Here is a 55,092-nt window from a genome sequence, read left to right as displayed (position 1 = left end):
GCAAGGTCCAGTACTATTACGAGGAGTACCAGGTGAAGCAGACAGTGCAGCAGTACTACACGGCCTCTTCCTGGGTACCCAGCGGCAAGCCCACCAAGGTGACGGCGGGGGCGGAGTTGAACGTGCTGGCCAGCATCGCCGGGGACGGCAAACACATCATTCTGGCGCTGAACCCGCGGGTGAACACGGACGTGCAACTGGTCCCCTTTGCCACGCTCACCGACTATGACGCGCAGAACAAGCAGGTGCTGAATTCCTTCACGCTCAAGCTGCCCGAGTATCGCACCCAGGAGCTGGCCACGCGCGTCGTGGTGCGGTCGGGCGAAACCGTGGTGATGGGCGGCGTGTTGGAGCGGGAACGAACCACCATGGTGGAGGCGGTGCCGATCCTGGGCAACATCCCCATCATCGGCGCGGCCTTTCGCCGGCGGACCGAGGTGGACAAACCAAGGTACCTGCTGATTTTCGTCACGGCCACCATCGTGAACGAGAAGGGCGAGTTCGTGGTGTACGAGGACTGAACCGGCGGACGCGACGACCAGGAGACGAACGTGATGTGGCCCGGGGGACGACAACGGTTGATTGCGTTGGATCGCGGCCGCAGTCGTGTGAAGCTCGTCCTGGGGGAATGCCGGGCCGGCCGGTTGGAATGGGTGGACGCCCGGGTGGTGGATCTGGAGGAGGAAGGTCTGGTCTCCACGGAGGAGGTCCGGCGCCATCTGCAGGTCCTTCTGCAGGAGTGGAGTGAATGTCCGCTGGTGCCGGTCCTGCCGCCCCGCCTGAGCTTTTCGCAGATTCTGGACGTGCCGCACCCCGGCACGGCCGCCGATCTGCCCCGAATGATCGAGGAACAGACGGCGCGGCTGCGCGGCCTGGGGCAGGGCCCTTGGCTGTACGAGGCGACACCGTTGCCGCCGCAGGGGCGCTGGCAGCAGCCGTGGTTTTTGACACTGGCCCGGTTGGAAGACGTGCAGCAGTTCCTCGAGGAGACGGCACCCCGGATCACGGATGTGCGGCACGTGTGCAGTGCGCCGCGCGCATTGGCGGAGGCTTGGTGTTGGGCGGTGCCCGACGGGAAGGACGCGTGGCTGCTGGAGGTGGGTGCGGCCGAGACGTTGCTGGTGCGGGTTCGCGACCGGCGCCCGGCTTGGGCGTTGACCGAGGCGGTGGGCGCGGAGGCGTGGGTGGAACGGCTGGCGGAGGTGCGCAAGTGCCGGCCGGCAGAGGCGGAGGGGCTGTTGTTGGGCGCCGATCTGTTCACCGGGGGGCAGAAACAGGCCGTGCTGGCGGAGGCGCTGCGGGCGTGGTGGACGCGGGTGGAACGGGCCGGTGCGCTGGCGGGCCGATCGGGGCCGGAAGGCGAGGCGTGGTTGGATGGGGATCTGTACGTTTCCGGCGGCCCGGTTCGATGGCCGGGCTTCGTGGAGGCCCTGAGGGAGGTCAGTGGTCGTGCCTGGCGCGTCTGGCCGGAGATCCGGCGCGGAGAGCGCACACTGGCGCTGGGTGAGTATGCGCTGGCGGTGGGGGCTGCCGTGCACGCGTGCACGCGGCGGCCGGAGGAACCGTCGTTGTTGCCGCCGGCCTTGCGGGTGTACGGCCGGCAGATGCATCAGGCGGCTTTGTTGCTGCGGCTGGCCATGCTCTTCCTGGGGCTGGTGGCGCTACTGGTCGGTGCGGGGATGTGGCGGAAGGCCCAACGGGTGGCCGAGAAGGAGGCGCTGGTGCGGGAAACCGAATCGGCGATGGCCGCCCTGGAGGATCTGACCGAGGCCACCCGCCGGAGGGACGCCGCCTTTGCGCGGTACTGGCCGTTGTGGGATCAGCAGGAGCGCACGCTGGGTTTGCTGGAGACGTTGCGTGCGTGCGAGGAGGCCCGCTCCCGACACGATTTTTGGACCGTCCTGCTGGCGGACGTGGAAAGCTACTCCCGAGGGGCGACCTGGCAGCCGCCGGACACCAACGGCCCGCTTGCACGGCTGCTGGCCTGGCTGGCCGAGCCGCCGCCCACCCCCACGTATGTGGCGGAGTTGTGCATTCCGGCGACCGGTGAAGCGACGCTGCGGATCCTGAGCGAGCTGGTGACGGATCTGCGGCGCGATCCGCTGTTCAGCCGGGTGGATTCCGTGCCGGCCGGTCAACGACGGAACTGGGTGGATCCCAAGGTGCTCATACCCGACCGACATTTTGTGCTGGCGCTCGACATGGCCGACGGCGGGTGGCGCAGTTTGTTCCAGAACGTGCGCGTGTCCGAGGTGCGGTGGGGGACCAATGTTATTCGACGGCCGACGCTCTGGGCGGCGCCGGCCGGCCGGACCGGGTCGGAGGGACCGGCCACGAAACCGACGGGACAGGCTCCATGATTTCCGAGAGGACCATCCGGCGCGCGCAGGCGGGCACGCTGATTCTGGCGGGCGTGGTGGCGGGGCTTTATTGGTTCGGTTACCGCTCGCTGAGCCTGCGGGCGCGCGAGTTGGACGGGCCGGTGGCCGAGGCGCAGAAGCGCCTGGTGGCCATGGCCCGGACCCAGGCGCAGGTTCGGAGTCTGGCCACACCCGTTTTGCTGGAGGCGGCCGGACAGATGCGGCGTGCGGCCGAACAACTGTTGCAGGCGGGGCAGGATGTCGCCCGGCGGGTCGTCTGGGACGACACCACGCAACAGCGGCTTTCCCAAGAGTTCCAGTTGCTCGAGTTCGATCGGCAGCGGTTTTTGACGATGGCCGATCTGCGGGCGCGGGCCGCCTCGGCCGGGGTGACGGTGGCTGACGCGGTTTGGGTGCACTACCCGGATTACGATCCGAACCTGGCGCCGCCGTCCCTGCACTGGGCGCTGCTGGCCACGGCGCAGCAGGCATTGCTCGCGGCCCTGCACTGCCGGGTGGGGGTGATCAGCAACCTGACCGTGTTGCCCACGCTGACCTATGCAGGCGGCGAATCCGGCGAGCTGCTGTGGCATCACTTTCGGATCCAATTGGAGCTGGCCGGCCCCGCCCCTGCCTTGGAACGCTTCCTGCGGCTGCTGCCATGGCGACCAGAGGACGGACCGGCGGGGGACGGCGCACCGGTCGAGGGCAAGACCCAGTCCTTTTTCGTGGACCGCATCCTGATGAAAAACGTGAGTGCGAACCCGGATGTGACGGCGTTGGACGTGGTGATCAGTGCGTTCTGTCCGCATCCGCAGGCCCGGCCCGAACCATGATCCCGGCTGTACAACGGACGTTGGGTGTGGTGAGCCTGGCCCTGACGGCGGGGTTGTTGGCCGGCTTGGGCGTTCTGCGGGACCTGGAAGATGCCCCGCGCGGGGTGCCGGTGGCGGGCACGGGTGCCGCAGCGGTGGCGGAGGTGCCCTTGCCGGGGGCGGTGTTCGGGGACCGCTTCGGGTCGAACGCGTGGCGACGCGTGATGGGGGGGACGAATCTGACCTCGGCGTTCGTCACCACGTATTTCCGGCCGCCGCCGCCTCCTCCGCCGCCGGTGCGCAAGACCCAAAAGTTCCGGCTCACCTACCAGGGGTACTTTGAGACCGCCGACGGTGTGCAACGGGCCTATGTGCAGGTGGACGATCGGTTGCAGATCCTCCCGCCGGGGGCCCGGGTGGTGGGCGATGTGGTGATTGACACGATGGGCCCTCTGGAGCTGCGCCTGCGGCAGGCGGGAACCCAGACGGTGGTGGTGCCTTTCCGGGGCACGCGCGAAGTGGAGGTGCCGGTGGAATGAACGCGAACGGGGCCGCAGAGCCGGTGGAGGTGGGTGAGCTGCTGGTGCGGCGGGGGGTGCTGTCGCCCAAGTTGCTGGAATTGGTCCGGCGCCGGCAGGCGCGGCTGGGCATTCCGCAGCACCGGGCCATCGTGGAGCTGAACTACGCCTCGGAGGAGGACACCTATCGTGCGCTGGCCGAGCTGCACCGGATGCCTTTCGAGGACGTGAGCATGCTGGAGGTGCCGCAGGAGGTTCTGCAGGAGGTGCCGCTGAAACTGGTCTTTCACTACCGCCTGCTGCCGTTGCGGCGCGAGGGGGATGCGCTGGTGGTGGCGGTTTCAGAGCCGCCGCTGCCGATGGAGGAGGGGAACCTGCGGCTCATTCTGCGCCGGCCCTTGCAGTTCGTGTTGAGCACGCCCAGTGCGATCCAGGCCGCGCTGCGCCGGCATTTCGGACTGGGAGCCGAGACGATTCAACAGTTGCGCGACGATCGAGCCTGGGAGGAGACGGGCGCGGAGATGGTGTTCGACGTGAAGCCGGCCGAGGACGATCCGGCGGTGCAGGCCTCCATCGCGCGGTTGGTGGATCAGATCCTGGTGGAGGCGCTCCGGTTGGATGCCACCGACATCCACATCGAGCCGTACCCGGACGAGATCCGGCTGCGATACCGGATTGACGGGGTGCTGCAGACGATTCCGGTTCCGGCCGGTCTGCGGAAGCTGCACGCCGCCCTCGTCTCGCGGCTCAAGATCATGGCCGGTCTGAACATTGCGGAAAAACGGCTGCCGCAGGACGGTCGCATCGCCATGAAGACCGGCGGGGAATCGTACGATCTCCGGGTCTCGGTCCTGCCCACGGCGCACGGAGAGGCCCTCTGCCTGCGCGTGCTGGGCCGGCAGAGTCTTTTTCTGGACCTCGGCCAGCTCGGGATGGAACCGGAACAGGAGGCCCTGATGCGGGAGCTGGTGCAGCTGCCTCAAGGGATGGTGCTGTTGACCGGCCCGACGGGAAGCGGCAAGACCACCACGCTCTACGCCGCGCTGGCCCAGGCCAACGACGAGGGTCGCAAGATCATCACCCTCGAAAACCCGGTGGAATACCAGATCCACGGCATCTCGCAGATCCAGATCCGGGAAGAGATCGGGCTGAGCTTTGCCAGTGGCCTGCGGGCGGTGTTGCGGCATGACCCGGACGTGATCCTGATCGGGGAGATCCGGGACACGGAAACCGCCGAGATCGCGGTGCGCGCCGCGCAGACGGGGCATCTGGTGTTTTCGACGCTGCACACCAACGACAGCGTGACGGCCGTGACGCGCCTGTTGGAGATGGGGATCGAACCGAGTGTGCTGGGCGCGTCGTTGGTGGCCAGTATTGCCCAACGGTTGGCGCAACGGATTTGCCGACATTGTTTGGAGCCGGACCCGGAGGTGGCACCCGAACTGCGCGAGGAAATGGCCCGGGTCCTCGGATGCGCCGCGGGGGAACTGTCGTTGTGGCGCGGTCGCGGCTGTGTGGAGTGTCGGCAGCGCGGGTACCGCGGGCGGGTGGGATTGTTCGAATTCTTCGTGTTGAACGAGGACCTGGCGGATCGGATCGAGCCGGGGGTGAAGGCCGGGCAGTTGCGGGAAGCTGCGCGCCGGTTTGGCTGGCGTTCGCTGAGGGAACAGGGCTGGTTGAAGGTGCAGCAGCGGCTGATTTCGGTGGCGGAACTGCAGCGGCTGACCCGCCGGGTGCGCGTGGGCAACGGTTGAGGGGCGGTTCGGGCCGGGCCGGGCCTTCAGACCGTGCCGAACCGGCGGTGGCGGCGGGCGTATTCCTCCAGAGCGGCGTAGAAGTGCGATTTGCGAAAGTCCGGCCACAGGACCGGAGTGATCACCAGCTCGGAGTAGGAGATCTGCCAGAGGAGGAAATTGCTCACCCGCATCTCGCCGCTGGTGCGGATCAGGAGGTCCGGATCGGGTATGTTCCGCGTCCAGAGGTGCTGGGCAAAGAGGCGTTCGTCAATTTCTTCCGGATCAATTCTGCCCTCGCGCACCTGCCGGGCGATGCTTCGGACCGCCTCGACGATTTCGGTGCGGCCGCCGTAGCTGAGGGCCATGATGAGGGTCAGGCCGTTGTTTTTGGAGAGGGCATGGAGGGTTTTTTTGAGCTGTGCCTGGACCGGTTCGGGCAGGCGGTGGATCTGCCCGATGACGTGCAGCCGGACGTTGTGGCGTTGCAGTTCGGCGGTTTCGGTCTTGAGGTAGTGGAGGAGGTATTTCATGAGGGCGTCGACCTCCTCCTTCGGGCGGTTCCAGTTCTCAACGGAGAATGCGTACAGGGTGAGATACTGGATGCCCAACTCGGCCGCCGCCCGCACCACGGCGCGCGCGGACTCGGCACCGTGGCGGTGTCCCTCGATCCGGGGCAGGCCGCGTTGGCGGGCCCAGCGGCCGTTGCCGTCCATGATGATGGCGACGTGCCGGGGCAGGGCGGCGCGCGCTTCCGGGCTGAGCGTGGAGCCGTTGGAGTTCCCGGGCGTGCCCAGGAGGGGCGGTGTGCCGGTGGGTGCGCTCAGTTCGGTGCCCGGTTCGGCCATGGTCGTGGGTCAACGGAAGATGGTTTGTTCCCGGGCGGGCCCCACCGAGACGATTCGGATGGGGGCGCCGACGAGGTCTTCCAGCGCCCTGAGATACGCACGGGCACGGGCCGGCAGGTCCTTCCAGCGCCGGACCTCGCTGGTGGGTGTGCGCCAGCCTGCGAACTCGGCGTAGACCGGTTCGCAGGCGGCCAGCTCCGCGGCGTCGGCCGGCAGACTGTCGTAACGCCGGCGGCCGACCCGGTAGGCGAGGCAGACCTTGATCGTCTCGACGGTGTCGAGTCCGTCGAGATTGGTGACGGCGAGGGAGTCCACGCCGTTGATGAGCACGGCCTGGCGCACTGCCACGGCGTCGAACCAGCCGCAACGGCGGGGGCGGCCTGTGGTGGCGCCGAATTCGCGACCCATGCCGTGCAACAGCTCGCCCAAGGCCGGGTCTTCCGTGGGCAGCGGCCCTTCGCCCACGCGTGTGGTGTACGCCTTCATGACGCCCACCACGCGGTCGATCCGGTTCGGCGGCACGCCCGATCCGGTGCAGGCCCCGCCCGCGGTGGTGTTGGACGAGGTGACGAACGGGTAGGTCCCGTGGTCGATGTCTAGGAACGTACCCTGGGCGCCCTCGAACAGGAGGCTTTTGCCCTCCTGCAGGGCCCGGTGCAGGACCTGGACCGTATTGGTGACGAAAGGTTTGAGGAAGGTCCCCGCGGCCTGATAAGCCTCCAGCACCTTGCGGTAGGAGAGGGGGCGGGATCCCCAAGCGCGGAGCACCTGGTTGTTTTCGCGAATCCGACGCTTGAGTTTCTCGGCGAACAGGTCGGGTTGCACCAGGTCCACCATGCGCAGGCCCACTCGTGCGGCCTTGTCCGCATAGGCAGGGCCAATCCCGCGTTTGGTGGTGCCAATGCGCTGGCGTCCCTGCCGTTGTTCGCGTGCCACATCCAGCTCGCGATGGTAGGGCAGCACGACATGGGCGGTCTCGCTGATCCGGAGGTTGTCTCCGACCTTGACCCCCAGCTTGCGCAGACCGCGGATTTCCTCCGCCAGGCCCACCGGATCGATCACCACCCCGTTGCCGATGACGCAAAGCTTGTCGCGCCGCAGGATGCCCGAGGGGACGAGATGAAGGATGTAGCGTTCGGTTCCGACCCAGACGGTGTGCCCGGCGTTGTTACCACCGGCGTACCGCACCACCACGTCGGCTTCTTCCGTCAGCACATCAATAATCTTGCCCTTGCCTTCGTCGCCCCACTGGGCGCCCACCAGAATCGTATTGGCCATAGTTGGCTTGCCGCCGCCGGTTGGGAAATCGCCCTTCCGATCCTGTCGCGGGCCGGCAGGTCGGTCGGGGCTGCCGCGGGCAGCGGGACCGTTGCAACCTAGAAAGCCGGGTGTGTGTCTGTCAATGTTGCCTGCCGGGTTGCGGGGATGCGGGCGGTGGCGCCCAGCGCCGAAGGAGACGGCCGCGGCCGGGCGGGCCGGTCCCCGTCTGCTGGTCCGGGACCGGACGTCCTGGCCGCTCCCGCCGGTTCAACGCCACGGCACCGTCTGCAAGGCCGGAGGTGCGCTGCTGGCGCGTTGGACTTCGAGCGAGGGCGGCGCGAAAAGTCCGCCGGGCATGCCGCCCGGGACGGTCTCCCTGGCCGGGGACAGGGGCAGGTTGGTGGCGGCCAACAGTCCGCCGGGTTGGGCCAGCACGGGCAGGGCCGGCGGGGCTTCGGCCGGCCAGGTGGGGCGCGCAGCCGGCACCTCGACGGGTGCCAGACCGGCTCCTTCCAACCCCCCCGGCAATTGCAGTTGTTCGGCCTGCCAAAGGGCGCCGATCACCAGCGCGGACACGCCTACGCCCACCAGGCCGGCCCAGAGCGGTCTGGGGGCCAGAACCTCGCGGATCGCCAGCCACCATGGGGGCCTGGGTTCCGCGGGTGACGCGGCCTGACGGTTCTTCTCCTGGCGCAGCCGTGCCAGGACGGCCTGGCGCATGTCGTCAAGGCAGCCGGCCGGTGGCCGCTCGTAGCGCTTCAAGGCCAGCAGGCGGCCCAGTTTTTCGAATTCTCCGGACGGCGTTTCCATGGTGTTGTGAGTCGTTCAAAGGTAATCCGAAAGGTATGCCTGCAGTTGCTGCCGCGCATAGAAGAGGCGCGAGCGAACGGTGCCCACGCTGCAGTCCAGGATCCGGGCGATTTCCTCGTGCGGCATACCTTGTACCTCGTGCATGACCACGACCAGTCTATGCTTTTCAGACAATTTCATCATGGCTTCGTTCAACTTTTGGCGCAACTCGGCCAGGGAAACGTCGCGGCGGGGTGTCTGTTCCGTGATGAGGGCGACCAGATCGGGATCGTGTTCGGCACGGGCGTCGAGGTCGTTGAGGCTGGGGCCGCTGCGTTCGGGTCTCTTTTTTTCCAGGAAGTTGAGGGTCTTGTTGACGGCGATGCGGTACAACCAGGTGCCGAAGGCGGCGTCGCCGCGGAACCGCTCGAGCGCATGATAGGCGGTGATGAAAGTTTCCTGGGTCAGGTCCCGGGCATCTTCATGGTGGGAGATCATGTGGTAGATGACCTGGTAGATGCGCTCCTGGTGACGCTGCATGAGCAGGTCAAACGCTTCCAGGTCGCCCTGTCGGGCTCGTTCCACCAGAGATTCGTCCGGTGGACCGGTTTGCTCGGGGTGCGAGGCCGGTGCGGGGGCCGGGACGGAACCGGGGTGGATGGGTTCCTGAGCCATGAGGTGTCCGGGAACCGGTCAACCGGGGGTCGTCAGGTTGTCCGTTTGACGGGCCAGGAATTCGGCGGCGGCCCTGAGCCCCTCTTTCTGCACGGGGGCGGGTAGATGTGCGAGTTCACGGCCTGCCCGGGTCAGGTGGTCGTGCACTTCGGCCAGGGCGCCCGGCAGTGCCTGATAACGGTCCAGCAACTGGCGGAGTCGGGGCAAATACTGGGGATGCCATTCCCGGATCCACCGTTCCAAGCGGCTGCGGTCCCGGGCATCCGCCCGTTCCCAAGCCAGCAGGATGGGCAGGGTCAATTTCCCCTTGGCCAGATCGGTGCCCAGGGATTTGCCAGCCCTCTGTTCCTCCCCCAAGAGGTCCAGGCAGTCGTCGTACAACTGGTAGGCAGTTCCAAAGGCCAGGCCGAATCGTCGCAGTCCCTCCCGGACACCGGCCGGGGCCCTGCTGCACCAGGCGCCCAGCTCGCATGCAAGTGCAAACAGCTCGCCGGTTTTCATCTCGAGGATCCGACGGTAGGAATGCCGGGATCGTTCGAAGTCACGCCGATAGCGCGTTTGCAAGATCTCTCCCGTGCAGACGACCTGGGTGGCTTGGGCGACGGTCCGGCACACCTCCGGCGTGGGAAAGGACGCTGCCTGAACGAGGGCCTGCGCAAACAGACAGTCCCCGAACAACACCGCAGTCTCGTTCCCCCATCGGGCAGCCACGGTGAGCCGTCCCCGGCGCAAAGACGCCTCGTCCATGACGTCGTCATGGACCAGTGTGGCCAGGTGGATCATTTCGATGATGACCGCCACACGTACGTGCTCCTCTGTCGTGCCGCCCAGAGCCTGACCGACCAGACCAACCAGGGTGGGGCGCAGTTGCTTGCCGGTCCCTTGCAGGGTGTACTCCGCCAAGCCCGTGAGTTCGGGGTCGAAAGATCGTACCTGCCCGACCAGATGAGCCGAGACCTGATCCAAGAATCCCTCCAAAGGTCCAGTGATCCGTTTCCAGAGCAGACCGACCTCGGCGTCCCGGGAATCCGCAGCGGGGGTGGCGGTTGCTTTGGTGCCCGTTGCCAGCATGCTTGTCCAGTCTAGGGATGGGTCGGAACCAAGTCAAACGCCCGGACCGGGGCGGGTCGAAGACAATGGACGAGCCGGCGGCTGCCGGCGGTTGCCGCAAGGGCGGTGGTCGCGAGTGCTGAACCGCGGGCGAACGGGCTGGGGAGCCGGTTTGACGCCCGCTGCTGGTGTCGTCGGCGGACTTCACCGGCGGGCCGAGCGGGGTGGGCCGGCGCCCGGCCGGGTCCCTGGACCATGCGACCCGGCGGCTGCGGGTTGCGTTTGCTGGTGTGGGGGGTGCAGCCGCGGGGGGCCGGAAAAGCGGGTGCGAACTTTTCCTTGACGTTCAATATTCGTGATTCATAAATGCTTGTGACAGCACGTTATCTTATGCAGGAGTGTTCGCAGGAGCAGGCCTTTCGGGTGCTGCAACAGGTGCACGAGGCGGAGGGGTTCGAGGCTGCGTTTCACCGGGCCACGGGGCTGCGGGTGACGTTGCGGCCGTTGCCAGCGGATGGGGTGGGTTTGCTGGCTCTGGACAATCCGGTTTGTCGGCGGGTGGTGGAGACGGCGGAGGGTCGTGCGGTGTGCCAGCGGCGGCAGGAGGAATTGCGTCGGGCGCTGGAGGCGGGTCGTTCGGTGGAGCGGTTTTGTTGTGTGGCGGGGATGACGGTTTTGGCGGTGCCGGTGCGGTTGTGCGGGGAGCCGGCGGCGATGTTGCACACCAACCGGCTTTTGCTGCGGCGGCCGGGCCGGGAGGAGGTGGAGGCGGCGTTGGCACAACTTCGCGCCTGGGGCGTGGAGGTGTCTGCGGACCGTTTGGCGGGGATGCTGTCGGAGTTGGTCGTGCTGGAGGCTGCGCAGCTGGATGCGGTGGTGCGGCTGTTGCGCATTTACGCGGATCATTTGGGGGACGTGGCGAGCCGGCGCATTCTGGCGGATCGGTACGGCAAGCCGTGTGCGTTGGCGCAGGCGCTGGCCTACATCAAGGAGCATCATGGCGAGCGGTTGCCGCTGGGGGAGGTGGCGCGGCGTGTGGGGCTGAGTCCGTACTATTTTTGCAAGCTGTTCCATCGCAAGATGGGGATGACCTTCACGCAATACCTGAACCGGGTGCGGCTGGAGCGGGCCAAGGACCTGTTGCTGAACCCGGCGCTGCCCGTGGCGGAGGTGGCATCGGCGGTGGGGTTCGGTTCCATCCCGCATTTCAACCGTAGTTTCAAGCGGTACACGGGGATGACGCCCACGGCCTACCGGGCGATGCGGCTGGGCCGGGGGCGGTTGCCGATCGCGGCGGGGTGAGGTTGGGGCAGTCGCCGTTGTTTCAGGATCTTCCCTGGTGCTTCCGGGTCCGACCGACGGGTTGCGGGGGCAGGTCGCGCCAAAGGTTCACTCCAAGGGCTCGAGGGTGACGCGGCGCACCTCGAATTCGCTGCCTTCGCTTTGGATGCAGATGTGGCCGGAAGTGACGGTGCACTCGGTGGCCTGGTTGACGAGGTGGCCGTTGACGTAGACCCGGATGGTATCGCCCTTGCAGATGATTTCGTAGGTGTTCCATTCCCCGACGGGTTTTTCGTGGGAAGGACCCTGTTTGGGGACTCGGCGTTCCTTGCGGCCGCGGTGTTCCTTGAAATCGGTCCCGCCGATGACCCAGAAGTCGCCCTGGTTGCCGTACATGCCTTGGGCCTCGATGCTGCGGGGCCAGACCTGGTCCGGCCCGCTCATGTGGAGCAGCACACCGGTGTTGCCCGGGTTCAGGAAGCGCCATTCCACGGTGAGTTTGTAGTCGCAATAGGCGTCCACGGTGCGGATGTATCCGGCGGGGCGGCCGGTGCAGTGGATGACGCCGTTGCGGATGGACCAGGTATTGGTGGGATCGCCGCCGGGCGTGAACAGATACCAGCCGGTGAAATCGCGGCCGTTGAACAGCTCGATTTTTTCACGGGGCTGGATCGGCTCGGCGGCCCGGGCCGGTTGAGCGAGGGGAGTGAGGAGTGAGAGCGCCAGGAGGGTGCTCGGACCCAGCCGTGGCGGCATGCGGTGGGACGATGTTTTCACGCCGTCAAGTTTCCGGTTGGGGTTGCGATTGTCAACGGGGCACGGGTCCCGGCCGTGGGGGATCGGTGCGGCGGGATGGGGGGCGGGGGTTTGTTGTTGCCGGCTGCCGGGGTTGGTGGCTGCCCGGGGTGGTCATTCAGCGAACAGGGCTTTTGCGAACTGTTCGGGATCGAAGGGTTGCAGGTCGTCGGGTTGCTCGCCCAGGCCGATGAATTTGACGGGGACGCCCAGTTCACGCTGGATGGCCACGACCATGCCGCCCTTGCTGGTGCCGTCCAGTTTGGTGACGATCAGGCCGGTCAACGGGACGGCCTTGTGGAACTCACGCGCCTGCTGGAGGGCGTTCATTCCGGTGGGTGCGTCCACGACGAGGAGGACCTCGTGGGGTGCGCCCGGGATTTGTTTGCCCACGACACGGTGCACCTTTTGCAGTTCCTGCATCAGATTGTACTTGGTGTGGAGCCGGCCGGCTGTGTCGAGGAAGACGTAGTCGATCCCGCGGGCGCGCGCGGAGGCGACGGCGTCATGGGCCACGGCGGCCGGGTCGGCTCCGTAGGCGCCGCTGATCACTTCCACGCCGAGTCGTTGTCCCCAGAGTTTGAGCTGTTCGATGGCGGCGGCGCGGAAGGTGTCGCATGCGGCCAGGAGTGCGGAGTGACCCTGTTGTCGGACGGCGTGGGCGAGTTTGGCTGCGGTGGTGGTTTTGCCCGTGCCGTTGACACCCACCAGGGAGACGACCGTGGTCATGTGGGCCGCCTTGCGCAAACCGTTGCGCGGGTTGGTGAGGATGCGTGCGACCTCGCGCTCGGCGATGGCGGCCACATCGAGCCCTGCGGGGCCCTGGGTTTCGTAGGCCCGGCGCACGGCCTCCAGGATTTCCCGGGTGGTGGCGACGCCGAAGTCGGCGGCCAGCAGGGCCTGTTCGAGTTCCTCCAGTGTGGTGGCGTCCAGGCGCGGGGAACGGGAGAGGACGCGTTTGATCTCGTGCACCAGCTTGCTGTGGGTCTTTTGCAAGCCGGCTTTGAATTTGGCCAGCAATCCTTTCATGAGAGGGTCGAATGGAGTTTTTGTTGTCGCTCGGCGGTGCGTTGGGCGATGCGGGCCTGCAGTTGGACCACGAATTCGTGTGCCAGGCGTACCGAACCGACCAGGGGTTGTCCTTTGTTGTAACCGTGACAATCCGATCCGCCGGTCACCAGCAGGCCGTGCCGCGCGGCGAGGGAAAGGTAATGCTCGGTGAGGGAGGGGGAATGTTTCGTGTGAAAACATTCCAAGCCGTCCAGGCCGGCGCGGACCAGTTCAGGCAGGTGCGGGTCCGCGTAGTAGAGTCCCGGGTGGGCCAGGACGGCCACTCCGCCCGCGCGGTGAAGGAGGGCGATGGCCTCGTGGGCGGGGATCCGGCTTTTGGGCACCCATGCCGGCCGATGCTTTTTGAGAAAGCGTTCGAACGCCTCGTCCAGGTCGCGACAGATGCCTGCCTCCACCAGTGCGCGTGCGACGTGCGGGCGGCCGGGTGACCGGCAGTTGGCCAGTGCGAAGACACGGTCGGCCTCCAACGGGATGTTCATTTCGTTGAGCCGGGCGACCATGTCGCGGATGCGCTGCTGCCGCACGGTCTGGAATCTGCGCATGGCCTGCAGAAACGGCTCGTCCTGCAGATCGAACCCGTAGCCGAGGATGTGAATTTCCAGTCCTTCGAGCTCGGCGGTGAGCTCCACTCCGGGGATGAATTCCATGCCGCGTTCGGCGCAGGCGCGGGACATGGCGGGGCAGCCCTCCACCGTGTCGTGGTCGGTGATGGCCACGCAGCCGAACCCCAACCGGTGGGCCTCCTCCGCCAGTTCCTCCGGCGCGAAGGTTCCGTCCGAAAATCGGGTGTGCAGATGGAGGTCGGCGAACACGGACGAGGTTGCGACAGGGACCGTTTGGGACCGGGGGTTCATCCGCCGGCCGGGGTTCGGGCCGGGCGGAGCAGGTCGTTCTTGATCCGGTCCAGGATCCCGTTGACGAACTTTCCGCTTTCGGGTGTGGAATACTTTTTGGCGATGTCGACCGCCTCGTTGATGCTGACCACAGGCGGGATGTCCTCCCGGTAGAGCATTTCGTAAATGGCCAGCCGCATCACGTTCCGGTCCACCACGGCCATACGGTGGAGATCCCAGTTCTTGGCGTACTGCCGGATTTTGGCATCGATTTCCTCGCGATGCGCCACCGTGCCTCGGATGAGTGGTTCGGCAAACTCACGGATCTCGATCTCCTCGGCGGTGGGCGGCGGCGGTTCGACCGGTTGTCCCCAGGTCGGGCCGCCGGAATCGCCCCGTGCGGCCATCCGCTGGGTTTCCCAGAATTCGCGCAGCGCCTCCTCCAGGTTTTCCGGAGGATTCAGATCATACTGGAACAAAAACTGGACGGCGCGTTCCCGCGCCTCACGTCGTTTCCCCTTGCCCATGGCCGTCCAAGATGAATCAAGTTCGGTCCGTGGAAAATCCAAAAACGGGACCGGCCGCTCGGGTGCACGGCGGACCGTGTCCGGATGATCTGAGCGCGGTCCGTTGGTTCAGACGCACTGAGGTGCGCAGTGCGGCAGCCGGTGCGGAGCAGGCACCGGCGAGTCCGGCACCTCGGGATATTCGTACCATTCGCCCTGGTAGTTGCGCAACAGCACGCGTTCGGGTGTGTGTTCGACGACGTACTCCGGGCTGACCGGCACCTTGCCGCCGCCGCCCGGTGCGTCGATCACGTAGGTGGGCACGGCGTAGCCGGTGGTCCAACCGCGCAACTGCTGCATGATCTCCAGGCCCCGGCGCACGCTGGTGCGCAAATGAGCCGAACCGGCGATGAGGTCGCACTGATAGAGGTAGTACGGCCGCACGCGGCACATCAGGAGCTTTTGCACCAGGGCGCGCATGACCTCCGGGTCATCGTTGACGTGACGGAGCAGGACCGACTGGTTGCCCAGCGGGATCCCCGCGTCGGCCAGCCGTTCGAGGGCGGCCCTGGACTCCAGGGTGAGTTCGCGCGGGTGGTTGGTGTGCACGCTGATGAAGAGGGGGTGAAACCTCCGCAGCAGGTCGCACAGTTCCGCGGTGATCCTCTGCGGCAGAAAGATGGGGATCCGCGTCCCGATCCGGAGCAGTTCCACGTGGGGGATGGCCCGCAGGGCCGACAGCAGTTCGCCCAGCTTTTCGTCGTTCAGCAGCAGCGGGTCGCCCCCGCTCAGCAACACATCGCGCACCTCGGGATGGCGCCGGATGTATTCGATCTGCTGGTCGAACCGGGGATGAAAATCGTAGCCGCTGGCGTTGCTCACCATTCGGGAGCGCGTGCAGTACCGGCAGTAGGATGCGCACCGGTCGGTGACCAGGAACAGGACCCGGTCCGGATAGCGGTGCACCAGGCCCGGCACGGGCATGTGGGTTTCTTCGCCGCACGGGTCGGCCATTTCCCAGGGGGCCGTTCGGGTTTCTTCGATCCGGGGGATCACCTGGCGCCGGATCGGGCAGAACTCGTCCGCCGGGTCAATCAGGTTGAAGAAATACGGCGTGATGCCCAGGGCCAGTTTGCGGTTGGCCAGTACGGTGCCCGCGCGTTCTTCGGGAGTGAGCGTCGGCAACAGCCGCTCCAACTGCTCGAGGGTGCTGATCCGGTGCCGCAACTGCCAGCGCCAATCGTTCCACTCCTGATCGGGGACGTTTCGCCACGGACCGCGCCCTGCACTGACGAAGCTTTTCAACGACGGCTTGCCGCCGCCGCCTTCTTCCTTGTCCGACGATGAAGCCGAAGACTCCATGTTGCGCGAACTATAGAAGCCGGTCCCGCCCTGTCAAGGAACGCGGCCGAACCGTTCCAGACGCTCCCGGAACCGCCTGCAAGTCTCCGAGACACGAGCCGATTTCAGGATGGCGGACACCACGCAGATCCGCCGGGCCCCGGCTTCCAACACCTCGTCCACGTTTTCCAGCGTGATCCCGCCGATGGCAAACCAGGGCAGTCTCAGGTTCTCTGCCGCCCAGCGGACATAGGCCAGGGTCACCGGCGGGGCGCCCGGTTTGGTGCCGGTGGGATGGACCGGGCCCACCGCCACGTAATCGGCCCCGGCGGCCACCGCTCGGAGTGCCTGTTCGGGCGCGTGCGTGCTGAGTCCCAGCCGGAACGTCGCGCCCGCCGGGCGCAGTTCCGAGACGTGCCGGTGACCGGCATCGAAAAAATCCTCCTGGCCCAGGTGACAGAACTCGGCGCCCACGGCCCGCGCCACATCGGGATGATCGTTGATCACCAGACCCACACCGGCGGCACGCGTGACCGGAAGAATTCGTTCGGCCAGGCGGAGGATCTCGTCCGGGTCGAGGTCCTTGGCCCGGATCTGCACGAGATCGGCCCCGCCTTCGCAAAGTTGTCGCGCCACCTCCACCGGGTCGCGTCCCTCCAGGTAGGCCGTGTCCACGAAGGTGTAGAGCCGACATTCCTCGAGCGGTTTCATCTTGTGATCTCCCGGGTGGGCGCGGTTTTGACGAACTGGACGGGGCGCAGGTAGATCGGTTCCCACGCTTCCGGCGACCGGGGTTCGGTGCGGAGGGCCAGCCGGGCCACCCAGGCGGCCGACGGGCCCAGTACACGCCCTTCCGGGAACCAGCGGGTGACCTCGGGACCCGTCCAGCGCCAGTCGGAGCGGTCGGCCCTTTGCTGCAGCGCTTCGACGGGCTCCAACCGAAGAGGTTCCACCTCGCGCCAGCCCGCGTCTTCCAGGGCGAAGCCGGCCACGTAAAGTTCCCGGCGTTGCGCATCCACCACCACACGGGTGTGCCCGCGCCAACCTGCCGCCCAGGCACGCGCGGCGATGGCCTCCACGCTGCCGGCTGCGTGGACCGGCACACCCCGTGCCAGGTGCCAGCCCTGTGCCAGTGCCAGGGCCGCGCGAATGCCGGTGTAAGAGCCCGGCCCCAATCCCACTGCCAGGGCCGTCACGTCGGCGGGGCACCAGCCGGCTTTACTCAAAATCCGCTCCACCACCTGCAGCAGCGCCGCCGACCGTTCGCCGGGTGCCTCGGTTTCCGCCAGAAGGGTCGGTTCCTCCCCGGCACGCTGCTCCAACAGGGCGACCGAACGCGGATCAGCCGAGCCGTCCCAGGCCAAGATCTTCATACCGGATCTCCCTTTGGTTGGGTCCCGTGATTTCGAGGAGCACGCGGCGCAGGCGTTGCGGGGGGGGTGCCCAGGCCGGCCAGGTTTCCCCGGCGCCCAGTCGTTCGGGCCATTCGATCACTGTGACGCCCTCGTTTACGAGCTGCTCGTCCAAGCCGGCCCGGGCAATCGCCTCGGGCCCGTCCAATCGGTACAGATCGAAATGGTACAGCGGGAGCCGGCCACCGCGGTATACGTGCAAGAGACTGAAAGTCGGAGAATGGACCCGCGCCGGGCACCCAAGTCCCTGAGCCACCCCACGGGCGAGAACCGTCTTGCCCGAACCCAGATCGCCGTACAACAAAACAACCCACCCGGGCCCGGCCTCCAATCCCCAGGCCCGTCCCACGGCCTCCGTCTCGGCCGGACTTTCGGTTTTCATCCTCTCCACGCCGTTCAACTTAGCCGGCCGACCGGTGACTGAAAACGTTCGAACCGACTGCGAACGGACGCGGCATTTCGGGCGTCCGGGCCGATCGAAGGGTGCGTACGGTTCACCTCACCGGATGGCACGCAGCTTGTCCAGGGCATCGCAGAAGGAACACAAGTCGGCGTGGAGGATCGCCCGGATTTCCTGCAGCACGGGCTGGTAGGCGGGGGCGGCACGGCCCCCCACCAGAATCGGCGTCTTTTCCGGCAACAGCTCGCGCAGCCGGCGCAGTTCCTCCGGCAACAGAGGGTCATCCGCCGGGTACACGATGCTCAAGGCCACGGCGCGTGCGCCGGTGCGCAGGGCCGCCCCGGCGATTTCCGCGGCTGGCAGGTTGCTGCCGAGTTGGATGGGGCGCCATCCCACCTGTGCCGCGGCCGCTGCGGCCAGAAGCGCGCCCAATTCATGGAGCTGTCCGGAGGGCGTTGCCACCACCAAACGCGGGGCACGGGCAGATGTGTGCGGCTCGAAGTGGCCGAGGAAAACCCGCAAAACGCCGCTGAGAAAATGCTCATGCGCCGCCGTCAACGTCCCTTCCCGCCATTGCCGGCCGACCTCCTCGATCAGGGCTGCCACCACCCGGCAGAGAAACCCGCGGTGGCCCACCGTGACCAGAGCCCGGTTGAGCACGCGCCGGAGTCCGGGCTCGTCGAACGTCTCCACGCGGCACAGGGCTTCCCCCACAAAGGCGCAGGCTGTGCCCGGCTGGAAATCAGCCCGCGTGGCGGTTGCCCCGTTTCCCTCCGGCGAGGCCAATGCCCGCAGGCGGTCATCGGATAACCGGGCAATGCACCCGATGGGGTGCCCGGCCGCCACCGCCCGGGCCAGCAGGAGCAGCCGTTGCAGTTCGCGCTCCGAGTACCGGCGCCGGTTCGAGCCGGTGCGTTCCGGTTGCACCGCGCCGTAGCGCTTTTCCCACACGCGGATGACGTGCGGACTCAAACCGGTCCGCTCCGCCACCACCCGTATCGAGTAACAGGGCGTGTCCATTTCGGATCTCAATGTTCCCTGCGTGCCGGTACGGCCGGGAGCCAGTTCCTAAGGGCATGCGCCCGGCCGGTCTTGGCAGCGTGGACCGGTTCTTTTGCGGCAGGATTTAGACAGGCAGCCAGGTGCATCCCGCCCGCCGGCCTTCCGGCGGAGGCAGGTGACACAGCATAACATGTTGGTGTCGAAATGCTTACACAGTTGCGACACTTTTTGCTCATCGCGTTGCCAAAATATTTGAACAAAAAATTGACTGCAACCATCGAATCTTGTAGTCGTGGAATTGGCAGGCGGGTCAGTGGATCCCCTGCCGCGCCAGTCAACACTGCAATGCGAATCATACGGAACAAGCAGAGACGCACCGGGCGCACGCCGAAGAAGACCTCCGGCGTACCTGCGGTGCTGCGTGCGCGGACCGCCGCTGCCGGGCTCAAGCGGTCCCGCCGGACGAAGACGGTGGTCCGGGCCGTTGCGGGGCCATCCCTTGGTGAGAACCCGGTCCTGCCGGCAAAGGAAGAGGCCGAGCCGGTGAAGGAGTCACCGGAGGCGGGGGAAGTGTCGGGAACGCCTCAGGCACTTGTGCCCCGGTCCGCCGATTTGGCGGAGGAACTGCAGGGTTTGCCGCATGAAACGGCCAATGCCATCACCCTGTACATGCGCGAGGCGGGTCAGGTGCCTCTGCTGACGCCGGAAGAGGAGATCGAGCTGGCTGCCCGGATCAAGCAGGGGGACGAGGCCGCGCGCGAGCACATGATCCGCGCCAACCTGCGGCTGGTGGTCAAGATCGCCCGCGAGTATGAGGGTTTGGGATTGCCGCTGTTGGACCTCATCAACGAGGGGAACATCGGCCTCATGAAGGCCGTCGAACGCTTCGATCCGGCCAAAGGGGGCAAGCTTTCCACCTACAGTTCGTGGTGGATCAAGCAATCCATCCGCCGCGCCCTGGCCAACCAGGGCAAGACGATTCGTCTGCCCGTTCACGTGGCCGACAAGATTTATCATCTGCGGCTGGCGGAGCTGCGGCTGCAGGAGGCGCTGGGCCGGGAGCCGACCGAGGAAGAACTGGCTCAGGAACTCAAGACCACGCCGCGCAAGGTGGCGGCGCTGCGTTCTGCCGCGGTACGGCCGGCTTCCCTGGACGCGCCGTTGGGCGACGAGGACAGCAGCCGGCTCGGCGAGGTCGTGCCCGACGAGTCGTCGCCCAACCCGGCGGAGGTTTTGGAACGCCGGACCACTGCGGCCAAGGTGCTTGAGCTGGTCAACCGGCTGCCGGAACGCGAGGCCACCATCCTGCGTTTCCGATTCGGGCTGCACGGGGGCCCGGAAAAGACCCTGGAAGAAGTGGGGCGGAAATTCGGCGTGACCCGCGAACGCGTGCGGCAGCTTCAGAATCTGGCGCTTCAGAAGTTGCGCCGGATGTTGGAGGAAGACCTCCACGCCCTGGGTATTTCCACCTGACCCCCGCCCTGTGCGCCGGCGGGGGAGATACGGCCAGGGGCAGCCTGCCTTGTTGGTTGCGTTTCATTTCCTTCGCTGCGGAATCGGTCTGCCTTCGTCCGGCGGGAAGGCATGTCGCGTGTGCGGCGGCCCACGGGCAATGGGGTTGCTGACCCGGTTGGGCTGCCGGTAGGCTGCCGGTGGGATGAAACGGTTCTGGCTGGCGATCTGGTTTTGTCTGGTCGGGCTCGGTTTTGGCGCGGATGCTCAAGGCCCCGATCAACAGTACATCCACATCTACTCGGTCATCCGTGAGGGGGACCGGCTGTTGGAACTCGGTCAACCCCGGGCCGCCCTGGCGAGGTATCTGGAGGCGCGCCAGGCGCTGGAGCAGTTCGAAAAAAGCTGGCCCGATTGGAATCCCAGGATCGTGCGGTTCCGGCTGAACTACCTGGCCACGCAAATTGCGCGTGCCACCGCAGCGGCGCCGGAGGCCGGGACCGTCCCGCCGGCTTCGACCACACCTCAACCTGCTGCCGTTGCTGAATCCGCACCGGCGGCGCCACCCGTGCCGGACCCTGCGTTGGTTCGGGAGATCGAAACGCTCCGCCAGCAGGTGGCCCAACTTCAGGCGGACAAGGCCCTGCTCGAGGCGCGGCTGCGTGAGGCCCTTTCCGTGCAACCCGCGGGCATGGATCCCAGGGAACTGGCGAAGGCGCAGGCACGGCTCCGCGATTTGGAGAAGGAACGGGATCTCCTGCGCGCGGCACTCGAGGAGGCACAGCGCCGGTCGGCCACGCCGGAGCAATCGGAGGAGATCCGGAAATTGCGGGAGGAACTCGAGCAAACCCGGCGTCAACTGGCCGAGCAAACCGAGCTGGCCCGGCGACTCGCCCGCGAAAAGGCCATGGCGGATGAACAACTCACCGCCCACGGACTTGCCGCAGCCCGGGAACTCAGGCAGGCGCAGGACCGGATCGCCGCGCTCGAGCAGGAACTGGCCCTTTTGCAGGAGCGCGTGCCCGCGGCCGCAGGGGCCGCAACCGACGCCTCCGTCGGCCTTCAGCAGCAACTGCAGCATCTCCAACAACAACTGGCCGAGCAAACCGAACGCGCCGACGCGCTGGCCCGCGAGAACCACAGGCTGCAGGAACAACTGGCCGCCCAGCAGGCCGCCGCTTCGCCGGAGGTCCTCGAAAAACTGGAACAGGCGCTGCGCGAAACCCGGCGTCAATTGGAAGAACAGCAGCTGCTCAACCGGCAATTGGCCGCCGAGAAGGCCGCTTTGAACGAACAATTGAACCGGCTCCGGGCCGATGCCGAAACGCTGGAAACCCTCCGCGCTGAAAACGCTGTGCTGAAACAGCAACTGGCGCGGCTCACTGCGGAGGCCGCCCGGGGCACCAACACCCTTGAAGCCCTCCGCCAATCGCAGCTCCGGCTTGCAACCCTTGAATCCGATCTGGACATCCTCCGCCTCGAGAAGGCCGCGTTGGAACAACGTCTCCTCAATGCCCGCAGCAACGAGGTTGCCCGGGCACAGGCGCACGCCGAGGCGGTCGCCACCCTGCGTGCGCGCCTGGCGGCCCTGGAGGCTGAACCGGTGCCTTTCACCGCCGAGGAACTGGCCCTGCTCCGCGCTCCCGACCCGGCTCCTTTGACCGAACCGGACCGGCCTTCCCCGGGAGCGGCCCGGGCTGCTCCAGCAACGGCCTCCACCGCGCCGCCGGCGCCGGCCCCGCCGGAGGTGGAGAAACGGCTGGAACAGGCCCGGCGGGCCTTCGAGCAGGGCAATCTCGAGGCCGCCGGGAGGCTTTACTCCGAGATCCTTCAACAGTCACCCCGGCATCCCACGGCCCTGGCCAATCTTGCCCTGGTCGAGTTGCGAAGGGATCGGCCCGGACAGGCCCTGCCACACGCCGAGGCGGCTGCGCGCCTCGCTCCCGGGGATGCGCGGGTGCGATCGGTCCTGGGGCAGGTTTACCTCCGCCTGGGGCGGTACGACGACGCGGTGGACGCCTTCAGCCGGGCCGCCGAGCTGGATTCGCGCAGTGCCGAGGTCCAGAACTACCTGGGACTGGCGCTCAGTCACAAGGGGCTTCGCGCCGCCGCGGAAACCGCGCTGCGCCGGGCCATTTTGCTGGAGCCCGGGTATGCCGCCGCTCATCACAACCTGGCCGTCTTCTACCTTCACCGGGATCCGCCCCTGCTCGAGCTGGCTCGCTGGCACTATCAAAAGGCCCGCGCCGGCGGGTTTCCTTCCAACCCCGAACTCGAAGCGGCGTTGAACGCAACAGCCTCCCGCCCCTCGACCTGAGGTCGGGCACGAGCACATTCGCCCGCGGCCGGCGTCGGACGTTTGCGGCGGATCCCACGCGGAGCGCCGGGGAATCGCGCGGATGGCCGTGCGGAACAACCCTTCATTGCCGCGACAGGTCTGCCGACGCACACTGCCCGGCGCGCACGATGGTCGCCCGTGTCATCCTGGAAGTGGCCCTGCGAAAGGAGTTGGACTACCTGATCCCGCCGGAATGGGAGGGACGGGTGGAGCCCGGCACGCGTGTCGAGGTCCCCCTGGGCCGGCGCAAGGTCTGCGGGTTGGTCACTGAAATCCTGCCGCATTCACCGCTGCCGCGGCTCAAGCCGATCCTTCGTGTGGTGGCCGGTGTTTCACTGGTGACGCCGTCGGTGCTGCGGCTGGCCCGATGGATCGCCGAGTACTACTGTTGTCCGGCCGAGCTGGCCCTTCGCACGGTCCTGCCGGAGGCCGTCCGGCGGCCGGATGCCGACTGGCGGCGCCGTCTTCATGTGCGGCTGCTGCCCGCCCACGGTCTGCTGCCGCGGCTGTCGGCGCGGCAGAAGGAAGTCCTGCACGTCGTGGAGGAACACCGCAGCCTGCCGCTGGCCGAGCTGCTGCAACTGACCGGCGCTGGTCTCTCCACCGTGCGCCGGCTCGAAGACAAGGGGCTGGTGGAGATCGTCTCCCAGATCGAAGAGCGGGATCCCTGGGGGCGCGAGCAGATCCTGCCCAGCGCACCTCTGCCGCTGAACGAAGCCCAGGCCAGGGCCGTGCAGGCGATCACCAGTGGTCTCGACACGCTCGCCGCGGGCGGGATGACGGTCGAGGGGAGCTCTGCTGAGGCCCGTGCCGAGGAGGGCGTCTCAGCTCCGGTCTTTCTCCTTCACGGGGTGACCGGCAGCGGCAAGACGGAGGTTTACCTGCAGGCGATTGCCGCCGCGCTGGAGCGGGGTCGGGGGGCCATTGTGTTGGTGCCGGAGATCTCGCTGACGCCGCAGACGGTCGAGCGTTTCAAGGCACGCTTCTGCACCGGTCCGTTGCGGACGCTGGTGGCCGTCCTTCACAGTCATCTTTCGGCGGGCGAACGCCATGACGAATGGCACAAGATCCGGCAGGGGCGCGCCCGCATCGTCATCGGGGCGCGTTCGGCGATTTTCGCGCCCGTGCAGAACCTGGGGCTCATCATCGTGGACGAGGAACACGAGCCCACCTACAAACAGGAGGAGACCCCGCGGTATCACGCCCGGGACGTCGCCGTGGTGCGGGGCCGGCTGGAGCCGGCCGTGGTGGTGCTGGGGTCGGCCACGCCCTCGCTGGAGAGTTACCACAACGCCCGCCACGGCAAGTACACCCTGCTGACCCTGCCGGAGCGCGCCGATGCCAGAAAGATGCCGCGGGTGCGTGTGGTGGACATGCGCGCGGCCCTGCGGTCCCAGCGCGGCGTGCCGATTTTTTCCCCCCAGTTGCGCGAGGCCATTTTGCAGCGTCTGGAGCGCAGGGAGCAGGTGATCCTGTTCCTCAACCGGCGCGGATACGCCAGCGCGCTGCAGTGTTCCAAATGTGGCTACGTCGCCCACTGCCCCCACTGCAGCGTGGCGTTCACCTATCATCGGGCCGGCCAGCGCCTGCTTTGTCACATCTGCGGCGAGAGCCAGGACGCCCCCGCCACCTGTCCCAACCCTCGCTGTGGCGACCCGGCCATCCGCTATGCGGGTGTCGGGACGCAGAGGGTGGAGGAGGCCCTGGTGCGCGCGTTTCCCAGGGCCCGGGTCCAGCGCATGGACTCGGACATCCTCCAGCGCAAGGACGAGTACCGTCGCATCCTGGCCGAGTTCCGCGCCGGCAGGATCGACATCCTCGTGGGCACCCAGATGATCGCCAAGGGGCTGCACTTTCCCAACGTGACCCTGGTCGGCATCGTGCATGCCGACCTGACGTTGCATCAGCCGGATTTTCGCGCCGCCGAGCGAACCTTCCAGCTCCTCACCCAGGTGGCGGGCCGCGCCGGCCGGGGTGACGTGGAGGGCGAGGTGATCGTGCAGTCCTTCACACCTTATCACCCGGCCATCCAGTACGCCCGGCGCCACGACTTCGAGGGTTTTTACGAGCAGGAGATCGAGTTCCGCGCCCAGTTGCGCTACCCGCCCTTCACGCGGGTGGCCCTGCTGACCCTGCAGGGGCGCAACGAGGAAAAGGTCCAGTTCGTGGCCGCCCACGTGCGGCGCGAACTGGAAACGCGAATTCCCGACCGCGAAGAAACCGTGCTCGCAGGGCCTGCTCCGGCACCACTCGAACGCGCCCGGTCCTACTACCGCTACCATCTGATGATCCGCACGCGGCGGATGCTCCGCCTGGTGCGGCAGCTGGCCCCCTGGTTCGATCAACTGCAGCTTCCGGAGGACGTCCGGCTCACGGTGGACGTGGATCCTGTCAATCTGTTGTGAGGCCGCGGCCGGGGCCCGTGGTGCCCGGTTGCACGAGGCGGGAGAGGTCCACGCCCGCCTCGTGCAGAAACTCGACGAAGACGGGAAACGGCTCCGCCCGGAATTCCCAGAGCCGGCCGCGCCATGGGAACCGCAACGCAGCCGCGTGCAGGGCCTGTGCGGGCAGGATCAGGCGCGCCCGGTCCGCCGCGGTCAACCGATCCTGCGCGAAGGCCAGATACATCAACGGATCCCCACCGTAGAGTTTGTCCCCGACGACCGGATGCCCCAGGTGCGCCAGGTGGATTCGCAACTGGTGCTTCCGGCCGGTGCGCGGCCACAACCGCACCAGCGCGAACGGTTGCGGGGCGGGCGGGGCCTCTTCGTCCCGGGCGGCCGGGTCGGGTTCGGTGGCGTTCTCCTTCCCCCACCAACGCGGATCGGGACGGCGCGGCACCGGCCGGACAAAACGCACCAGCACCTCATAATCCGTGCAGGCCGGTGCGCCGCCTGCAACCACGCGGTCCTTGACGGCCACGGGGCTGTCCGGGTCCGGCCCCAGGGGCGCTTCGATCCGGCCGCGCGTCTCTTGCGGGTGCCCGTGAACGATCGCCAGGTACTCTTTTTCGACCCCGCGGTTCTCCATCAACTTGCCCAGTTCCGAGGCGATTTCGCGCCGCTTGGCCACCAGCACCAGTCCGCTGGTCTCCCGGTCCAGCCGGTTGACCAGGTGAGGTGCGGAGGAAGGGCCGGCCCGGAGGCGGAGTTGTTCCACCAGACTCGAGCGCCCGTCCGGTTTGGTGGGATGACAGACCAGCCCCGGCGGCTTGTTCACCACCAGCAGGTCGGCATCCTCGTACACCACGGGCAGCGCCCGGATGGTCGCTTGGCGTTCCATGGACCGTTCAGAATGGCAAAAGTGCCGTGGTCTTCCAATCCCGGCCGGCGAATCCCTGCGGTGGGGGGCGGCCGGGCCGGTCTGGATTCCGGGCGCCCGTGCCCGTGCCCGGGTGGCCTCACCGAAGGTTGGCGGAATCCGGCAATCCGTGGTACTTAGGAGGCGGTGTTTCTCTGGTGGACCAGGAAGGTGCGTCCCCTCTCGCCCATGGCACGATTCGGGCGTTTCGTGTTGCTCGAACCCGTGAAACGGGGCGGGATGGCGGAGATCTGGCTGGCCCGGGACGACGCGCACCATCATTACGCGCTTCGCGTCATGCACGCGGAACTCGAGTCCCGGCGGGCCGCCCGGCGTCGTTTCCTCCACGGCTGCAAGGTGCTGGCCGATCTGCAGCCGCACCCGTTCATCGTCCGTTACTACGAACACGGACGCCACGCCGGCCGGCATTACCTGGCCATGGAATACGTCGAGGGCGAGAACCTCAAGGAACGGGCCGCCCGCGGGGATCCCGTTCTGGCCGAGAACGTCGCCCAGATCCTGGTCGACATGGCCGTGGCGCTCGAACACATGCACGGTCGCGGCTACATGCATCTGGATTTCAAACCGGAAAACGTGCTGGTCACCCCGGGTGCCAGCATCCGGCTCGTGGACTTTGACATCGCCCAGTCGATTCCTCCCGCGCCGGTCCGGCTCGACCGGAATCCCGGCACGCCCTCCTACATGGCACCCGAACAACTGCTGCGGCAGCCGTTGGACCAGCGTGTGGACATCTTCGCCTACGGCGTCACGGCCTACGAACTGCTCACCCACCAGAAACCCTTCGAGGGGAGCACGCCCGAGGAGATCCTGCGCAGCCAGCAGGATCCGGCCCGGCTCCGGCCGCCGCGCGAACTCAATCCGGACATCCCGCCGGCCCTGGAACGGATCCTTTTGCGGTGTCTGCAGCCCGATCCCAACCGTCGTTACGCCGTCATGAGTCATCTGCGGCACGAGCTGGAGACGGTCCTTTACCGTTGAGACGGTTGTGCACGGCGCCATTCCGCCGGGCCACATGGCGGGGCGGTATCATCTTCAAATCCTCCCATCACGATTGATTGATGATTGGTCTTGCGGGTGGCAGGATGCCCCGGTATCTTCCGGCCCATGCAATCGAGTCGCATGGCGGAGGCCACCGAGCTCGAGTCCCTTCTGCGTCGGCGGATCGTGCTGCTGGACGGTGCGATGGGGACGCTGATCCAGCAGCAGGGGCTTTCGGAGGCCGACGTGCGGGCGGAGCGATTCCGGGACCACGCGGGCAAACCCCTCAAGGGCAACCACGACCTGCTGGTGCTGACACAGCCCGGGTTGATCCGTTCCCTGCACCGGCAGTATCTGGAGGCGGGCGCGGACATCATCGAAACCAACACCTTTTCGGCCACGAGCATCGGCCAGCACGAATTCTTCGGGCCGACGCCGGAGGGTCCGCGCAAGGACGAGGCGTATTTCGAGCGGGTGGTGAGCGACCCGGGGCTGGGCCGGCTGGTTGCGGATCTGAACCTGGCGGCGGCGCGGCTGGCCCGTGAGGCGGCCGACGAGGTGGCGGACCGGACCGGTTCACCGCGGTTTGTGGCGGGTGCGATCGGGCCGATGCCGGTCACCGCGAGTCTTTCGCCGGACGTGAACGATGCCGGGTTTCGCGCGGTGAACTTCGATCAGTTGCGGCGGGCCTATCGGCAGCAGATCGAGGCCCTGGTGGCGGGGGGAGTGGACGTGCTGTTGATCGAGACCATCTTTGACACCCTCAATGCCAAGGCCGCCGTGTTTGCCGCCGAGGAGGTTTTCGAGGCAGCGGGGCGGCGCCTGCCGGTGATGATCTCCGGGACCATCACCGACCGCTCGGGTCGGACACTCATCGGCCAGACGCTCGAGGCCTTTTGGATTGCGGTGGAACACGCCCGGCCGCTCACCGTGGGTCTCAACTGTGCCCTGGGCCCCCGGGAGATGCGTCCGTTTGCGGAGGAACTGGCCGGGATGGTGTCCGCCTACACGTGTTTTTATCCCAACGCCGGGTTGCCCGATCCGCTGTCGCCGACCGGGTTTCCCGAGACGCCCGAGAGTCTGGCGGTTCAACTGCAGGAATGGGCCCGGGCCGGCTGGGTGAACATCGTGGGGGGCTGCTGCGGGACCACGCCGGCGCACATCCGGCGCCTGGCGGAGGCTGTGCGGGATTGCCCGCCGCGGATCCCGCCCCAGTTGCCGCGCACGCTGCGGCTCAGCGGGCTGGAGCCGCTCAAGTTCACTCCCGAGACCAATTTCGTGAACATTGGCGAGCGCACCAATGTGGCCGGTTCACCGAAGTTTGCCCGGTTGATTCGCGAGGGTGACTATGCAGGGGCGGTCGCCATCGCGCGCCAGCAGGTGGAGTCCGGTGCGCAGGCGCTGGACGTCTGCATGGACGAGGCCCTGCTGGACGGTGTACAGGCCATGACGCGGTTTCTGCGGCTGATGCTCAGTGAGCCGGACGTGGCCCGGGTGCCGGTCATGGTGGATTCCTCGAACTGGAACGTGCTCGAGGCGGGCCTGCGCTGCCTGCCCGGCAAGGGCATCGTGAATTCGCTCTCGCTGAAGGAGGGCGAGGAGAGGTTCCTGGAGCTGGCCCGCCGGGTCCGCCGGTATGGTGCGGCACTGGTGGTGATGGCCTTCGACGAACGCGGCCAGGCCGACACTTTTGAGCGGAAGATCGAGGTTTGCCGCCGCAGTTACGAGCTGCTGACGCAGAAGGCCGGGTTCCCGCCCGAAGACATCATCTTCGATCCCAACGTGCTCACAGTGGGCACGGGCATCGAGGAACACGCCAACTACGCGGTGGATTTCATCCGGGCCACGCGATGGATCAAGGAAAACCTGCCCGGCGCCCGCGTCAGCGGCGGCATCAGCAATGTTTCGTTCAGCTTCCGCGGCAACCAGCGGGTCCGGGAGGCCATGCACAGTGTTTTCCTCTATCATGCCATCCGGGCCGGACTCGACATGGGCATTGTCAATGCCGGTCTGCTGGCGGTGTACGAGGAGATCCCGGCCGAGTTGCGGGAACGGGTCGAGGACGTGATCCTCAATCGCCGGCCGGACGCCACCGAACGACTCGTTGAGTACGGCGAGCAACTCAAGGGTGCCGCCCGCGGCGGCGATCAGGCCGCGTCCGGTGGTCCGCCCGAATGGCGGCAGTGGCCGGTGGAGGAGCGTCTCAAGCACGCGCTTGTTCACGGGATCGACACTTACATCGAGGCCGACACGGAGGAGGCACGCCGGAAACTCGGTCATCCGCTGGCCGTCATCGAAGGGCCGCTGATGGCCGGGATGAACGTCGTCGGCGACCTGTTCGGCGCCGGCAAGATGTTCCTGCCCCAGGTGGTGAAGTCCGCCCGGGTCATGAAGAAGGCGGTGGCCTGTCTGACCCCCTGGCTGGAGAAGGAGAAGGCCGAGCGACTGGCCGCCGGTCAGGCGGTTCAACCCCGGGGCCGCGTTCTTCTGGCCACCGTGAAGGGCGATGTGCATGACATCGGCAAGAACATCGTCGGCGTGGTGTTGGCCTGTAACAACTACGAGGTCATCGACCTGGGGGTCATGGTTCCCTGTGAGCGCATCCTGGAGACCGCCCGGGAACGGCGCGCCGACATCATCGGTTTGAGCGGTCTGATCACGCCCTCGCTGGATGAGATGGTTCATGTGGCGCGCGAGCTCGATCGCCAGGGTTTCACCCAGCCGCTGCTCATCGGGGGTGCGACGACCAGCAAGGCGCACACGGCGGTGAAGATTGCCCCGGCCTACCGGCATCCGGTCATTCATGTCCTGGACGCCAGCCGCGCCGTGCCGGTGGTCAGCCAGCTTCTGCATCCCGAACAACGGGAGCCTTTCGTCCGGCAGATTCGCGAGGAATACGAGCAGCTTCGTCGCTCGCACGAGTCCCGGCGGCAGCCCCTGCTGCCGCTGGAGGAGGCGCGCCGGCGCGCGCCGAGGCTGGATTACTCCGACCGGCCCCGACCCGAGTTCCTCGGTCTTTGTGTGCTGCATCCGGCCGGGGGGGACGTGCCCCCGATCGCGCCGGGGATGCGGGCCGTGGCGGTTTCGCTTGCCGATCTGGTCCCTTACATTGACTGGTCGCCGTTTTTTCATGCCTGGGAACTGCGGGGGCGTTACCCGGCCATTCTGGACCATCCCCGACACGGGGCCCAGGCGCGCCAGCTTTTCCAGGATGCCCAGCGGTTGCTCGAACGACTGGTGGGCGAGGGCAGGCTCCAGCCACGAGGGGTTTACGGTTTCTTTGCCGCGAGGCGGGCGGGCGAGGATGTGGAGGTGTACGCCGATCCGCAGTGCACGCGGCTGCTGGCGCGGCTGCATTTCCTGCGGCAGCAGATGCCCAAGGACGACGGCACGCCCAACTGGTGCCTGGCCGACTTCGTCGCCGGAGCCGGGGAGACGGGCCCGGATGAAAGTGATTTCATCGGCGCCTTTGCGGTGACCAGCGGGCATGGATTGGAATCGGTGGTTCGGGAGTTCAAGGCTGCCCACGACGATTACCACGCCATCATGGCCGAGGCACTGGCGGATCGGCTTGCGGAGGCCTTTGCGGAGTGGTTGCATGCCCGGGTTCGCCGGGAATGGGGTTACGGCCGGCAGGAGGATCTGAGTTTGGAAGATCTGATCGAGGAGCGGTATCGGGGAATCCGTCCGGCCGCCGGTTACCCGGCCTGTCCGGATCACACGGAGAAGGCTGTTCTCTGGCGGCTGTTGCAGGCGGACACTTGGGCCGGGATCCGCCTGACCGAGTCGTACGCGATGTGGCCCGGCAGCAGCGTCAGCGGCCTGTACTTTGCCCATCCGGAGTCGCGGTACTTTGCCGTGGGCAGGATCGGCCGGGACCAGCTGGCGGATTACGCGCGGCGCAAGGGGGTGCCCGTGGAGGAGATGGCGCGCTGGCTGGCGCCGTGGTTGGCCGAGGGTTGAGCGGTTGTCGTCCGGGCCCGCGGGCGCCCCGGCGATTCAGCGTGCGCCCTGTTCCAACCGGTCGAACATGAGGTCCAGCACCCGCGCCTGGAGATAGCTGTTGTCGAGGTTCCAGCGTGTCACGTCCGGGTGTTTGGACCATTTCACCGACCCGTCCGTGAACAACACGTTGAATCCGCCCTCGCGATAGTGGGCCCAGAACGACAGTCCCTGGATGACGTCCACCGCGAACAGTTTGTGCGGTTCCATCTGGCTTTCCTTGCGGTAGCGCCGGTGGGTGTCGATGGGTCCGGGACGGTTGCCCGCGTTGATCGTGCGCGGGTTGTAGAGGTAGCTGGACCGCACGTCCCCGCCCACGTCGGTTGTCAGCAGGGGCGAGTAATAGCTGCTGCTGAAGGGGCCTTCCTTGAAAGCGGGGCAGAAGAAGATGTTGCCGTCGCCGGTGTACTTCAGGGGGTACAGGTACCCGCCGTTTTGCCAGGTCCAGCCCGGGACCGGGATGTTCTGGGGCGCCCGGGCGTTGGCCGGTCCGTTGACCACGTACCGGCTGTAGTGCGATGCGCTCAGGTCGTCCTCGTTGGGGAGGCCCACCCGCCACGGCGGCAGGCGCCCGGCGAAATCCTGTACGTACATCATGGTGCCCTGGCCCAGCTGCCGGAGGTTGTTGACGCACGACATGCGCTGGGCCTTTGCCTTGGCTTTGGAGAGCGCCGGCAGGAGCATCCCCGCGAGGATCGCAATGATTGCGATCACCACCAGCAGCTCGATCAGGGTAAACCCGCGGACCCGATCCGGCACCGTGCGTGTCGTGCCGGTGCGCAGACCGTCACGTAGCAGTTTCAGTTTCGCTCTCATCTTCGTGGTCGTGCCGGCTCTGACGACTTTCAGGGTTGACCTCGCTGGAGCCTGGCGAGGGTTTCTTCCACGGCTGCCTGCTGTCCGGGTGTCAGTTGCGGGTGCCGCAACAGCTTCTGGAACTGCTCGATGGCCTCGGCACGGTTGCTCGTGCGCGCCACTCCGAGTGCCTCTTCCAAAAAGACGTGAAACGCCGCGGGTGCATCTGCGAATGCCTTTCTGAGCCGTTCCTCATCCACAAGACTGCGGGGGCCCGGTGTTTGGGGCGGGACGGCCGCCTCGGGCCGGCGGTTGGGGCCGTCTGCGCGGGCGCAACCGCCTCCGGTTCGACGGGTGGCGGTGCCGTGGATGGGGCGGTGTTGTCCGCCCGTCCGCAACCGGAGGCCAGAGCTGCGATCAGCGCTGCAGTGACCACCGCCAGGCATTCGGCTCCCTGCCCGGTGCGGGTCCGTGCCCGGCCGGGTTTCGGACTTGCCGGGCATGAGGCGCTGGAATGGATGGTATGGATCTTCATGCCACTGCCAATGTACGGCGCTGGTGGGACGCTTGCCATGGCCAATTCTGGCCCCCTGGTCCGGGGGCTCATTGCGGCGGATGGGACCGGAAATGTGCCCTTTGCCGGTGTGGCTGGCAGGGTGGGTTGTTGCGGCGGGCGGGCCCTCCGGCGCCCGGATCGGGTTTTGTCATGCAAGCGGTGGTGCGGGCGCGAAAAGGCGTGGGACTTGCGGGAGCGGCCCGGGAGAACGTGATCTGGCGGCACAGGTTCTCCCGGGCCGGTTTCAAAGGCGGCATCCATCCGCCCGGCCGGCGGTCCTTCGGCCTTGTCAGGAGGACGAAGGCGGGGCTGTCGGATGGAGCGTGCTTCGGGAGGCGCCGTGGGATCAGGTGCCCAGGAGGTGTTCGATGACCATCTGATCGAGTGCGGCGTAGTTGCGTTCCCGGATGAGGGCGCGCGCCCTGGCTTCGTCGAAAGTCCGGGCCTTTTCGACCAGCAGGAGGAATGTGCGCCGACTGTTTTCGAGGTGGGCCAGCCAGTGTTCCTCGCGGGTGGGGCGGAAGGGATGGACGTCGAAGCAAACAAATTCGCCTTTGCGACCGTAGCGGTTTCGTTCAAGGGCGCGGACCTGGTTGAAGGCGAGCCGGAGGTTGGCGCTGCCGAAGGGTTTGTCCTGGTCGAACTTGAGTCCGTTTTGGTCGTTGAGGTGGAGGGACCAGAGTTTGCCGAACGCGCAGGCGAAGTCGATTTCGTCGGCGGGGTCGAGTCCGGCCAGAATGGCGTGGGCGGTCTCCATGACGCAACCGACGCGCTCGGGGTCGTCGGTGAGATGGGCCAGGGCGATGGCGTGACCGATGGTGGGGATGTAGGCCTGGTCCATGGGCTCGTTTGGTTTGGGTTCGATGGCGATGCGGATTTTGGGGTCGTGCGCGAGCATGCGGTTGAGGGCCTGGACGAGGTGGTCCACACATCGCCGCGCGTCTTTGGATTCGCGCAGGTAGGTGCCTTCGCGGGCGAGCCAGAGGACGACCAGGTCGGTGCCCAGTTCCCGGGCCAGGTCGATGCAGCGGAGGGAACGCTCGATGGCGTAGGCGCGGCATTTGGGGTCGTTGCTGGTGAAGGCCCCGTCCACGGTGCGGGGATCGAACCAGAGCCGGGGTGCGACCATTTCGGCGGCGATGCCGGCGTCGGCGAGTTTGCGGCGCAATTCGCGTGCTTCTTTGCGGATTTGGGCGTCGGACTTGTTGTCGAGGTCCGGCACGGCATCGTCGTCGTGGAACATCATGGCGTCGAAGCCGAGGCGTTTGAGTGCGTCGAGTTTCCAGTCGAACGGTTTGGGGGACCGGACCGGCGGCCCGTAGGGGTCCTGACCTTCGCTGATGTTCCAAGGACCGAAGCAGAAGCGGTAGGTGTGCCCTTTCATAAGATTGGTTGAGGTTGTTTTTGGTTCGCGGCGAGGATAGGGGCGGCGGAACGGGAGGGAAACCAAAAACGGGGTGCGGCGTTGGAGGGGGGTGGTGGTGCCGGCGTGTGCCGGGCAGGGTGCGGACGTGCTCCGGGCAGGCGGGGGCCGGGGCGATGCGACCGCGGGGCGTGGAAAATTCAGTGGCCGGAAATGCCCTTCAAATAGGCGAAGATGAGCTCGGGGAGGTCGCGGCTGTAACCGCCTTCGAGCAGGGTCAGGGTGGGACGGTTCAGGCTGCGAATCTGGGCGCCGAGCCAGAGGAAATCTTCGACCTCGAGCATCTGGCGTGCGAGAGGGTCGCGCACGTAGGCGTCGAACCCGGCCGAGACAATCAGCAGGTCGGGATTGAACTTTTCGATGTCTGCCAAAGCGTGATGGAGGTGGGTGCGGTATTCGGGTGCCGGCGTGGAGGGTGGGACGGGATAATTGCGGCAGTTGGAGCCGCGATGGTCGGTGCCGGTGCCCGGGTAGCAGGGGTGTTGGTGGACGGAGACGTACAGCGTACCGGGCTGGTCAAGGAGGATGTCTTCCGTGCCGTTGCCGTGGTGGACGTCGAAATCGAAGACGGCGACCCGTTCGACTCCGGCGGTGCGGGCGGCCAGGGCGGCGATGGCGGCATTGTTCAAGTAACAAAAGCCCATGGCGCGGTCGCGGGTGGCGTGGTGTCCCGGGGGGCGCATGAGGCTGAAGACGGGCCGGCCGGCCAGGGCGAGCCGCATGGCGGTGAGGGCGGCGGCCGCGGAGCGGCGGGCGTGAAGGTGGATGTCCGGCAGCCAGGCGGTGTCCATGTCGAAATCGCGTGGTTCTTCCAGCCGCCGGAGGTGGGCGGGGGTGTGGGCGCGGAGCAACTCTTCCTCCGAGACCTCGCCCGGGCTGGACCATTGAAGGGGCAGCTCCGTTTGGGTGCGCAACCGCTCCAAGGTGGCCTGTACGCGCTGGGGCCGTTCAGGATGCCCGGGCGCGTGGTAGCCGGTACAACGTTCATCCGTGATGATCGTCATCGGGCCGTCATTTAAGCAGAGTCGGGCCCTCTGACGCATGCCTTTTGTGCGGGGCGGGATCGTGCTCGGGATGTTTTGCGGTTGCGCCGGCGGTGGAGGTCCACTGTTGAAGGATCTTGGTGGTGAGCCGCGAGAGGGGGCGATTTTGGAGCTGGCGGGGTGTGAGCCAGTGCCCCGGTGGCCAGGGCCGCTTGAGGCGTGCGGCACGGATTTCCACGTGGTACCGGAAGCGGGTGATGTGGTGGACGATGGTGGGAGGGCCTTGTGTGGGGGACGGCTCGAACTCGAACCAGGATTCGGGGTCGGTTGGGAAATGGCCGGAGGGCGGGCGGTCCGAGGGGAGTTCGAACACGGGCAGTTCCCAGTAGCCGCGGTTGACGCCCGTGCCGCGCTGGTGGAGGAGCCAGTGTCCGTCGGACCGGACAAGGCAGGCGACCAGCCGCCGGGGTTCGGCCGGACTGCGGCGGGTGGCCCGCCCGGGATCGGCGCCGCCTTGTCGGGCGTGGAGGCAGCGGCTGCGCAGCGGGCAATCGGTGCAACGCGGGTTGTGGGGCAGACAGATCGTGGCGCCGAGTTCCATGAGGGCCTGGTTGAGGGCCGAACAAGGCGGGCAGAGGGGCGCGGTGTCCGGGCGACCGGGTTCGGCCAGGGGGAGGAGGGCAACGGGCATGCATCGGGCGGCGATTTGGACGAGGCGCGTGGCGAGTGCCCAGGAGTCGGCGGATCGGGCGGTGAGGGGTCGGCTGTAGAACCGACTGAGCACACGGGCCACGTTACCGTCCACGACCGGGGTGGGGAGGTTGAAGGCGGCGCTGGCGATGGCGCCCGCGGTGTAGGGTCCGATTCCGGGCAGTTTGAGGATCTCGTCGTAGGTGTGGGGGAACCGGCCCGCATGCTGCTCGAGGATGAGCCGGGCGGCGCTATGGAGGTGGTCGAGACGGCGGTAATAGCCGAGCCCTTCCCAGAGTTTGCGCAGTCGGCGAGGGTGGGCTCGTGCGAGGGCGGGGAGGTCGGGCAGCTCGCGCATCCAACGTTCCCAGTAGGATTGGACGGTGGACACGCGGGTTTGTTGGAGCATGACCTCCGCGACCCAGATGGCGTAGGGATCGAGGGTGCGGCGCCAGGGCAGGTTGCGGGCGTTGTGGCCGAACCAACGCAGGAGGACGCGCACGAGTGCGCGCAATTCCGCGGCGTGCCGGGCATGGGCCGGTTTGGTCATGGCTTGCGGCAGGGTACGCGCGCCGGCTAGGTTGCGCCAGCGTGGGAGCGCCGCTGCACAGTTACACGGTGGAGTTGACGGAGGACCAGGCCCGGGCGTTGGAGAGGTATTGCCGGGAGCACGGGTTCGAATTTCGGGAGGTGCCGTACGCGCGGTTCGGGGCATTTGGCCGGGACGTGAACGTGGTGTGTTACCGGAGCGGCAAGGCGGTGGTGCAGGGGCGCGGCACACGCGAGTTCGTACAGTACGTGCTCGAGCCGGAGATCCTGAAGGAGGCGCGGCTTGGGTACGAGCTGGAGCTGCAACCGGAGTTGAAGCTGCCGCGGGTGGGGATTGACGAGTCGGGCAAGGGCGACCTTTTCGGTCCGTTGTGTGTGGCGGCGGTGTACGTCAACGAGTCGGTGGTGCGCGCGTGGCAGGAGAGCGGGATCCGGGACAGCAAACGGGTGGGCAGCGAGGCGGCGGTGCGGGAACTGGCCCGGCAGATCCGGTCCACGCCCGGTTGCGCGTGGGAGGTGGTGGTGATCGGGAACGCGGCCTACAACCGGTGTTGGCGGGAGATGGGGAACGTGAACCGGCTGCTGGCCTGGGGGCATGCGCGTGCGCTGGAGAATCTGCTGGAACGCGGGGATCGGCTGGAGCCCTTTCCTGTGCGGGTCATCAGCGACCAGTTTGCGTCCGATCCGCGCCTGCTGGATCAGGCGCGGATGCGGCGGGGTCGATCGCTGGAACTGGTGCAGCGGCATCGGGCGGAGTCGGATCCGGCCGTGGCGGGGGCGTCGTTGTTGGCGCGGGAGGCGTTTTTGGATCGGCTGGGTCGGATGAGCCGGCGCTGGGGGGTGCAGCTGCCTCGGGGAGCCGGTCCGGAGGCGCGCGCGGCCTTGCGTGAGCTGGTGCAGAGGCACGGGCCGCAGGTGTGCGCGGAGGTGGCGAAACTGCATTTTCGAACGGTGGCGGAGGTGTTGGCGGAGCTGGGTCATGCGGTGCCGGAGACGGGCGGGGCGACGGGAGGTGGGGCCCGCCGGGAGGCGCGGGAGCAGGCGGGGGGGGAACCGGATCTTTTTGGGCGTGCGGGCGGGGATGGAGGCGGCTAAAAGACGGGCCGTGGCATCGGGTCATCTGCGGTTGAAGGATCAACCGCCGGCGGAGCGGCCGCGGGAGCGGCTGGTGCAGCGCGGTCCGGAGGCGCTGACGACGGCGGAGCTGTTGGCGATTCTGCTGCGGACCGGTCACCGGGGGGCGAACGCGGTGGAGGTGGGACACGAACTGCTGCGGCGGTTCGGGTCGCTCCACGGCCTGGCCCAGGCCAAACTGGAGGAGTTGCAGGAGGTCAAAGGGGTGGGACGCGACAAGGCGGTGACGTTGGTGGGGGCGTTTGCGCTGGCGCGGAGGCTGGTGGAAGAACGCGTGGAGGAGAGCGAACCGTTGAATCATCCGGAGGCGGTGGCGCGGCTGGTGCGGGAGCAGGCGCGATTGTGCACGGTGGAGACGTTTTGGGTGGCGTTGTTGAACACGCGACATCGGCTGATCAAGCTGGAACGGATCTCGCAGGGGACATTGGACACGATACTGGTGCATCCGCGTGAGGTGTTTCGGCCGGCGGTGGCGGCGAAGGCGGCGGCGGTGGTCCTGATCCACAATCATCCGAGCGGGGACCCGACGCCCTCGGAGGCGGACGTGCGGGTGACGCGGGACCTGGTGCGGGCGGGGCAGGTGCTGCGCATCGAGGTGCTGGACCATGTGATCGTGGGGCGGGCCACGGCGGGCCGGTCGCGGGATTACATTTCCTTGCGGGAGTTGGGCGTGATGCATGTGTGAGAGGGAACGGAAACCGGGGAGCAGGGGGTCGGCTGCGGGTGAGGAACTGTTCGAGATCCGCGTGAGCTGTCCGCGGGCCTGGGCGGAGGCGGTTGCGGACGGGGTGTTTGAGGTGTGGGAGGTGCCGCCGGTGATCGAGTATCGGCCGGGCGAATCACGCGCACGGGTGGTGGCGTTTTTGGAGGAAAGGCCGGGTCCCCCGGTGTGGCGCACGCAGCGGGCCCGGCTGCGGCGGCTGCTGCGGGCTGCGGGGGTGAGCGACCCGAGTGGACAGCGTCTGGTGGTGCGGGCCCGGATGTTGCCGCGGGAGGATTGGGCGGAGAGTTGGAAAGTCCATTTCGGCGTGCTGGAACTGGGACGGCTGGTGATTCGACCGAGTTGGTGCCGGCCGGTGCTGAAGCAGGGGCAGGTGGAGGTGGTGCTGGATCCCGGGTTGAGCTTCGGCACGGGACATCATCCGACCACGCGGTTCTGTCTGGAGGAGCTGGTCCGGCTGCGGAACGCTGGCCGGGCCCAGAGCTTCCTGGACGCCGGTACGGGGTCGGGGATCCTGGCGGTGGCGGCGGTGAAACTGGGTTACGCTCCCGTCGAGGCGCTTGATTACGACGAGACCGCGGTGGAGACGGCGCGCCGGAACGCAAGGGTGAACGGTGTGGAGGGCTGCCTGCGCCTGGATCGGTTGGATTTGCTGCGGCTGCCGGTGCGGGGGCGGCGGTTTGACGTGATGGCCGCGAACGTGACGGCGCCGGTCTTGCTGGCGGCGCGAGAGCGCTTGTGTGCGCGGCTGGCGCCGGGCGGTTCCCTGGTGGTGGCGGGCATACTGGCCCGGGAATTCGACGCGGTTCGGACCGCCTATGAAGCCTCGGGCCTGGCGCTGGTGCGGAGCCGGCGGGAGGGGCGGTGGCGTTCCGGCACGTTCGTGCGGCCGGGCTGACGGATGCCGGTTCGGCACCGGGCGGGCAACCTCTCAGCAGCCGGCCTTGAGCTGCGCGGCGACGGATTCTCCGAGTGCGACCGGATCCTGGACGGGGCCGGTGGCGTCGGCGCGCCGGACGCCGTCAAGGAACGAGATGGCGCGGAGGCGCAGTTGGTCACCGACGACCTCGGCATGGGCGGCGACGGGGCTCTGGCAACCGCCGCCCATGGCGCGGAGAAAGGCCCGTTCGGCCGTGACGGCCTGGCAGGTGTTGTAGTGGTTGAGGCGCGCGCAGATGGCCCGGAGCCGGTCGTCGTCGGCCCGGATCTCGATGCCCACGGCGCCCTGGCCGACGCACGGGAGCATGGTCTCCAGGGGCAGGACGGTCGCCAGCAGCCCCTCCGGTACGGCGTCGCCTTCCAAACGGCCCTCCGGGGTGATGCGGAAGTTCAGGCGGGAAAGGCCGGCAAGGGCGAGGATGGTGGCGTCGAAGGCGTCGCGGGTGGCAAGTTTCTCCAGCCGTGTGGGGACGTTTCCCCGCAGTTCGGCGAAGCGGAGGTCGGGTCGGAGCGCCCGGATCTGGGCCTGGCGGCGCGTGCTGCTGGTGGCCACGACGGTGCCGGGTGGCAGATCGGCCAGTGTGATGCGAGGGGGGAAGCCGCGGAGCTGCGACTGCCCCGGTACCCATTCGGGCCCGGACGCGTGGGCCAGGGCGGCGAAATGCCCGGCGTCGCGGTAGATGAGGACGTCCCGGACGTCGGCCCGGCGGGTGACGGCACCGAGTTGGAGGCCGGCGGGCAGCTCGGTGGGGAGATCTTTCAGGCTGTGGACGGCCATGTCGGCGCGGCCCTTGAGCAGGGCCACCTCGAGTTCCTTGGTGAACAGCCCCTTGGGAAGGGAACGACCGGACTGGGCGAGGGAGGCGGTTTGAAGTTTGTCGCCCGTGGTTTTGATGATTTTGAGTTCGAAGCGGAGTTTGGGGAAGGTCTGGCGGCACTGGTTGAGGACGGCGTGTGCCTGGGCGAGTGCCAGGGCGCTGCCGCGGGTGGCGACGATGATGGGGCGGGAGGGATCGGGCATGGGCATCAGGCGTGGGAGGGGGCCGGATCGCCCGGTGGGGCGGGCCGTTGCGGCGGTTGAAGGAAGGCCCGGACCTTCTCCCGGATGAGAGATTCGCAACGGGCGACCTCGGCCTGGCGCTGGCGGACGTAATCGTCGGCGATGGCCTGAAGATCGTCCACGTTGTAGAGGTAGACGTCGTCGAGTTCGTTGACGGAGGTGTCGATGTCACGGGGCACGGCGATGTCAATGAGGAGGAGGGGGCGCCGGCTCCGGTGGCGCATCCATCGTTCCAGGCGGGCGCGGTCCAGCAGGGGCGTGGGCGAGGCGGTGCTGCTGATGACGATGTCGATCTGGGCGAAGGCGGTGGGCCACTCTTCGAAGCGGATGGCCTGGCCCCCGAGGGAGGCGGCAAGGGCCTCGGCCCGTTCGTGGGTGCGGTTGGTGACCCAGAGCCGGCCCGCGCCGCGGGAGACGAGTGCGCGAGCGACCTTTTCGCTCGTGTCACCGGCGCCGATGACCAGCACGGTGCACGGGCGGAGCGAGCTGAAGAGGCGCTCGGCCAGTTCGACGGCCACGTTGGCCACGGAGGTGCTGCCGCGTTGGATGAGGGTCTCCGTGCGCACCTGTTTGGCGACGTGAAAGGCCTTCTGGAACGCCTTGTTGAGTCGCGGCCCGGTGAAGCCCCTGCGGCGGGCCAGTTCGTAGGCGTCTTTCAGCTGGCCGAGGATCTCGGTTTCTCCGAGGACCATGGAATCGAGGCCGCAGGCGACCCGGAAGAGGTGCTCCACACTGCGGGGTTCGGTGAAGCGGTAGAGGTGGTCGGTGAGGGGGTCGCGATAGTCATGGCACCGGCCCAGGAACTCTTCGAGGTCCTGGAAGGCCAGGTCGGCCGGCAGCCGGGTGGCCACGTAGATCTCCACGCGGTTGCAGGTGCTGAGGATGACGGCTTCTTCGGCGATGTGCGCTTCGCGGAGAGTTTGCAGGGCGGCGGGGATGCGTGCCTCGGCGAAAGCCACACGCTCGCGCACGGCCACGGGTGCGGTCCGGTGGCTCAATCCCATGACGAGGATCTGGCTCGTTCCTCCTTGCAGATGGACCGGCTCGTTCATGGGTGGTGCAGGGGCGACAGGAGGTTGGTCCACCAGAAGGTCAGGAGCACGAAGGCGAACACGCCCACGAGTCCCCAGGCGAACCGCCGGGAGGAGAGCCCGCGCCAGTGCCAGACCAGCAGGGTGGCGTACCCGATCCAGAGGAGGGCCGACCAGACGACCTTGGGATCTCCGGCGAAGTACGTGCCCGGCGGCGGGGTGAGCCGGCTGCCGAGCGCCAGGGACAGCCCGAGCAAAAGCCAGCCGGTTTGGGCCAGCCGCCGCGCCACCCGTTCGAGGCGTTCGATGGGGGGCAGAAGGGCCATGACAGCGCGGAGCTTGCGAAGTTTGAGGTCGTGTGCCTGGACGAGGTAGAGCCCGGCGGCCACGGCGCCGAGGCCGAACGCGCCGTAGGCGAGCAGGGCCGTGGCGGCGTGAAGGCTTTCCAAGACCCGGTCGGTCTGGACGATGGGCCCGGAGGGTGTGTCGAGCGCCGGCATCAATGCGAACACACCGAGGGCCAGTTGCAGCGGGGCGACCAGCACGCCCAGAAAACGCATGCGCGGCCACAGGCCGAAGACGAGGTAGGCCACCATGAGGCTCCAACCGACGAAAGCCGTGGCTTCGAAGAGATTGCGGACCGGGCAGTGCTGGAGGCTCATGCCCCGCCGGAGCAGCGCCCAGGTATGGAAGAGGAATCCCACCGCCAGGATCGTGTAGTTGATCCAGTCATGTCGCCGGAACCCCCGCCGCCACAAAAAGACGGACCACAACGTGGCCGCGCCGTATGCGAGCACGGCCAGCAGGAACCAGTGTCGGTCGGTCCAGGGGTTCACGTGCGGTCGGTGCCGTGGATCAGATCCGTTTTTCGTCGGCGTCGATGTAGTCCACGAATGTGCGGATGTCGTCCCGATGGGCCAGGCCGGATTGTTCCTTGCGCCAGCGGAGTCGGGCCTGGCCTTCGGCGTCATCGGGCCTGGGATAGCTGAGCATCTCTTCTCTGTGAGCGGCCTTGACCTCCGGGGGAACTTTGACGTTCTGGCGGACCCAGTCGCAGACCTGTCCGTCAATGATGGTGTTGCGGACGACCTCCACCATCTGTTCGTGGGTGAGCCCCGCGTATTTGAGCCAGAGGCCGTCGAATCCCTTGCCGAGGTTGGGCAGGTAGTCCGGATGCAACCGCCCGGCCAGGAAGAGCCGGATCTTGTCAATGTATCGCGGCAGGTGCATCCACCCGTCCATCATCTCCCGGGGACTGCGCGGATAGATGATTTCGCTCATGGGTTTCATCATCTGGCGCAGGGGCCGGCGGTGTCAACCGCGGGTCTGTGAAGGAGGCGATGTGCCGTCGGGGGGCCGCGTCACCGGCCTGCGCGCGGTGGAAAGGGCTTTTTGCAGTTGGCGGGATTCGTACACTGGGCCGCGCAGAGCGGTTTGGGATGTCGAACATGGATTACAATGCACGTGTGGCGTGGCGGCAGGAGGTGGCGCCGGGCCTGATCATCCTGCGTGTGGTGCCGGAGGGTTGGGCGTTGCCGCCGTTCGAGCCGGGTCAGTTTGCGGTGTTGGGTTTGCCCGGGTCGGCGCCGCGGGTGCCGGACGCGGAACCGGAGAACCCGCCGGCCCCACCGCATCAATGGATCCGGCGGGCCTATTCGATCGCCTCTTCGTCGCGGCAGAACGAGTACCTGGAGTTTTATCTGGCGCTGGTGCGGTCGGGGGTGTTGACGCCACGGCTGTTCCGGTTGCACGTGGGGGACCGGTTGTGGCTGGGGCCGAAGTTCAGCGGGATGTTCACGTTGCGGCATGTGCCGGCGGATGCGCATCTGGTGCTGGTGGCCACGGGCACGGGGCTGGCCCCCTACATGAGCATGTTGCGCACGCACCTGGCCGAGAACTCGCAGCGGCGCACGGCGGTGATCCACGGGGCGCGGTATCCTTCGGACCTGGGGTACCGGAATGAGCTGGAGGACCTGGCACGGCGGCACGCGCATTTGCTGTACCTGCCGGTGGTGTCGCGGCCGCAAGGTGCCGTGCCGCCGTGGAGCGGCCTGGTGGGGCATGTGCAGGATGTGTGGCGGTCCGGGCTGATTGCCGAGGGATGGGGCTTTGCCCCCTCGCCGCATCACACGCACGTGTTCCTCTGCGGCAACCCTGCCATGATCGAGGACATGGTGAGACTGTTGGCGAGTGAGGGATACCGGGAACACCGGAAGGACGCGCCCGGGCAGGTGCATTGGGAGCGCTACTGGTAGGGGCGCGGGGTCGGCGGGGTTGGAGACGTTCAGTGCGCGGGGGGTTGTTCGGTGCGGCAGCGGTTCCAGACGGCCAGAAAGGCCCGGAGTCGCCCGGGATCGGTGCTGCCGAGAAAATCGCCCCCGGTGCGGAAGGCGGACCCGACGATGAAACCGTCGGCTTCCTTGAAGTAGCGGGGCAGGTTGCGGGGCGTGATTCCGGAGCCGATCCAGACGGGCACGTGCGCGTGGCGCCGGACGCGGCGCAGTTCCCGCAGTGCGGGTGCCTCGCCGGTGCGGGGGCCGGTGACGATCACGCCGTCCACGAGGAAGAACTCGGCCTGCTTGAGTTCGTCCACGATGTCGAGGTCGGCGGTGAGCGCGTGGGCGCAATGTTTCTTCTTGAGGTCGGCAAAGATGCGGATGTGCCCGGCGTTGCGGTTGCGGCGGAGGCGGAGGAGTGGCCCGGCACAGCCCTGGATGAGGCCGGCGCCGCCGACGTGGGCGAAGACGTAACCTTCCACCCGGACGAAGTCGAGATCGGTTTCGGCTGCGATTTCCAACGCCGTTTCGTTGGCGGCTTCGAGCAGTTGGATGCCGATGGGGCCGGCGAAGAGGCTGCGCAACTCGCGGGCGATCCGGGTGACCAGTCGGACGGCGGCCGCGGGCAGGGGCGGCCGGGTGTAGGGCAGGTCGTAGCTGTTTTCGATGAGGAGTGCGTCCACTCCTGCCCCGGCGTAGAGGCGGGCGTCTGTCAGGGCGCGTTCGAGTATGGCGCGGTGGGAACCGGCGTGGAGGGGTGAGCCGGGAAGGGGCTGAAGGGCGATGACGGCGACGAGCGGGCGCGGTGGCAATGGCCGTTTGGCCGGTGCGGCGATGGAGGGGCGCCCGGTGCCGGGGAACGGCCTGTCCTGGTGCGGGTTCAAAGTGCGGCGGAGGCGCGTGACGGGGGGTCCCCCTTGAGGAGGGACACGGCGTAGTCGCGGTTCATGCGGGCGATGAACTCGAGACTGATGCCCTTGGGACAGACGGCCTCGCAGGAGCCGGTGACCGTGCAGGCGCCGAAACCCTCGCGGTCCATTTGTTCGATCATGGCGCGGGCGCGGCGCCAGCGTTCGGGCTGGCCCTGGGGCAGGAGCCCCAGGTGAGAGATCTTGGCGGCCACGAAGAGCATGGCGCTGGCATTTTTGCAGGCGGCCACACAGGCGCCGCATCCGATGCACTGGGCGGCGTCCATGGCGCGTTCGGCGGTTTCCTTGGGGACGGGGATGCTGTTGGCCTCGGGCGCGCTGCCGGTGCGGACGCTGATGAAGCCGCCGGCCCACATGATGCGGTCAAACGCGCTCCGGTCCACGATCAGGTCCTTGATGACGGGGAAGGCGCGGGCGCGGAACGGCTCGATGACGATGGTGTCGCCGTCCTTGAAACTGCGCATGTAGGTCTGGCAGGTGGTCACGCCGCGGTGGGGACCGTGGGGTTTGCCGTTGATGACGAGGGAACAGGTTCCGCAGATGCCCTCCCGGCAGTCGTGGTCGAAGGCGATGGGTTCCTCGCCACGCCGGATGAGCTCTTCATTGACCACGTCCAGCATTTCGAGGAACGACATGTTGGGATTGAGCTCCGGGGTCACGTAGGTGACGAACCGTCCCGGGCTTTGAGCGTCCTTTTGGCGCCAGACTTTGAGGGTGACTTTCATGGCTGCTACGCGGGAAAAGGTTGCCGATTGCCGGTCGTGCGAAGTTCCTATTTGTAGCTGCGGGTGGTCATGCGGACCTCCTCGTACACGAGCGGTTCCTTGTTGAGGATGGGCGGCCGGTCCGGGCCGGCGAATTCCCAGGCGGCGACGTAGGCGAAGTGTTCGTCGTCGCGTTTGGCCTCGCCGTCGGGCAGTTGATGTTCCTCCCGGAAATGGCCGCCGCAGCTTTCCTCGCGGTGGAGGGCGTCCAGGCACATGAGCTCGGCCAGCTCGAGGAAATCGGCGACGCGGTGGGCCTTTTCGAGCGCCTGATTGAGTGTGGTGGCCTCGCCCGGGACGTTGACGTCGTGCCAGAACTGCTCGCGCAGTTCGGGGATGCGCCGCAGGGCGAATTCGAGTCCGGCCTTGTTGCGGGCCATGCCACAGTGGTCCCAGAGCAGCCGGCCCAGTTCGCGGTGGAACTCGGTGGGGGTGCGTTTGCCGCGGCATTCGAGGAGGCGTTTGAGTCGGGCGGTGACATCCTGCTCCGCCTCGGCGAAGGCCGGGTGGTCGGTGGACGGGCGTTGGGCCGGGTTGACCGTTGCCAGGTAGTTCCCGATGGTCAGCGGGAGGATGAAGAAGCCGTCGGCCAGTCCCTGCATGAGTGCGCTGGCACCGAGGCGGTTGGCGCCGTGATCGGAGAAGTTGGCTTCGCCGATGACGAACAGGCCGGGCAGGTTGCTCATGAGGTTGTAGTCCACCCAGAGGCCGCCCATGGTGTAGTGGACGGCGGGGTAGATGCGCATGGGGACCTGGTAGGCGTCCTCGCCGGTGATCTCGCGGTACATGTCGAAAAGGTTTCCGTAGCGTTCGCGGACCTTTTCGATGCCCAGGCGTTTGATGGCGTCGGAGAAATCGAGGTAAACGCCGCGGCCGCCGGGGCCGACGCCGCGACCTTCGTCGCAGACCTTTTTGGCGGCGCGACTGGCGATGTCGCGGGGGCAGAGGTTGCCGTAGGCCGGGTACATGCGTTCGAGGTAGTAATCGCGATCGCTTTCCGGGATGTCGTTGGGATGTTTCTGGCAGTCCTCCCGCCGTTTGGGCACCCAGATGCGGCCGTCGTTACGGAGCGATTCGCTCATGAGGGTGAGCTTGGACTGGTACTCTCCGCTGACGGGGATGCAGGTGGGATGGATTTGGGTGAAACAGGGGTTGGCGAAACAGGCGCCGCGTTTGTAGGCGCGCCAGATGGCGGTGGCGTTGGAGTTGAGGGCGTTGGTGGAGAGGTAGAAGACGTTGCCGTAGCCACCCGTGGCCAGGACGACGGCGTCGGCGTTGTGCCGGGTGATCCGGCCGGTGCGGAGGTCCCGGGCGATGATGCCCTTGGCGTGGCCGTCCACCACGACCAGGTCGAGCATCTCGGTGTGGGTGTGGGACTTGACCTGGCCGGCGGCGATCATGCGGCAGAGGGCGGAGTAGGCGCCCAGCAGGAGTTGCTGACCGGTTTGACCGCGCGCGTAGAAGGTGCGCGAGACCTGGGCACCGCCGAAGGACCGGTTGTCGAGCAGACCGCCGTATTCCCGGGCAAAGGGCACGCCCAGGGCCACGCAGTGGTCGATGATCTGCACCGACACCTCGGCCAGTCGGTAGACGTTGGCCTCGCGGGCGCGGAAGTCGCCTCCCTTGATGGTGTCGTAGAACAGGCGCCAGACGGAATCCCCGTCGTTTTGATAGTTCTTGGCGGCGTTGATGCCGCCCTGGGCGGCCACGGAATGGGCGCGCCGCGGGGTGTCGTGATAGACGAAGTTGTGCACCTCGTAGCCCAATTCGGCCAGGGCCGCCGAGGCGGAGGCACCGGCCAGACCCGCGCCCACGACGATGATCCGGTATTTTCGCTTGTTGGCGGGGCTGATCAGACGCGACTCGTTGCGGTGTCGCGTCCATTTCTGGGCCAGGGGCCCGGAGGGGATGTGAGCGTTGAGCGTGGCCATGGCTGCAACAAGGGTCAACGGTGATGAGCGGTGGAATGTGTGGTGGAGCCGGGTGCGTCGCCGGAGGCGATGCGTTCGATGGTCTGATGCAGGTATTCCCGGCCATGTCCGGCCAGCACGGCCACCGGGATGGAACTGTATCCGAGGAAGATGACCAGGGCCGCCACGCGGGCGGCGCGGTCCAGACAGGGACCGTACACGGCATTCTTGAGGCCGAGCGACTGGAACATGGCACCCAACCCGTGGCTGAGGTGCCAGCAAAGGGCGCCGACGCCCACGATGTACGCCAGGGAGACGTACCAGACGCTGAAGCCGGCGACCATCATGGCGTAGACGTCGTGCCGGGCCTTGAGCTGGCTGAGCGGGACACGGGCGCCGCTGAGGCCGTCCACCACCACCGTGTAGTGCAACAGGTGATAGACGACGAAGGCCGCCAGCGCCACCCCGCTGACCATCATGGTGCGGGAGGCGGGACGGGCACCGTAGGGGGCGGGCCGCCCCCAGTACCCCACGGGCCGGGCGGCGCGGTTCTCCAGCGTGAGGGTCACAGCCGCCCAGACGTGGACGCCCACGAGCACCAACAGGCCGATGCGGGCCGGCCAGATCAGCTCCGGATGCGACTGCAGGTATTTCGCGTAGTTGTTGATGGCCTCGGGGGGAAGAAAGATCTGCAGGTTCCCCAGCAGGTGGGCCACGACGAAAAGGAACAGCAGCCCTCCGCTGGCGGCCATGAGGAACTTGCGTCCCACCGAAGACGAAAAGAAACACGCCAGAGTTTTCATGCCCTTGCCTGACACCCGAGGTACCCAGGCCCTTTGGCCTGACGACGCGCAAGTTAGGGAGAGGTCGGATGGCCGTCAAACTTTGTTATCTCCAAAGTTTTATTTAATCTACTAATGTCCGGGGGAGTGCCGGGGGCGGGCCCGTGGCGGAAGCGGATGGCCCGGGATCGGGCGGGCCGGGGGCGGCGATCCGGAGGGGACGGGTGTCGGGTCGTTGACGCCGTGGGTGGGCCGGCACACACTGGGTGATGAGCCTATGCAAAGCGTTTTGCCATCCGAGTTCAAGAAGGGGATGGTGCTCCTGTTGGATGGGGCGCCGCACGTGATCGAGGAGCTGCACGTCACCGGGACCGCACAGACGAAGCACAAGATCCATGCGCGATTGCGACATCTGCGGTCGGGCCGGTTTCTGGAGCGGACTTTCACGGACACGGAGCGTGTGCCGGTGGCGGAGGTCCAGCATCGGACGGTGCAGTACAGCTATGCGCAGGGGGAGGAGTACGTGTTTCTGGATGCGGAGACGTTCGAGGAACTGGTGTTGAGGGCGGAGCAGGTGGGGGATCGGAAGGTGTTTTTGAAGGAGAACGAGGAGTACAAGGCGCTGTTTTTGGACGGGAGGTTGCTGGACATTGTCCTGCCGCCGCAGGTGACGCTGACCATTACGGAGACGGCCCCGCCGATCCGGGGCGGGTCGGATGCGACGTGGAAACCGGCGGTGTTGGAGACGGGTTTGGAGATCATGGTGCCGCTCTTCCTGGACAAGGGCGAGCGGGTGCGGGTGGACACGGCGACGCGGAAGTACGTGGGGAAGGAGAGCGACAGAGGGGACAAGAAGTGACGATGGCCGGCCGCCGGGTGGCCGGTCGGAACGGATCGGTGGAGCAAGACGCCGGTGGACCGTCCGTTGCGGCGTCGGCCGGGCCGACGGCCGGTGGCAATCTGGTGTGGGGGAGCGGGGGTGGCGCTGGGGAACTTCGAGCGGGAGCGGTTGTTTCAGGCGGGTGGGGTTCCGGCGTCCGCCGGGGCGTAGCAGTCGAGGATGAAGTCGCGGATGAGCCGCAGTTCGGTTTCTCCGGCGATGGTGTGGGTTTTTTCGAGTTCGACCCAGGAGATGGGTATGCCGGCTTGTTGGAGTTGGTGGATCTGGCTGCGGGTGATCTCGATGGGGAGGATGTCGTCGTAACGGCCGTGGGTGGCGAGGATGCGTTGCTGGCGGGCGACCGGGGATTGTTCGCGGATCAGGGTGTCGGGATCACAGACGGCTCCGCTGATGCAGAGCACGCCGGCCAGCCGACGCGGGTAGCGGATGGCGATTTCGATGGCCATGAGCCCGCCCTGGGAAAAGCCGCCCACGATCATTTGGTCGGCCGGCCAGCCTTGTTGGTGGAGTTCCTCCAGGAGTTCCCGGAGCAACTGATAGCTGCGCCGCACCCCGGGCACGGGATCGCCGAAAATGTCGAACCACGAGTAGCCGCCGTAGTAGGGGTCGGGTGCATCGGGGAGGGCGAAGTGGAGCCAGGGCAGTTGCAGGGCGTCCGGCAGCCACAGGTAACCTTCGTGGCTGTCGCCCAGGCCGTGCATCATGAGCATCAGCCGTCTGGATTCCGGTGTCGCCGCCGGGATGATGTGGTAGTTCAGTCGTCCCATGGCCGATGAACGGCTGCGGGGGCGCCCGCGGCTTGGTGCCGGTGTACGGCCGGAGCTCGGGTTCGATTGCCTGCGGTTCGGACGTGCGGCGTCCGATCCCCCGCATGCCCGTTCAGGCCAGCAGCGTGGCGGCTGAGAGGCTGGCGGGCAACAGCTTTTGTGGGGGCGGGGCGGGCAGCCACTCGTTCCGGTGCGCGCGGCGCACGCGGAACAGCTGGCCGAAGAGGAATCCGGGCGCGGTGGACCCGAATCCCCCGACCCGCTCGGCGCCGCGGCGGACGTTGTCCATGGCCCAGGCCGGCAGCCGGAGGTGGTAGGGGTTGCGCTGCACTTCGCCCGCGTGGCAGGCGGTGGCGGCCATCATCCGGGCCAGGAGCTCGGGCGGGATTTCCACGAGGAGATTGGGGTCCTCCATGGGGGCCCAGAACTCCGTTTCGATGACCCGGCAATCCCAGTTGGGTGGGGCGAGGCGGAGCGCGTCCATGACGAGGTCATGGGTGCCGATGTGGGTGGGGTGGGCATCGTGAGCGTGCGGACAGAAGACGACCACGGGCCGGTGCTGCTGGATCAAGCCGGCGATCCGCCGGGTCAGGGCGTGCCAGTGGGCGGGATCGGTGCGGCGCGCTTCTGGTGTGACGTTTTCGAACCCTTCGGCTGCGGGCAGTTCGAGCTCGAATCCGAGGAAGGCGCAGGCGTGGCGGAGTTCTGCCAGGCGGCGGGGGCGCTGTTCTTTGCGGCTTCCCAGTGTGACGGCGATGTTGACGATCCGGAGACCGGCCTCGTGGAGCAGGCGCACGGCCAGTGCGCCGGTGATGCTCTCGTCGTCGGGATGCGGGGCGAAAAAGAGGGCGCGGGGTGCGTCCGGTTTGGGTGGGGAGGGTGGTGAAGGCGGGAACGGGCCGTGTGGCAGGGTGGCGCCCTCGGCCCACCATTGTTCGAGTTTTCGGATCCAGTCGAGGTAGGGTGCGTTCATGTTGTCGCGGGCTGGGTCGTGGTTTCGGGCAGGCTGGCTGCGGCGATGGCCTGTCCGTGACGTTTGAACCGTTCGTCCGGCAGGTGGAGGCTGAGGCGGTTGGCCAGGTGAGGGAACTCCGTTTCGAGCACGTGCCGGGCCTGGGCCAGGAGGACGCGGCCGCCTGGGCCGGTGGTGACGCGACCCAGCAGGAGGACATGCCGTGCGGGATAGAACTCTGCCAGGTAGGCGAGTTGATAGCCGAGGTAGGTGCCGATGGTTTGATAGATGCTCCGGGCGCGATCGTCCCCTTGGGCCATGAGGTCCTGGACGTGTTGGAGCTTTTCGGGGAGGGAGAGCCTGGCAGGCAGGGCGATTCCGGCCGGTTCCAGCAGGCGGCCGACGGCCTGTTGGGAGAGGTAGGATGCGGCGACGCCGCGGTCGCCGGACCACTCGTCCCGGGGCGCGTTGGCTTGCAGGTCCATGGGGACGAAGGCCAGTTCGTTGATCCAGGAGGTGAGGTTGCCATCGGAGTTGACCCAGCCGCCGGCGGTGCTGGTGCCCATGGCCAGGCCGAGCACGGCTGTTTGGTCGAGGATCATGGAGCCGGCGAGGGCGGCGACTTCGCCGTCGTTCATGACGATGAAGGGGAGGTTGCCCCAGGCTTGCTGGATTTCGAGGAAGAGATTCCGGACGCGGGCTTCGAAGAGGTCGGGCGGCACGCTGCGGAAGAGGGAAGCCACCTTGACCTGGTTGTTGACGTAGACACCGGCGGCGCTGCCACCGATGGCATCCACGCGGGGCAACCGTTTGGCGGCGCTTTGGAGGGAATCCATGATGCCCTCGAAATGGTACCGGGGATCGGTTTGGACGCAGGGGTCCCAGGGCGTTTCCTCGCTGAACACGACCTGGCCGTGGACCACGGCGGCGACCTTGCGATCGCTGCCGCCAAGGTCGAATCCGATCCTGCACCCTTCGGTGTGCCGGCCGACACGGATCGGGGCGGCGCGCTCGGGCGGCGGGCTGTGGGTGGCGACCAGCTCGAGTGGATGATCGAAGATCCGACGGGCGACGGTTTCCGCGTCGAACCGGCCCGCGGGGGATGCTTCGTAGTGGTTGCGGAGACGGGCGACCAGGTCTTCGGGGGCGTCGAGATGCAGGCGCCAGCCGCCGCGGGTCCAGAGCAACGTTTTCACGACCCGTTCAAGGAGGGTGAAGTTCGCCAGTGCGCGCGGGTCATCGGGCGGGAAAAGCAACAGGCTGTGGCGGGAGACGGCGCCGCCGGGTTGTTCGAGTGCGAGGGTGACTCGGAGCGGGTGCGGGCATGCGGCGGCTGCGGCGGTGAAGTCCCGGTATGCAAGGGCGAGGGGTTTGAACCCCGGGTCCAGCGGGGGGACCACCGCGGGTGTGCAGGGCAGCAGGCTCGGCTCGATGCTCATGCTGTTCGGATCCATAGGCTGGTGGCGTGCGGGGGGCAATGGCGAAAGCCGCAGGCCAAGCTAGCTACCGGACCGGCGGCCGGGGATGCTCCAGGGATCTGCAGGTTCAGCCGTGCAACCGCCCGCTGACGAGGAGGTGCCGGTCGCTGATGACTTCCACAGAAAGTTCGCCGAGGTTGGCCTTTTGGAGCTGGGCCCGGACTTCGGCCGGTGTGAAGGCGGCCAGGAGCGAGCGATGGAAGTCGCGGCGCAGTACGGCGGGTTCGCCCGCGGCGTAACGTTCGACGAGTCGGCGTGCGTGTGCGGGCGTGCGGGGTCGGCAGAGGTCCGCCACCAGGACGATGGTGCCGGTGCGGCCGTATTTCCGCACGGCCTGCCAGAGGATCATGGGATCCGCCAGGTGGTGCAGGAAGCTTGTGGCCAGGATGACATCGTAGGGACCGCGCGGAATGCGCGCCTTTGGCAGGTAACCTTTGCGATAATGGATCCGGTCCCGGAGGTCCGGTTCACGTGCGGTGAGGCGACGGGCCAGGCGCAGCATGGCGGGGGAGCCGTCCACGGCGACGATCTGGTAGCCGGGGCAGGCACGGGCCAGGCGCCGCGTGACGTCGCCGGGGCCGCAACCGAGGTCCAGGACCCGTGCGCGTTCCGGGCGGTCCGGAAATTTTTGGAGGAAGAGCTCGATGTAACGGCTGTGGGGCTCGGCAAAGTCGGCCTCGGCGTAGGCGCGGGCCTGCTCGGGCTCGGTCATGAGTTCGGGTTCGAGGACACGTTTCATGGCCGGTTTATGGACGGTCGGGTGTGGGGAGGGTTTTCGGTTGGGCCCTCGTGGGCTGGCGGGGATTTTGGGGAAAAAGAAGCGCGGAGGAGGATCTGCATGAGCCGTTCGAGCCCGGCGCGGTCGGTTTGGTCGAAGCGCGCGGGTTGGGGGCTGTCCATGTCCCAAACGCCGACGAGATCAGGGCCGAGCAGGAGGGGGATGACGATCTCGGAGCGTGAGGCGGGATCGCAGGCGATATGGCCGGGGAAGGCGTGCACGTCGGGTACGACGAGGGTCTTGCGTTGTGCGGCGGCGGTGCCGCAGACGCCGCGTCCGATCGGGATGCGGACGCAGGCGGGCTTGCCTTGAAAGGGGCCCAGGACCAGTTCGTTGTCCAGCCAACGGTAGAGGCCGACCCAGTTGACGTCCGGCAGGCTGTGGTAGAGGAGGGCGGCGGTGTTGGCGGCGTTGGCGAGGAAGTCGCGTTCGCCACGAAGGAGTTCTTCCAACGCCCCGGCCAAACGCTCGTACAGGACCGGCTTGGGGAACGACTCAAGCGGTTCGGGGTTCCACATGGGACGGATGGGGATGGGTGTGGAGCAGGATGTGGGGTCGTTCGAGGCCGTGTGCCAGCATCAGTGGTTCGTTGTTGAGGAGTTCCACCGTGGAGCCGTCGGCCACCACGCGGCCCTCGTCGAGGAGGATGCAGCGCGGGCAGAGCTCGACCACGAGTTCGAGGTCGTGTGTGGCGATGAGCTTGGTGCCGGGCAACCGGCGGAGCAGGGATTTGAATTCTCTGCGGCCGCGCGGGTCGAGGCCGCTGGTGGGTTCGTCCAGCACCAGAAGGGCCGGTTCATACGCGAGCAATCCGGCCAGACAGGCCCGCCGTTTTTCCCCGTGACTCAGGTGATGAGTGGGGCGATCGGCCAGGGCCTCCAGGCTCACCGCGGCCAGGGCACGTTGCACGCGGGCTCGGATCTCGGGTTCCGGCAGGCCGAGCTGTTGGGGGCCGAAAGCGACGTCATCCGCCACGGTGGGACAGAAGAGCTGATCGTCCGGATCCTGAAACAGGAGGCCGACCTGTCGCCGGATGAGGGGCAGATTTTCCGGGACGACGGGCCGGCCGAAGACGAGGACGGTTCCCTCCGGGGGGCCCTCCTCCGGGAGGATGCCGTTGAGATGGAGCAGGAGGGTGGATTTGCCGGAGCCGTTGGGGCCGAGCAGGCCGACGCACTCGTCCGGTTGGATGCGCAGGCTGACGCCGCGCAGGGCCTCGGTCCCGTCGTGGTAGCGGTATCGAAGGTTCCGGATCTCGATGGCGGGGGTCATGACCAGCCTCGGGCCAGCATGGCCTGGTAGATGCGCGTGGCGCGTTCGCTGGCGCGGATGAACAGGCGGGCCACCACGGAGGCCTGAAGCCGCCAGAGCCGGGTGGCCCGGGGTTGGAAGGTTCGTGCGGCTCGGGCGCGTTGCATGCGTTCGGCTTCCTGCGTCAGCACGAAGAGGTATCGGTGCATGAGTGCCAGCGTGGTGATCAGCAGATGGGGCACGCGCAATCGGCGCAGGACGCGGAGCACTTCCGGGAACGGGGTGGTGTGGGCCATCAGGATGACGGTCCACAGGCTGGTGATGCTTTTCAAGGTGAGGACCTGCCAGCCGGGCCCTCCGGCGGGTTGCCAGGCGCCTGCCAGAGCCACCCCGGCGATCAGGGGGGAGAGCCACAGGATCCGTCGCAGCACGAGTGCGAACGGCACGCCGGCTGCCCGCCCGAGTGCGACCAGCCCCGCCCAGAGCGGCAGGAACCAAAACGGGGAAAAGCCCGGCTGGAGCGCGATGCCGACCAGGACAACGGCGGCGCCGGCCAGTTTATATTCGGCCGGCCAACGATGGACCGCAGTGTGCCGCGGCGGGTGACAATGATCGGGGTACAGCGGCAGGCGCGGTCTCATGAGGACACACCGTTCACGGGGTGCGACGTTGAGAAGCGGGCTGACCGGCTTGGGGGCCGGAGGCCGGGCGAACGAGCCAACGGCCGAGCAGGAGGGCAAGGAGCAGAACGACGAGCGTTCCGGTGACCCCGGCCAAAGCGACGGTGAGGACCGTATGGCTCATGCCGGGCACCGAATAATCGGGCATGGGGGCCGGGAGATGAGCAGTGGCACGATCGGCAAAGCCGAGGTGCTCGGCCACCTTCTCCAGACCGTCCGGCCAACTCGACGCCCAGGGGGCCAGCAGCACGGCCAGGGCGAACGACACCGTCAGACCCCAGGTCCACAGATCGCGGGCCCGGCCGGACCGCGAGACGGGAGCCGCGTGTGAAAGGAGTTCCGGCCGGAGCCTGGCCACGGTGGAGAAGACGAGGGCGCTGATCAGGCCTTCGCCGAGGCCGATGAGCGCGTGGATGCCGGTCAGGGCGGGCAGGGCCAGGGAAAGTCGGACGGTGCCGGACGCAGCCAGTTCGCACGCGCAGGCCGCGGCGGCCAGGACCATGGAAAACCAGCCGCCGAAGGCCACGGCTGCGACGCGGCCGGCCATGCCGGGCACCACCCGCACGACCGCCTGGGCGGCGCACCAGCCTCCCACGGCTCCCACCACACCCATGTTGAGGATGTTCGCGCCGAGAGCGGTGACGCCGCCGTCGGCAAACAGGAAACATTGCACGACCAGCACCGCCGTCATGACCACCACCGCCGCCGCCGGTCCCAAAAGAGAGGCCACAAGCACCCCGCCCACCAGGTGTCCGGAGGTTCCTGCCACGACCGGGAAATTGATCATCTGCGCGGCAAAGATGAATGCGGCGCCCAGGCCCAGCAAAGGCACACGGGCGGGCGGCAGGTCCCGCTGGGCGCGGTGCAACGCCAGGCCGACCGCGCCGGCGGCCAGGGCCGAGGTGACAAGTGCGGTCTTCGGATCCAGGAAGTTGTCCGGGATATGCATGCTCGTTTCCTTCG

At 67.3% G+C, this 55,092-nt stretch carries 52 protein-coding genes (1 of these 52 cut by a window edge); 16 read left to right on the top strand and 36 right to left on the bottom strand.

The features are described from left to right. The 5 genes in view from ACPDIX_RS04350 to ACPDIX_RS04330 are tightly spaced (at most 33 nt apart) and all read left to right on the top strand, a layout consistent with a single transcriptional unit that may run on beyond the window. Positions 1-521 carry the final stretch of a type II secretion system protein GspD gene (locus tag ACPDIX_RS04350; RefSeq protein WP_423430561.1) on the top strand. Its footprint begins 1,438 nt before the window's first position, so the window shows 521 of its 1,959 coding nt (coding positions 1,439-1,959); its start codon lies beyond the left edge, outside the window; its stop codon occupies positions 519-521. 33 nt (positions 522-554) lie between these two features. Next, complete coding sequence (locus tag ACPDIX_RS04345; RefSeq protein WP_423430560.1) at positions 555-2,360, top strand: hypothetical protein; 1,806 nt, start codon at positions 555-557, stop codon at positions 2,358-2,360. Further along, positions 2,357-3,196, top strand: coding sequence for a hypothetical protein (locus ACPDIX_RS04340; protein WP_423430559.1), 840 nt, complete (start codon positions 2,357-2,359; stop codon positions 3,194-3,196). Before ACPDIX_RS04345 ends, ACPDIX_RS04340 begins: the two co-directional genes overlap by 4 nt. Further along, positions 3,193-3,714 carry a hypothetical protein gene (locus ACPDIX_RS04335; protein ID WP_423430558.1) on the top strand — a complete coding sequence of 174 codons (522 nt, stop codon included), beginning with the start codon at positions 3,193-3,195 and terminating at the stop codon, positions 3,712-3,714. Before ACPDIX_RS04340 ends, ACPDIX_RS04335 begins: the two co-directional genes overlap by 4 nt. Further along, a complete protein-coding gene (locus tag ACPDIX_RS04330; RefSeq protein WP_423430557.1) occupies positions 3,711-5,447 on the top strand; it encodes a GspE/PulE family protein in 1,737 nt (578 codons plus the stop codon). The genes ACPDIX_RS04335 and ACPDIX_RS04330 overlap by 4 nt, the downstream gene beginning before the upstream one ends. Positions 5,448-5,473: 26 nt before the next feature. Here the strand turns inward: ACPDIX_RS04330 and ACPDIX_RS04325 are convergent, their stop codons facing one another. The 5 genes from ACPDIX_RS04325 to ACPDIX_RS04305 form a co-directional block, all read right to left on the bottom strand. Further along, positions 5,474-6,274 (bottom strand): isoprenyl transferase, encoded by an 801-nt coding sequence (locus tag ACPDIX_RS04325; protein WP_423430556.1) that lies wholly within the window; start codon positions 6,272-6,274, stop codon positions 5,474-5,476. A 9-nt stretch (positions 6,275-6,283) separates the two neighbouring features. Next, the gene (locus ACPDIX_RS04320) at positions 6,284-7,552 is read right to left on the bottom strand and encodes an adenylosuccinate synthase (protein ID WP_423430555.1); all 1,269 of its coding nucleotides are present in this window, start codon (positions 7,550-7,552) and stop codon (positions 6,284-6,286) included. 249 nt (positions 7,553-7,801) lie between these two features. Continuing rightward, positions 7,802-8,344 (bottom strand): hypothetical protein, encoded by a 543-nt coding sequence (locus tag ACPDIX_RS04315; RefSeq protein WP_423430554.1) that lies wholly within the window; start codon positions 8,342-8,344, stop codon positions 7,802-7,804. 15 nt (positions 8,345-8,359) lie between these two features. Then, positions 8,360-8,998, bottom strand: coding sequence for a sigma-70 family RNA polymerase sigma factor (locus ACPDIX_RS04310; RefSeq protein ID WP_423430553.1), 639 nt, complete (start codon positions 8,996-8,998; stop codon positions 8,360-8,362). A gap of 18 nt (positions 8,999-9,016) precedes the next feature. Beyond that, positions 9,017-10,069, bottom strand: a complete 1,053-nt coding sequence (locus ACPDIX_RS04305; protein ID WP_423430552.1) for a polyprenyl synthetase family protein — start codon at positions 10,067-10,069, stop codon at positions 9,017-9,019. Positions 10,070-10,438: 369 nt separating this feature from the next. On the opposite strand from ACPDIX_RS04305, the gene ACPDIX_RS04300 reads away from it, so the two are divergent. After that, positions 10,439-11,350: a helix-turn-helix domain-containing protein gene (locus ACPDIX_RS04300; RefSeq protein WP_423430551.1), complete on the top strand. Its 912-nt coding sequence runs from the start codon at positions 10,439-10,441 to the stop codon at positions 11,348-11,350. A gap of 87 nt (positions 11,351-11,437) precedes the next feature. Here ACPDIX_RS04300 and ACPDIX_RS04295 read toward each other — a convergent pair whose 3' ends face one another. From ACPDIX_RS04295 to ACPDIX_RS04255, 9 genes are all read right to left on the bottom strand, one after another. Next, complete coding sequence (locus tag ACPDIX_RS04295; RefSeq protein WP_423430550.1) at positions 11,438-12,106, bottom strand: 3-keto-disaccharide hydrolase; 669 nt, start codon at positions 12,104-12,106, stop codon at positions 11,438-11,440. A 132-nt stretch (positions 12,107-12,238) separates the two neighbouring features. Further along, positions 12,239-13,153: a signal recognition particle-docking protein FtsY gene (gene ftsY / locus ACPDIX_RS04290; RefSeq protein ID WP_423430549.1), complete on the bottom strand. Its 915-nt coding sequence runs from the start codon at positions 13,151-13,153 to the stop codon at positions 12,239-12,241. Then, positions 13,150-14,007, bottom strand: a complete 858-nt coding sequence (locus ACPDIX_RS04285) for a PHP domain-containing protein (protein WP_423430548.1) — start codon at positions 14,005-14,007, stop codon at positions 13,150-13,152. The genes ftsY and ACPDIX_RS04285 overlap by 4 nt, the downstream gene beginning before the upstream one ends. 38 nt (positions 14,008-14,045) lie before the next feature. Beyond that, the gene (gene nusB, locus ACPDIX_RS04280; RefSeq protein ID WP_423430547.1) at positions 14,046-14,555 is read right to left on the bottom strand and encodes a transcription antitermination factor NusB; all 510 of its coding nucleotides are present in this window, start codon (positions 14,553-14,555) and stop codon (positions 14,046-14,048) included. A gap of 108 nt (positions 14,556-14,663) precedes the next feature. Then, positions 14,664-15,896 carry a KamA family radical SAM protein gene (locus ACPDIX_RS04275; protein ID WP_423430546.1) on the bottom strand — a complete coding sequence of 411 codons (1,233 nt, stop codon included), beginning with the start codon at positions 15,894-15,896 and terminating at the stop codon, positions 14,664-14,666. Between the two features lie 33 nt (positions 15,897-15,929). After that, positions 15,930-16,586, bottom strand: a complete 657-nt coding sequence (gene thiE / locus ACPDIX_RS04270; protein WP_423430545.1) for a thiamine phosphate synthase — start codon at positions 16,584-16,586, stop codon at positions 15,930-15,932. Further along, positions 16,583-17,248, bottom strand: a complete 666-nt coding sequence (gene tsaB, locus ACPDIX_RS04265) for a tRNA (adenosine(37)-N6)-threonylcarbamoyltransferase complex dimerization subunit type 1 TsaB (protein WP_423430544.1) — start codon at positions 17,246-17,248, stop codon at positions 16,583-16,585. The genes thiE and tsaB overlap by 4 nt, the downstream gene beginning before the upstream one ends. Beyond that, on the bottom strand, positions 17,217-17,669 hold the full coding sequence (gene tsaE, locus ACPDIX_RS04260) for a tRNA (adenosine(37)-N6)-threonylcarbamoyltransferase complex ATPase subunit type 1 TsaE (RefSeq protein WP_423430543.1): 453 nt from the start codon (positions 17,667-17,669) through the stop codon (positions 17,217-17,219). The genes tsaB and tsaE overlap by 32 nt, the downstream gene beginning before the upstream one ends. A gap of 117 nt (positions 17,670-17,786) precedes the next feature. Then, entirely contained in the window at positions 17,787-18,707 is a 921-nt protein-coding gene (locus tag ACPDIX_RS04255; RefSeq protein WP_423430542.1) for a MerR family transcriptional regulator, read from the bottom strand. Between the two features lie 525 nt (positions 18,708-19,232). Between ACPDIX_RS04255 and ACPDIX_RS04250 the strand changes: the two genes are divergently transcribed. The 3 genes from ACPDIX_RS04250 to priA all read left to right on the top strand — a co-directional run bounded on the left by ACPDIX_RS04250 (position 19,233) and on the right by priA (position 24,884). Next, positions 19,233-20,162, top strand: a complete 930-nt coding sequence (locus ACPDIX_RS04250) for a sigma-70 family RNA polymerase sigma factor (protein ID WP_423430541.1) — start codon at positions 19,233-19,235, stop codon at positions 20,160-20,162. A 184-nt stretch (positions 20,163-20,346) separates the two neighbouring features. Further along, a complete protein-coding gene (locus tag ACPDIX_RS04245) occupies positions 20,347-22,458 on the top strand; it encodes a tetratricopeptide repeat protein (protein ID WP_423430540.1) in 2,112 nt (703 codons plus the stop codon). A 149-nt stretch (positions 22,459-22,607) separates the two neighbouring features. Beyond that, positions 22,608-24,884 (top strand): replication restart helicase PriA, encoded by a 2,277-nt coding sequence (priA, locus tag ACPDIX_RS04240; protein WP_423430539.1) that lies wholly within the window; start codon positions 22,608-22,610, stop codon positions 24,882-24,884. On the opposite strand, the gene ACPDIX_RS04235 is transcribed toward priA, so the two are convergent. After that, a complete protein-coding gene (locus ACPDIX_RS04235; protein ID WP_423430538.1) occupies positions 24,871-25,761 on the bottom strand; it encodes an RluA family pseudouridine synthase in 891 nt (296 codons plus the stop codon). The two genes, priA and ACPDIX_RS04235, sit on opposite strands and share 14 nt — an antisense overlap. A gap of 207 nt (positions 25,762-25,968) precedes the next feature. Here ACPDIX_RS04235 and ACPDIX_RS04230 point away from each other — a divergent pair, with 207 nt between their 5' ends. Further along, entirely contained in the window at positions 25,969-26,778 is an 810-nt protein-coding gene (locus tag ACPDIX_RS04230) for a serine/threonine-protein kinase (RefSeq protein ID WP_423430537.1), read from the top strand. Positions 26,779-26,904: 126 nt separating this feature from the next. Further along, on the top strand, positions 26,905-30,741 hold the full coding sequence (gene metH, locus ACPDIX_RS04225; RefSeq protein WP_423430536.1) for a methionine synthase: 3,837 nt from the start codon (positions 26,905-26,907) through the stop codon (positions 30,739-30,741). A 36-nt stretch (positions 30,742-30,777) separates the two neighbouring features. Here the strand turns inward: metH and ACPDIX_RS04220 are convergent, their stop codons facing one another. The 5 genes from ACPDIX_RS04220 to ACPDIX_RS04200 all read right to left on the bottom strand — a co-directional run bounded on the left by ACPDIX_RS04220 (position 30,778) and on the right by ACPDIX_RS04200 (position 35,777). Next, the gene (locus ACPDIX_RS04220; RefSeq protein WP_423430535.1) at positions 30,778-31,596 is read right to left on the bottom strand and encodes a type II secretion system protein; all 819 of its coding nucleotides are present in this window, start codon (positions 31,594-31,596) and stop codon (positions 30,778-30,780) included. Between the two features lie 29 nt (positions 31,597-31,625). After that, positions 31,626-31,835: a hypothetical protein gene (locus tag ACPDIX_RS04215; protein WP_423430534.1), complete on the bottom strand. Its 210-nt coding sequence runs from the start codon at positions 31,833-31,835 to the stop codon at positions 31,626-31,628. A 642-nt stretch (positions 31,836-32,477) separates the two neighbouring features. Then, positions 32,478-33,515, bottom strand: coding sequence for a TIM barrel protein (locus ACPDIX_RS04210; protein ID WP_423430533.1), 1,038 nt, complete (start codon positions 33,513-33,515; stop codon positions 32,478-32,480). Positions 33,516-33,694: 179 nt separating this feature from the next. After that, positions 33,695-34,558, bottom strand: coding sequence for a histone deacetylase family protein (locus tag ACPDIX_RS04205; protein ID WP_423430532.1), 864 nt, complete (start codon positions 34,556-34,558; stop codon positions 33,695-33,697). A 7-nt stretch (positions 34,559-34,565) separates the two neighbouring features. After that, a complete protein-coding gene (locus tag ACPDIX_RS04200; protein WP_423430531.1) occupies positions 34,566-35,777 on the bottom strand; it encodes an A/G-specific adenine glycosylase in 1,212 nt (403 codons plus the stop codon). A gap of 41 nt (positions 35,778-35,818) precedes the next feature. On the opposite strand from ACPDIX_RS04200, the gene rnhC reads away from it, so the two are divergent. From rnhC to ACPDIX_RS04185, 3 genes are read left to right on the top strand one after another with little or no spacing between them, the layout of a single operon-like run. Further along, positions 35,819-36,871: a ribonuclease HIII gene (gene rnhC / locus ACPDIX_RS04195; RefSeq protein WP_423430530.1), complete on the top strand. Its 1,053-nt coding sequence runs from the start codon at positions 35,819-35,821 to the stop codon at positions 36,869-36,871. Between the two features lie 10 nt (positions 36,872-36,881). Beyond that, on the top strand, positions 36,882-37,595 hold the full coding sequence (gene radC, locus ACPDIX_RS04190) for a RadC family protein (protein WP_423430529.1): 714 nt from the start codon (positions 36,882-36,884) through the stop codon (positions 37,593-37,595). Then, positions 37,588-38,529, top strand: a complete 942-nt coding sequence (locus ACPDIX_RS04185; protein WP_423430528.1) for a 50S ribosomal protein L11 methyltransferase — start codon at positions 37,588-37,590, stop codon at positions 38,527-38,529. Before radC ends, ACPDIX_RS04185 begins: the two co-directional genes overlap by 8 nt. Positions 38,530-38,562: 33 nt before the next feature. Here ACPDIX_RS04185 and hemC read toward each other — a convergent pair whose 3' ends face one another. The 4 genes from hemC to ACPDIX_RS04165 are packed head-to-tail and all read right to left on the bottom strand — an operon-like array spanning position 38,563 to position 41,942. After that, the gene (hemC, locus tag ACPDIX_RS04180; RefSeq protein ID WP_423430527.1) at positions 38,563-39,591 is read right to left on the bottom strand and encodes a hydroxymethylbilane synthase; all 1,029 of its coding nucleotides are present in this window, start codon (positions 39,589-39,591) and stop codon (positions 38,563-38,565) included. A gap of 5 nt (positions 39,592-39,596) precedes the next feature. Next, positions 39,597-40,682 (bottom strand): glutamyl-tRNA reductase, encoded by a 1,086-nt coding sequence (gene hemA, locus ACPDIX_RS04175; protein WP_423430526.1) that lies wholly within the window; start codon positions 40,680-40,682, stop codon positions 39,597-39,599. Continuing rightward, positions 40,679-41,497, bottom strand: a complete 819-nt coding sequence (locus ACPDIX_RS04170) for a cytochrome C assembly family protein (protein WP_423430525.1) — start codon at positions 41,495-41,497, stop codon at positions 40,679-40,681. Before ACPDIX_RS04170 ends, hemA begins: the two co-directional genes overlap by 4 nt. A 19-nt stretch (positions 41,498-41,516) precedes the next feature. Continuing rightward, complete coding sequence (locus ACPDIX_RS04165) at positions 41,517-41,942, bottom strand: DUF5069 domain-containing protein (RefSeq protein WP_423430524.1); 426 nt, start codon at positions 41,940-41,942, stop codon at positions 41,517-41,519. Positions 41,943-42,100: 158 nt separating this feature from the next. Here ACPDIX_RS04165 and ACPDIX_RS04160 point away from each other — a divergent pair, with 158 nt between their 5' ends. After that, positions 42,101-42,916: a ferredoxin--NADP reductase gene (locus ACPDIX_RS04160; RefSeq protein WP_423430523.1), complete on the top strand. Its 816-nt coding sequence runs from the start codon at positions 42,101-42,103 to the stop codon at positions 42,914-42,916. A gap of 29 nt (positions 42,917-42,945) precedes the next feature. Here the strand turns inward: ACPDIX_RS04160 and ACPDIX_RS04155 are convergent, their stop codons facing one another. Genes ACPDIX_RS04155 through ACPDIX_RS04140 form a run of 4 tightly spaced genes read right to left on the bottom strand, consistent with a single transcriptional unit; the run spans position 42,946 to position 47,343 of the window. After that, positions 42,946-43,821, bottom strand: a complete 876-nt coding sequence (locus ACPDIX_RS04155) for a BtpA/SgcQ family protein (RefSeq protein WP_423430522.1) — start codon at positions 43,819-43,821, stop codon at positions 42,946-42,948. After that, positions 43,818-44,591: a succinate dehydrogenase/fumarate reductase iron-sulfur subunit gene (locus ACPDIX_RS04150; RefSeq protein ID WP_423430521.1), complete on the bottom strand. Its 774-nt coding sequence runs from the start codon at positions 44,589-44,591 to the stop codon at positions 43,818-43,820. Before ACPDIX_RS04150 ends, ACPDIX_RS04155 begins: the two co-directional genes overlap by 4 nt. A 47-nt stretch (positions 44,592-44,638) precedes the next feature. After that, complete coding sequence (locus ACPDIX_RS04145; RefSeq protein ID WP_423430520.1) at positions 44,639-46,561, bottom strand: fumarate reductase/succinate dehydrogenase flavoprotein subunit; 1,923 nt, start codon at positions 46,559-46,561, stop codon at positions 44,639-44,641. 14 nt (positions 46,562-46,575) lie between these two features. Continuing rightward, positions 46,576-47,343, bottom strand: a complete 768-nt coding sequence (locus ACPDIX_RS04140) for a succinate dehydrogenase cytochrome b subunit (RefSeq protein ID WP_423430519.1) — start codon at positions 47,341-47,343, stop codon at positions 46,576-46,578. Positions 47,344-47,599: 256 nt separating this feature from the next. Between ACPDIX_RS04140 and ACPDIX_RS04135 the strand changes: the two genes are divergently transcribed. Continuing rightward, positions 47,600-48,181 carry an elongation factor P gene (locus ACPDIX_RS04135; RefSeq protein WP_423430518.1) on the top strand — a complete coding sequence of 194 codons (582 nt, stop codon included), beginning with the start codon at positions 47,600-47,602 and terminating at the stop codon, positions 48,179-48,181. A 155-nt stretch (positions 48,182-48,336) separates the two neighbouring features. Here the strand turns inward: ACPDIX_RS04135 and ACPDIX_RS04130 are convergent, their stop codons facing one another. The 8 genes from ACPDIX_RS04130 to ACPDIX_RS04095 form a co-directional block, all read right to left on the bottom strand. Beyond that, on the bottom strand, positions 48,337-48,990 hold the full coding sequence (locus ACPDIX_RS04130; protein ID WP_423430517.1) for an alpha/beta hydrolase: 654 nt from the start codon (positions 48,988-48,990) through the stop codon (positions 48,337-48,339). A gap of 112 nt (positions 48,991-49,102) precedes the next feature. Further along, positions 49,103-49,963 carry a PIG-L deacetylase family protein gene (locus ACPDIX_RS04125; protein WP_423430516.1) on the bottom strand — a complete coding sequence of 287 codons (861 nt, stop codon included), beginning with the start codon at positions 49,961-49,963 and terminating at the stop codon, positions 49,103-49,105. Then, positions 49,960-51,381, bottom strand: a complete 1,422-nt coding sequence (locus ACPDIX_RS04120; RefSeq protein WP_423430515.1) for an ROK family protein — start codon at positions 51,379-51,381, stop codon at positions 49,960-49,962. Before ACPDIX_RS04120 ends, ACPDIX_RS04125 begins: the two co-directional genes overlap by 4 nt. 106 nt (positions 51,382-51,487) lie before the next feature. Then, entirely contained in the window at positions 51,488-52,159 is a 672-nt protein-coding gene (locus ACPDIX_RS04115) for a class I SAM-dependent methyltransferase (RefSeq protein ID WP_423430514.1), read from the bottom strand. Further along, on the bottom strand, positions 52,156-52,716 hold the full coding sequence (locus ACPDIX_RS04110; RefSeq protein WP_423430513.1) for a GAF domain-containing protein: 561 nt from the start codon (positions 52,714-52,716) through the stop codon (positions 52,156-52,158). The genes ACPDIX_RS04115 and ACPDIX_RS04110 overlap by 4 nt, the downstream gene beginning before the upstream one ends. Then, entirely contained in the window at positions 52,694-53,470 is a 777-nt protein-coding gene (locus ACPDIX_RS04105; RefSeq protein WP_423430512.1) for an energy-coupling factor ABC transporter ATP-binding protein, read from the bottom strand. The genes ACPDIX_RS04110 and ACPDIX_RS04105 overlap by 23 nt, the downstream gene beginning before the upstream one ends. Beyond that, positions 53,467-54,090: an energy-coupling factor transporter transmembrane component T family protein gene (locus tag ACPDIX_RS04100; protein ID WP_423430511.1), complete on the bottom strand. Its 624-nt coding sequence runs from the start codon at positions 54,088-54,090 to the stop codon at positions 53,467-53,469. The genes ACPDIX_RS04105 and ACPDIX_RS04100 overlap by 4 nt, the downstream gene beginning before the upstream one ends. Before the next feature lie 13 nt (positions 54,091-54,103). Next, positions 54,104-55,078 carry an energy-coupling factor ABC transporter permease gene (locus ACPDIX_RS04095; protein WP_423430510.1) on the bottom strand — a complete coding sequence of 325 codons (975 nt, stop codon included), beginning with the start codon at positions 55,076-55,078 and terminating at the stop codon, positions 54,104-54,106. Positions 55,079-55,092: the final 14 nt, after the last annotated feature.

The organism is Limisphaera sp. 4302-co, from assembly GCF_049537155.1.
In the GTDB taxonomy this organism is placed as follows: Bacteria; Verrucomicrobiota; Verrucomicrobiia; order Limisphaerales; family Limisphaeraceae; genus Limisphaera.
This window is presented reverse-complemented; position numbering and strand designations above follow the sequence as displayed.

What these genes read in the sequence shown, in the direction of transcription:
- ACPDIX_RS04345 (WP_423430560.1), top strand. Translation starts at nt 555, where the DNA reads ATGTGGCCCGGGGGACGACAACGGTTGATTGCGTTGGATCGCGGCCGC.
- ACPDIX_RS04340 (WP_423430559.1), top strand. Translation starts at nt 2,357, where the DNA reads ATGATTTCCGAGAGGACCATCCGGCGCGCGCAGGCGGGCACGCTGATT.
- ACPDIX_RS04335 (WP_423430558.1), top strand. Translation starts at nt 3,193, where the DNA reads ATGATCCCGGCTGTACAACGGACGTTGGGTGTGGTGAGCCTGGCCCTG.
- ACPDIX_RS04330 (WP_423430557.1), top strand. Translation starts at nt 3,711, where the DNA reads ATGAACGCGAACGGGGCCGCAGAGCCGGTGGAGGTGGGTGAGCTGCTG.
- ACPDIX_RS04325 (WP_423430556.1), bottom strand. Translation starts at nt 6,274, where the DNA reads ATGGCCGAACCGGGCACCGAACTGAGCGCACCCACCGGCACACCGCCC.
- ACPDIX_RS04320 (WP_423430555.1), bottom strand. Translation starts at nt 7,552, where the DNA reads ATGGCCAATACGATTCTGGTGGGCGCCCAGTGGGGCGACGAAGGCAAG.
- ACPDIX_RS04315 (WP_423430554.1), bottom strand. Translation starts at nt 8,344, where the DNA reads ATGGAAACGCCGTCCGGAGAATTCGAAAAACTGGGCCGCCTGCTGGCC.
- ACPDIX_RS04310 (WP_423430553.1), bottom strand. Translation starts at nt 8,998, where the DNA reads ATGGCTCAGGAACCCATCCACCCCGGTTCCGTCCCGGCCCCCGCACCG.
- ACPDIX_RS04305 (WP_423430552.1), bottom strand. Translation starts at nt 10,069, where the DNA reads ATGCTGGCAACGGGCACCAAAGCAACCGCCACCCCCGCTGCGGATTCC.
- ACPDIX_RS04300 (WP_423430551.1), top strand. Translation starts at nt 10,439, where the DNA reads ATGCAGGAGTGTTCGCAGGAGCAGGCCTTTCGGGTGCTGCAACAGGTG.
- ftsY (WP_423430549.1), bottom strand. Translation starts at nt 13,153, where the DNA reads ATGAAAGGATTGCTGGCCAAATTCAAAGCCGGCTTGCAAAAGACCCAC.
- nusB (WP_423430547.1), bottom strand. Translation starts at nt 14,555, where the DNA reads ATGGGCAAGGGGAAACGACGTGAGGCGCGGGAACGCGCCGTCCAGTTT.
- ACPDIX_RS04275 (WP_423430546.1), bottom strand. Translation starts at nt 15,896, where the DNA reads ATGGAGTCTTCGGCTTCATCGTCGGACAAGGAAGAAGGCGGCGGCGGC.
- thiE (WP_423430545.1), bottom strand. Translation starts at nt 16,586, where the DNA reads ATGAAACCGCTCGAGGAATGTCGGCTCTACACCTTCGTGGACACGGCC.
- tsaB (WP_423430544.1), bottom strand. Translation starts at nt 17,248, where the DNA reads ATGAAGATCTTGGCCTGGGACGGCTCGGCTGATCCGCGTTCGGTCGCC.
- tsaE (WP_423430543.1), bottom strand. Translation starts at nt 17,669, where the DNA reads ATGAAAACCGAAAGTCCGGCCGAGACGGAGGCCGTGGGACGGGCCTGG.
- ACPDIX_RS04255 (WP_423430542.1), bottom strand. Translation starts at nt 18,707, where the DNA reads ATGGACACGCCCTGTTACTCGATACGGGTGGTGGCGGAGCGGACCGGT.
- ACPDIX_RS04245 (WP_423430540.1), top strand. Translation starts at nt 20,347, where the DNA reads ATGAAACGGTTCTGGCTGGCGATCTGGTTTTGTCTGGTCGGGCTCGGT.
- priA (WP_423430539.1), top strand. Translation starts at nt 22,608, where the DNA reads ATGGTCGCCCGTGTCATCCTGGAAGTGGCCCTGCGAAAGGAGTTGGAC.
- ACPDIX_RS04235 (WP_423430538.1), bottom strand. Translation starts at nt 25,761, where the DNA reads ATGGAACGCCAAGCGACCATCCGGGCGCTGCCCGTGGTGTACGAGGAT.
- ACPDIX_RS04230 (WP_423430537.1), top strand. Translation starts at nt 25,969, where the DNA reads ATGGCACGATTCGGGCGTTTCGTGTTGCTCGAACCCGTGAAACGGGGC.
- metH (WP_423430536.1), top strand. Translation starts at nt 26,905, where the DNA reads ATGCAATCGAGTCGCATGGCGGAGGCCACCGAGCTCGAGTCCCTTCTG.
- ACPDIX_RS04220 (WP_423430535.1), bottom strand. Translation starts at nt 31,596, where the DNA reads ATGAGAGCGAAACTGAAACTGCTACGTGACGGTCTGCGCACCGGCACG.
- ACPDIX_RS04210 (WP_423430533.1), bottom strand. Translation starts at nt 33,515, where the DNA reads ATGAAAGGGCACACCTACCGCTTCTGCTTCGGTCCTTGGAACATCAGC.
- ACPDIX_RS04205 (WP_423430532.1), bottom strand. Translation starts at nt 34,558, where the DNA reads ATGACGATCATCACGGATGAACGTTGTACCGGCTACCACGCGCCCGGG.
- ACPDIX_RS04200 (WP_423430531.1), bottom strand. Translation starts at nt 35,777, where the DNA reads ATGACCAAACCGGCCCATGCCCGGCACGCCGCGGAATTGCGCGCACTC.
- ACPDIX_RS04185 (WP_423430528.1), top strand. Translation starts at nt 37,588, where the DNA reads ATGTGTGAGAGGGAACGGAAACCGGGGAGCAGGGGGTCGGCTGCGGGT.
- hemC (WP_423430527.1), bottom strand. Translation starts at nt 39,591, where the DNA reads ATGCCCGATCCCTCCCGCCCCATCATCGTCGCCACCCGCGGCAGCGCC.
- hemA (WP_423430526.1), bottom strand. Translation starts at nt 40,682, where the DNA reads ATGAACGAGCCGGTCCATCTGCAAGGAGGAACGAGCCAGATCCTCGTC.
- ACPDIX_RS04165 (WP_423430524.1), bottom strand. Translation starts at nt 41,942, where the DNA reads ATGAGCGAAATCATCTATCCGCGCAGTCCCCGGGAGATGATGGACGGG.
- ACPDIX_RS04160 (WP_423430523.1), top strand. Translation starts at nt 42,101, where the DNA reads ATGTCGAACATGGATTACAATGCACGTGTGGCGTGGCGGCAGGAGGTG.
- ACPDIX_RS04150 (WP_423430521.1), bottom strand. Translation starts at nt 44,591, where the DNA reads ATGAAAGTCACCCTCAAAGTCTGGCGCCAAAAGGACGCTCAAAGCCCG.
- ACPDIX_RS04145 (WP_423430520.1), bottom strand. Translation starts at nt 46,561, where the DNA reads ATGGCCACGCTCAACGCTCACATCCCCTCCGGGCCCCTGGCCCAGAAA.
- ACPDIX_RS04140 (WP_423430519.1), bottom strand. Translation starts at nt 47,343, where the DNA reads ATGAAAACTCTGGCGTGTTTCTTTTCGTCTTCGGTGGGACGCAAGTTC.
- ACPDIX_RS04135 (WP_423430518.1), top strand. Translation starts at nt 47,600, where the DNA reads ATGCAAAGCGTTTTGCCATCCGAGTTCAAGAAGGGGATGGTGCTCCTG.
- ACPDIX_RS04130 (WP_423430517.1), bottom strand. Translation starts at nt 48,990, where the DNA reads ATGGGACGACTGAACTACCACATCATCCCGGCGGCGACACCGGAATCC.
- ACPDIX_RS04125 (WP_423430516.1), bottom strand. Translation starts at nt 49,963, where the DNA reads ATGAACGCACCCTACCTCGACTGGATCCGAAAACTCGAACAATGGTGG.
- ACPDIX_RS04120 (WP_423430515.1), bottom strand. Translation starts at nt 51,381, where the DNA reads ATGAGCATCGAGCCGAGCCTGCTGCCCTGCACACCCGCGGTGGTCCCC.
- ACPDIX_RS04115 (WP_423430514.1), bottom strand. Translation starts at nt 52,159, where the DNA reads ATGAAACGTGTCCTCGAACCCGAACTCATGACCGAGCCCGAGCAGGCC.
- ACPDIX_RS04110 (WP_423430513.1), bottom strand. Translation starts at nt 52,716, where the DNA reads ATGTGGAACCCCGAACCGCTTGAGTCGTTCCCCAAGCCGGTCCTGTAC.
- ACPDIX_RS04105 (WP_423430512.1), bottom strand. Translation starts at nt 53,470, where the DNA reads ATGACCCCCGCCATCGAGATCCGGAACCTTCGATACCGCTACCACGAC.
- ACPDIX_RS04100 (WP_423430511.1), bottom strand. Translation starts at nt 54,090, where the DNA reads ATGAGACCGCGCCTGCCGCTGTACCCCGATCATTGTCACCCGCCGCGG.
- ACPDIX_RS04095 (WP_423430510.1), bottom strand. Translation starts at nt 55,078, where the DNA reads ATGCATATCCCGGACAACTTCCTGGATCCGAAGACCGCACTTGTCACC.